At 71.9% G+C, this 55,609-nt stretch carries 56 protein-coding genes and 3 pseudogenes (1 of these 59 cut by a window edge); 39 read left to right on the forward strand and 20 right to left on the reverse strand.

Annotated features, from left to right (window positions below):
* The 3 genes from LO763_RS02895 to LO763_RS02900 all read right to left on the reverse strand — a co-directional run.
* A partial coding sequence (locus LO763_RS02895; RefSeq protein ID WP_230600452.1) for a replication-relaxation family protein occupies positions 1–797 on the reverse strand: 797 nt, incomplete at its 3' end.
* A gap of 7 nt (positions 798–804) precedes the next feature.
* The gene (locus LO763_RS28665; protein WP_255671618.1) at positions 805–930 is read right to left on the reverse strand and encodes a hypothetical protein; all 126 of its coding nucleotides are present in this window, start codon (positions 928–930) and stop codon (positions 805–807) included.
* Positions 931–1,148: 218 nt separating this feature from the next.
* Positions 1,149–1,739, reverse strand: a complete 591-nt coding sequence (locus LO763_RS02900) for a TetR/AcrR family transcriptional regulator (protein WP_230600454.1) — start codon at positions 1,737–1,739, stop codon at positions 1,149–1,151.
* Positions 1,740–1,883: 144 nt separating this feature from the next.
* Here LO763_RS02900 and LO763_RS02905 point away from each other — a divergent pair, with 144 nt between their 5' ends.
* Positions 1,884–2,810, forward strand: coding sequence for an alpha/beta hydrolase family protein (locus tag LO763_RS02905; protein ID WP_255671620.1), 927 nt, complete (start codon positions 1,884–1,886; stop codon positions 2,808–2,810).
* Positions 2,811–3,003: 193 nt separating this feature from the next.
* Here LO763_RS02905 and LO763_RS02910 read toward each other — a convergent pair whose 3' ends face one another.
* The gene (locus LO763_RS02910; protein ID WP_230600456.1) at positions 3,004–3,945 is read right to left on the reverse strand and encodes a hypothetical protein; all 942 of its coding nucleotides are present in this window, start codon (positions 3,943–3,945) and stop codon (positions 3,004–3,006) included.
* Positions 3,946–4,150: 205 nt separating this feature from the next.
* Here LO763_RS02910 and LO763_RS02915 point away from each other — a divergent pair, with 205 nt between their 5' ends.
* From LO763_RS02915 to LO763_RS02930, 4 genes are all read left to right on the forward strand, one after another.
* Complete coding sequence (locus LO763_RS02915) at positions 4,151–4,375, forward strand: hypothetical protein (protein ID WP_230600457.1); 225 nt, start codon at positions 4,151–4,153, stop codon at positions 4,373–4,375.
* Between the two features lie 129 nt (positions 4,376–4,504).
* Positions 4,505–5,065, forward strand: a complete 561-nt coding sequence (locus tag LO763_RS02920) for a hypothetical protein (RefSeq protein ID WP_230600458.1) — start codon at positions 4,505–4,507, stop codon at positions 5,063–5,065.
* Between the two features lie 132 nt (positions 5,066–5,197).
* Positions 5,198–5,653, forward strand: a complete 456-nt coding sequence (locus LO763_RS02925; protein WP_230600459.1) for a hypothetical protein — start codon at positions 5,198–5,200, stop codon at positions 5,651–5,653.
* A 137-nt stretch (positions 5,654–5,790) separates the two neighbouring features.
* Positions 5,791–6,636: an FHA domain-containing protein gene (locus tag LO763_RS02930; protein ID WP_230600460.1), complete on the forward strand. Its 846-nt coding sequence runs from the start codon at positions 5,791–5,793 to the stop codon at positions 6,634–6,636.
* Here LO763_RS02930 and LO763_RS02935 read toward each other — a convergent pair.
* From LO763_RS02935 to LO763_RS29535, 3 genes and pseudogenes are all read right to left on the reverse strand, one after another.
* Positions 6,624–8,069, reverse strand: coding sequence for a serine/threonine-protein kinase (locus LO763_RS02935; RefSeq protein ID WP_230600461.1), 1,446 nt, complete (start codon positions 8,067–8,069; stop codon positions 6,624–6,626). The two genes, LO763_RS02930 and LO763_RS02935, sit on opposite strands and share 13 nt — an antisense overlap.
* Before the next feature lie 158 nt (positions 8,070–8,227).
* On the reverse strand, positions 8,228–10,018 hold the full coding sequence (locus LO763_RS02940) for a thiamine pyrophosphate-requiring protein (RefSeq protein ID WP_230600462.1): 1,791 nt from the start codon (positions 10,016–10,018) through the stop codon (positions 8,228–8,230).
* Between the two features lie 154 nt (positions 10,019–10,172).
* A pseudogene (locus LO763_RS29535) lies at positions 10,173–10,997 on the reverse strand (carbohydrate kinase family protein); the annotation flags it as partial.
* A gap of 179 nt (positions 10,998–11,176) precedes the next feature.
* Here LO763_RS29535 and LO763_RS02950 point away from each other — a divergent pair.
* The 5 genes from LO763_RS02950 to LO763_RS02970 all read left to right on the forward strand — a co-directional run bounded on the left by LO763_RS02950 (position 11,177) and on the right by LO763_RS02970 (position 16,408).
* Positions 11,177–12,166 carry a LacI family DNA-binding transcriptional regulator gene (locus tag LO763_RS02950; RefSeq protein ID WP_230600464.1) on the forward strand — a complete coding sequence of 330 codons (990 nt, stop codon included), beginning with the start codon at positions 11,177–11,179 and terminating at the stop codon, positions 12,164–12,166.
* Positions 12,167–12,262: 96 nt separating this feature from the next.
* Complete coding sequence (locus LO763_RS02955; protein ID WP_230600465.1) at positions 12,263–13,621, forward strand: ABC transporter substrate-binding protein; 1,359 nt, start codon at positions 12,263–12,265, stop codon at positions 13,619–13,621.
* A gap of 5 nt (positions 13,622–13,626) precedes the next feature.
* The gene (locus tag LO763_RS02960; RefSeq protein ID WP_230600466.1) at positions 13,627–14,562 is read left to right on the forward strand and encodes a carbohydrate ABC transporter permease; all 936 of its coding nucleotides are present in this window, start codon (positions 13,627–13,629) and stop codon (positions 14,560–14,562) included.
* Entirely contained in the window at positions 14,562–15,407 is an 846-nt protein-coding gene (locus LO763_RS02965; RefSeq protein ID WP_230600467.1) for a carbohydrate ABC transporter permease, read from the forward strand. The genes LO763_RS02960 and LO763_RS02965 overlap by 1 nt, the downstream gene beginning before the upstream one ends.
* Entirely contained in the window at positions 15,407–16,408 is a 1,002-nt protein-coding gene (locus LO763_RS02970; protein WP_230600468.1) for a zinc-dependent alcohol dehydrogenase family protein, read from the forward strand. Before LO763_RS02965 ends, LO763_RS02970 begins: the two co-directional genes overlap by 1 nt.
* Before the next feature lie 34 nt (positions 16,409–16,442).
* Here LO763_RS02970 and LO763_RS02975 read toward each other — a convergent pair whose 3' ends face one another.
* Both LO763_RS02975 and LO763_RS02980 read right to left on the reverse strand, forming a co-directional pair.
* A complete protein-coding gene (locus tag LO763_RS02975; protein ID WP_230600469.1) occupies positions 16,443–17,690 on the reverse strand; it encodes an MFS transporter in 1,248 nt (415 codons plus the stop codon).
* Between the two features lie 48 nt (positions 17,691–17,738).
* Positions 17,739–18,185 carry a MarR family winged helix-turn-helix transcriptional regulator gene (locus LO763_RS02980; protein ID WP_230600470.1) on the reverse strand — a complete coding sequence of 149 codons (447 nt, stop codon included), beginning with the start codon at positions 18,183–18,185 and terminating at the stop codon, positions 17,739–17,741.
* An 89-nt stretch (positions 18,186–18,274) separates the two neighbouring features.
* Between LO763_RS02980 and LO763_RS02985 the strand changes: the two genes are divergently transcribed.
* The gene (locus LO763_RS02985) at positions 18,275–18,805 is read left to right on the forward strand and encodes an NUDIX hydrolase (RefSeq protein WP_230600471.1); all 531 of its coding nucleotides are present in this window, start codon (positions 18,275–18,277) and stop codon (positions 18,803–18,805) included.
* On the opposite strand, the gene LO763_RS02990 is transcribed toward LO763_RS02985, so the two are convergent.
* The 3 genes from LO763_RS02990 to LO763_RS03000 form a co-directional block, all read right to left on the reverse strand.
* Entirely contained in the window at positions 18,799–19,908 is a 1,110-nt protein-coding gene (locus LO763_RS02990; protein ID WP_230600472.1) for an ARPP-2 domain-containing protein, read from the reverse strand. The two genes, LO763_RS02985 and LO763_RS02990, sit on opposite strands and share 7 nt — an antisense overlap.
* Positions 19,896–21,347: a hypothetical protein gene (locus LO763_RS02995; protein WP_230600473.1), complete on the reverse strand. Its 1,452-nt coding sequence runs from the start codon at positions 21,345–21,347 to the stop codon at positions 19,896–19,898. Before LO763_RS02995 ends, LO763_RS02990 begins: the two co-directional genes overlap by 13 nt.
* A 191-nt stretch (positions 21,348–21,538) precedes the next feature.
* On the reverse strand, positions 21,539–22,723 hold the full coding sequence (locus LO763_RS03000) for a homogentisate 1,2-dioxygenase (protein WP_230600474.1): 1,185 nt from the start codon (positions 22,721–22,723) through the stop codon (positions 21,539–21,541).
* Positions 22,724–22,903: 180 nt separating this feature from the next.
* On the opposite strand from LO763_RS03000, the gene LO763_RS03005 reads away from it, so the two are divergent.
* Positions 22,904–23,698 carry a hypothetical protein gene (locus tag LO763_RS03005; RefSeq protein WP_230600475.1) on the forward strand — a complete coding sequence of 265 codons (795 nt, stop codon included), beginning with the start codon at positions 22,904–22,906 and terminating at the stop codon, positions 23,696–23,698.
* Positions 23,695–24,918, forward strand: coding sequence for a fumarylacetoacetase (gene fahA, locus LO763_RS03010; RefSeq protein ID WP_230600476.1), 1,224 nt, complete (start codon positions 23,695–23,697; stop codon positions 24,916–24,918). The genes LO763_RS03005 and fahA overlap by 4 nt, the downstream gene beginning before the upstream one ends.
* 9 nt (positions 24,919–24,927) lie before the next feature.
* Here fahA and LO763_RS03015 read toward each other — a convergent pair.
* Positions 24,928–25,401: pseudogene (locus LO763_RS03015) on the reverse strand (Lrp/AsnC family transcriptional regulator); the annotation flags it as partial.
* Positions 25,402–25,559: 158 nt separating this feature from the next.
* On the opposite strand from LO763_RS03015, the gene hppD reads away from it, so the two are divergent.
* The 8 genes from hppD (at position 25,560) to LO763_RS03055 (ending at position 35,091) form a co-directional block, all read left to right on the forward strand.
* Positions 25,560–26,735, forward strand: coding sequence for a 4-hydroxyphenylpyruvate dioxygenase (gene hppD / locus LO763_RS03020; protein WP_230600477.1), 1,176 nt, complete (start codon positions 25,560–25,562; stop codon positions 26,733–26,735).
* A gap of 11 nt (positions 26,736–26,746) precedes the next feature.
* Positions 26,747–28,384: a urocanate hydratase gene (hutU, locus tag LO763_RS03025; protein ID WP_230600478.1), complete on the forward strand. Its 1,638-nt coding sequence runs from the start codon at positions 26,747–26,749 to the stop codon at positions 28,382–28,384.
* 80 nt (positions 28,385–28,464) lie between these two features.
* Positions 28,465–29,688: an allantoate amidohydrolase gene (locus LO763_RS03030; protein ID WP_255671719.1), complete on the forward strand. Its 1,224-nt coding sequence runs from the start codon at positions 28,465–28,467 to the stop codon at positions 29,686–29,688.
* A complete protein-coding gene (locus LO763_RS03035; protein ID WP_230600480.1) occupies positions 29,682–30,977 on the forward strand; it encodes a formimidoylglutamate deiminase in 1,296 nt (431 codons plus the stop codon). Before LO763_RS03030 ends, LO763_RS03035 begins: the two co-directional genes overlap by 7 nt.
* Before the next feature lie 250 nt (positions 30,978–31,227).
* Positions 31,228–32,409, forward strand: a complete 1,182-nt coding sequence (hutI, locus tag LO763_RS03040; protein ID WP_230600481.1) for an imidazolonepropionase — start codon at positions 31,228–31,230, stop codon at positions 32,407–32,409.
* Positions 32,409–33,947, forward strand: coding sequence for a histidine ammonia-lyase (gene hutH, locus LO763_RS03045; RefSeq protein ID WP_230600482.1), 1,539 nt, complete (start codon positions 32,409–32,411; stop codon positions 33,945–33,947). The genes hutI and hutH overlap by 1 nt, the downstream gene beginning before the upstream one ends.
* Before the next feature lie 26 nt (positions 33,948–33,973).
* The gene (locus LO763_RS03050; RefSeq protein ID WP_230600483.1) at positions 33,974–34,582 is read left to right on the forward strand and encodes a helix-turn-helix domain-containing protein; all 609 of its coding nucleotides are present in this window, start codon (positions 33,974–33,976) and stop codon (positions 34,580–34,582) included.
* Positions 34,579–35,091, forward strand: a complete 513-nt coding sequence (locus LO763_RS03055) for a DUF6036 family nucleotidyltransferase (RefSeq protein WP_230600484.1) — start codon at positions 34,579–34,581, stop codon at positions 35,089–35,091. Before LO763_RS03050 ends, LO763_RS03055 begins: the two co-directional genes overlap by 4 nt.
* Before the next feature lie 9 nt (positions 35,092–35,100).
* Here LO763_RS03055 and LO763_RS03060 read toward each other — a convergent pair whose 3' ends face one another.
* Entirely contained in the window at positions 35,101–36,243 is a 1,143-nt protein-coding gene (locus LO763_RS03060) for a hypothetical protein (RefSeq protein WP_230600485.1), read from the reverse strand.
* Between the two features lie 111 nt (positions 36,244–36,354).
* Between LO763_RS03060 and LO763_RS03065 the strand changes: the two genes are divergently transcribed.
* The gene (locus LO763_RS03065) at positions 36,355–37,140 is read left to right on the forward strand and encodes a CHAD domain-containing protein (protein WP_230600486.1); all 786 of its coding nucleotides are present in this window, start codon (positions 36,355–36,357) and stop codon (positions 37,138–37,140) included.
* Positions 37,141–37,194: 54 nt separating this feature from the next.
* Here the strand turns inward: LO763_RS03065 and LO763_RS03070 are convergent, their stop codons facing one another.
* Positions 37,195–37,881, reverse strand: coding sequence for an IclR family transcriptional regulator (locus LO763_RS03070; protein ID WP_230600901.1), 687 nt, complete (start codon positions 37,879–37,881; stop codon positions 37,195–37,197).
* Between the two features lie 67 nt (positions 37,882–37,948).
* Here LO763_RS03070 and leuC point away from each other — a divergent pair, with 67 nt between their 5' ends.
* The 3 genes from leuC to LO763_RS28670 all read left to right on the forward strand — a co-directional run bounded on the left by leuC (position 37,949) and on the right by LO763_RS28670 (position 40,801).
* Positions 37,949–39,376 (forward strand): 3-isopropylmalate dehydratase large subunit, encoded by a 1,428-nt coding sequence (gene leuC / locus LO763_RS03075; RefSeq protein WP_255671642.1) that lies wholly within the window; start codon positions 37,949–37,951, stop codon positions 39,374–39,376.
* A gap of 11 nt (positions 39,377–39,387) precedes the next feature.
* A complete protein-coding gene (leuD, locus tag LO763_RS03080; protein WP_230600488.1) occupies positions 39,388–39,987 on the forward strand; it encodes a 3-isopropylmalate dehydratase small subunit in 600 nt (199 codons plus the stop codon).
* Positions 39,988–40,228: 241 nt separating this feature from the next.
* Positions 40,229–40,801: an HU family DNA-binding protein gene (locus tag LO763_RS28670; RefSeq protein ID WP_369431903.1), complete on the forward strand. Its 573-nt coding sequence runs from the start codon at positions 40,229–40,231 to the stop codon at positions 40,799–40,801.
* Between the two features lie 111 nt (positions 40,802–40,912).
* Here LO763_RS28670 and LO763_RS03090 read toward each other — a convergent pair whose 3' ends face one another.
* The 4 genes from LO763_RS03090 to LO763_RS03105 form a co-directional block, all read right to left on the reverse strand.
* Positions 40,913–42,193: a D-arabinono-1,4-lactone oxidase gene (locus LO763_RS03090; protein ID WP_230600489.1), complete on the reverse strand. Its 1,281-nt coding sequence runs from the start codon at positions 42,191–42,193 to the stop codon at positions 40,913–40,915.
* Between the two features lie 176 nt (positions 42,194–42,369).
* Positions 42,370–43,260, reverse strand: coding sequence for an NUDIX domain-containing protein (locus LO763_RS03095; RefSeq protein ID WP_230600490.1), 891 nt, complete (start codon positions 43,258–43,260; stop codon positions 42,370–42,372).
* Positions 43,261–43,369: 109 nt separating this feature from the next.
* Entirely contained in the window at positions 43,370–43,594 is a 225-nt protein-coding gene (locus tag LO763_RS03100; protein ID WP_230600491.1) for a cold-shock protein, read from the reverse strand.
* Positions 43,595–43,651: 57 nt separating this feature from the next.
* Positions 43,652–43,870, reverse strand: coding sequence for a hypothetical protein (locus LO763_RS03105; RefSeq protein WP_230600492.1), 219 nt, complete (start codon positions 43,868–43,870; stop codon positions 43,652–43,654).
* Between the two features lie 367 nt (positions 43,871–44,237).
* Here LO763_RS03105 and LO763_RS03110 point away from each other — a divergent pair, with 367 nt between their 5' ends.
* The 13 genes and pseudogenes from LO763_RS03110 to LO763_RS03170 all read left to right on the forward strand — a co-directional run bounded on the left by LO763_RS03110 (position 44,238) and on the right by LO763_RS03170 (position 54,024).
* The gene (locus LO763_RS03110; protein WP_230600493.1) at positions 44,238–45,008 is read left to right on the forward strand and encodes a lysophospholipid acyltransferase family protein; all 771 of its coding nucleotides are present in this window, start codon (positions 44,238–44,240) and stop codon (positions 45,006–45,008) included.
* A gap of 11 nt (positions 45,009–45,019) precedes the next feature.
* A complete protein-coding gene (locus LO763_RS03115; protein WP_255671727.1) occupies positions 45,020–46,024 on the forward strand; it encodes an NAD(P)H-dependent glycerol-3-phosphate dehydrogenase in 1,005 nt (334 codons plus the stop codon).
* Positions 46,017–47,078: a D-alanine--D-alanine ligase family protein gene (locus tag LO763_RS03120; protein WP_230600495.1), complete on the forward strand. Its 1,062-nt coding sequence runs from the start codon at positions 46,017–46,019 to the stop codon at positions 47,076–47,078. The genes LO763_RS03115 and LO763_RS03120 overlap by 8 nt, the downstream gene beginning before the upstream one ends.
* A 210-nt stretch (positions 47,079–47,288) precedes the next feature.
* Complete coding sequence (gene rpsD, locus LO763_RS03125; protein WP_255671644.1) at positions 47,289–47,894, forward strand: 30S ribosomal protein S4; 606 nt, start codon at positions 47,289–47,291, stop codon at positions 47,892–47,894.
* 322 nt (positions 47,895–48,216) lie between these two features.
* Positions 48,217–48,438 (forward strand): translation initiation factor IF-1, encoded by a 222-nt coding sequence (gene infA, locus LO763_RS03130; protein ID WP_026929479.1) that lies wholly within the window; start codon positions 48,217–48,219, stop codon positions 48,436–48,438.
* Positions 48,439–48,465: 27 nt separating this feature from the next.
* The gene (rpmJ, locus tag LO763_RS03135; RefSeq protein WP_081913453.1) at positions 48,466–48,582 is read left to right on the forward strand and encodes a 50S ribosomal protein L36; all 117 of its coding nucleotides are present in this window, start codon (positions 48,466–48,468) and stop codon (positions 48,580–48,582) included.
* A gap of 167 nt (positions 48,583–48,749) precedes the next feature.
* On the forward strand, positions 48,750–49,124 hold the full coding sequence (gene rpsM, locus LO763_RS03140; protein WP_230600496.1) for a 30S ribosomal protein S13: 375 nt from the start codon (positions 48,750–48,752) through the stop codon (positions 49,122–49,124).
* Positions 49,125–49,135: 11 nt separating this feature from the next.
* The gene (gene rpsK / locus LO763_RS03145) at positions 49,136–49,534 is read left to right on the forward strand and encodes a 30S ribosomal protein S11 (protein ID WP_091053358.1); all 399 of its coding nucleotides are present in this window, start codon (positions 49,136–49,138) and stop codon (positions 49,532–49,534) included.
* Between the two features lie 138 nt (positions 49,535–49,672).
* Complete coding sequence (locus LO763_RS03150) at positions 49,673–50,719, forward strand: DNA-directed RNA polymerase subunit alpha (RefSeq protein ID WP_230600497.1); 1,047 nt, start codon at positions 49,673–49,675, stop codon at positions 50,717–50,719.
* Positions 50,720–50,786: 67 nt separating this feature from the next.
* Positions 50,787–51,134 (forward strand): annotated as a pseudogene (gene rplQ / locus LO763_RS03155) (50S ribosomal protein L17); the annotation flags it as partial.
* Between the two features lie 189 nt (positions 51,135–51,323).
* Entirely contained in the window at positions 51,324–52,139 is an 816-nt protein-coding gene (truA, locus tag LO763_RS03160; RefSeq protein WP_230600499.1) for a tRNA pseudouridine(38-40) synthase TruA, read from the forward strand.
* 171 nt (positions 52,140–52,310) lie between these two features.
* Positions 52,311–53,783 (forward strand): vWA domain-containing protein, encoded by a 1,473-nt coding sequence (locus LO763_RS03165; RefSeq protein ID WP_230600500.1) that lies wholly within the window; start codon positions 52,311–52,313, stop codon positions 53,781–53,783.
* A 76-nt stretch (positions 53,784–53,859) separates the two neighbouring features.
* Entirely contained in the window at positions 53,860–54,024 is a 165-nt protein-coding gene (locus tag LO763_RS03170) for a hypothetical protein (RefSeq protein WP_230600501.1), read from the forward strand.
* A 107-nt stretch (positions 54,025–54,131) separates the two neighbouring features.
* On the opposite strand, the gene LO763_RS03175 is transcribed toward LO763_RS03170, so the two are convergent.
* Positions 54,132–54,839 carry a TetR/AcrR family transcriptional regulator gene (locus tag LO763_RS03175; protein WP_230600502.1) on the reverse strand — a complete coding sequence of 236 codons (708 nt, stop codon included), beginning with the start codon at positions 54,837–54,839 and terminating at the stop codon, positions 54,132–54,134.
* 94 nt (positions 54,840–54,933) lie between these two features.
* Between LO763_RS03175 and LO763_RS03180 the strand changes: the two genes are divergently transcribed.
* Positions 54,934–55,609 carry the 5' portion of an FAD-dependent monooxygenase gene (locus LO763_RS03180; RefSeq protein ID WP_230600503.1) on the forward strand. The gene runs 536 nt beyond the window's last position, so the window shows 676 of its 1,212 coding nt (coding positions 1–676); it begins with the start codon at positions 54,934–54,936; the stop codon falls past the right edge of the window.

Below are 55,609 nucleotides of genomic sequence, written 5' to 3' on the forward strand. Positions count from 1 at the left end.
TTGAAAGCATTTGGGAATTCCTCTGGGTGGGTGAAGGTGCGCTCGTTCTGGTTTGAGGTGCACGCGGCAACCACCAGCTTCGGGTTCTCCCATTCGGGGCGGTCTGCCTTCCATGCCTCTGTGGCGACTGGCAGGAAGTTTCGGAGGCGGCGCTCGCTCGGCAGCTCGATCAGAAGAACTGACTTTCGTGCATCCGAGTCTCGGCGGGTGTGCTCTTTGTAGCTCTTGATCTTGCGGGCGAGGTATCCGAGGGTCTCTGTTCCTCGGTCGTGTTCGAGCCAGAAGGGCAGCACGGGGCCGTTCTGCCAGCTGATCTCGCCGTTGCCGTCCGGGTCGATGCCCAGCATCCAGGGGTCCTTGGCGAGCCAGCGAACCCGGATGCCGGAGTTGTTCCTCGCGGAGTAGTAGAGACGGCTGAAGAAGGCGTTGACGCCCTCGGTATGCGGCCGGTTCCTCGAGAGGAACTGGTGTTGGGCCTGGAAGGTCCCTGCTTGCTTCGTCGGCAGCTTGTCTCCCTTGATCAAGGCGAGGATGCACTGACCTCTCCAAGCCAGGACGTAGCGGTACGCCTTGCTCTCGGGGCTTCGCCAGCGTTCGACCACTCCTAGCTCGTGGAGTGTCAGGAGGCGTGCTCCCGCTTGGTGGCGGGAGGGGAAGAACATCGCCTCGATCATGCCGGCGGTCATGATCTTGTGCTTCTCGAGGGCTTCGAGGATGTCGAAGTCTCGCCTGGTCAGGCGGTTGGTTATCTCGTTGAAGTCGCCTGTGTCGGTGCCTGGGATCCGCTTCGCGCACATGCTCTTCTCACCGGCTCCCTTTGACGGGGGAGTCGGTTTGGGCGGTGAGGGGCTCGGTGAGGCGCTTGTGCAGGGCCTCTAGCTGCGGGTACGCGTGCGCGTACGTCTCCAACAGGCCAGCAAGTTCAGACATTGAGCAACCGAGCGGTCATCAAGTTGATGACCGCTCAATTGCGTCCTGAAGCCCCTGCTCAGGTCTCGGCCGGGGTGCCGTGGCCTTCGGCTCGACCGATGCCCGAGCGACAGGCCACATAGGTCAGTCGCCTTCGGCGGCGATCCACGGTCCGGTGGGCGGCGTTTCCCGCATGCCTCGTGAGTGTTCGGCCTCTCGTCGCGGGCTGAAACCGTATGTCAGTCCGGTCGGCGCAGTCCTGCGATCAGCAGTTCGATTATCCTGCGGGCGTTGTAGCGCGGGTCGCTGTCGTCGCCGATGCAGAGGTTGCCGATGCCTCGCATGAGTTGGTAGGCATCGAGGTCGGAGCGAATCTCACCGGACTCCGCTGCCGCGTCGAGGATCTCGGCGCACACCGGCACGAGGCGGTCGAGGAAGTAGGCGTGCAGTGTTTCGAAGCCGGCGTTGTCCGTCTGCATCGCGGCGGCAAGCCCGTGCTTGGTGACCAGGAAGTCCACGAAGAGGTCGATCCATTGTCGAAGCGCGGCATAGGGAGTCGTTTCACGCTCCAGCAGGGCCGGGCCGGCCTCGGCGCAAGCGTCGACCTGGTGGCGGTAGACCGCGATGACGAGGTCCGCGCGCGTCGGAAAGTGGCGGTAGATGGTGCCCATCCCGACCCCGGCCCTGGCTGCGATGTCGCGAACCGGTGCCTCCACGCCCGAGGCGACGAAGACCTCGGTCGCCGCGTCCAGCAGGGCCTGCTGGTTCCGACGTGCGTCCTTGCGCTTCGACCCGCCTGAGCTTCCCGAACTCTGGGTGCCGTCATCCACCGCCGTGTCCTTCCGTGATCCGGACTTGCAAACCGGAACATCGTTCCGTATTGTTAATGGAGCGACGTTCCGTTTTGATCATTGTGTCAGAACCGGGACCCGCCGCACCGACCAGGCACACCTGACCGAACGGAAACCACTGCCATGCCCGACCCGAACACCGCGAGCGCGCCGACTGCGATCGTGTCCGCGAAACCCGTCGTCCTGCCCGCTCCCGGCCGCGGCGACGATCTCCAGGTCCGCGTCTCCGCGCCCGCGACCGGCGTCGACCTGCCGGTCATCGTCTTCTCGCACGGCTTCGGATCCTCGATGGACGGATACGCCCCACTGGCGGACTTCTGGGCCGCCCGAGGCTTCGCGGTCCTGCAACCCACCCACCTGGACTCCAGGACGCTCGGCCTTCCTGCGGGCGACCCTCGTACGCCGCGGATCTGGCGTATCCGGGTGGAGGATCTCAAACGCGCCATCGACGGGCTCGACGTCTTGGAGGCCGCCGTGCCGGGCCTCGCCGGGCGCCTCGACCGCGCCCGCATAGCCGTGGCCGGGCACTCCTGGGGAGCCCAGACGGCGAGCACGCTGCTCGGCGCGCGGGTCCTCGACGCCGACGGCGTCCCCGGGGAGGACATGTCGGACGAGCGCGCCAAGGCGGGCGTGCTGCTCGCCCTGCCCGGCAAGGGCGGTGACGACCTCACGCCGTTCGCGGCCGAGAACTTCGCCTTCATGAACCCCTCCTTCGACGGCATGACCCCGCCCGCCCTCGTCGTCGCCGGGAACGATGACCAGTCCGCACTGTCCACTCGCGGACCGGACTGGTTCACCGACGCCTACTTCCTCAGCCCGGGAAGCAAGAGCCTGCTCACCCTCGCCGGGGCGGAGCACTCGCTCGGCGGCGTGTCCGGGTACGACGCCGCGGAAACGACGGACGCGAGCCCCGAACGGGTCGCGCTGGTGCAGCGGCTCACCTCCGCGTACCTGCGCAGCGCCCTCGACCCGGCGGACGCCGAGTGGAAGGCCGTGTCCTCCGAGCTGGAGGAAGGCCGTCACCCGCTGGGCAAGGTGCAGAGCAGGTAATCGCGTCGCGCTGCTGCGCAACGCCTCTCGCAGCGGCAGGGTCAGGAGCCGAACGGCCCCCGGCCCTGCTGCCTTCTCTCGGCGAATTCCTTACGGCGCCGATCGCGCTCGGTGATGACCGTCCGAGGCGGGTGGAAGGCGCGGCCGTCCGGGAGGCCGATGCCGGGCGGGCCTTTTGCTCTGCCCGCGCCTGTCACCGCGCCCGGACGCGGTTGGCCGCCGTGGAGTGGAAGAGCGCGGGGAAGCAGACGATGCCGGACGCCAAGAGCACCATCCAGATGACGATCGGCATGGTCTGGTCGGAGTCGACCGGGCTGGCCTGGAGCGGCGTATCGCCACCGGCCAGGACCGCTAGCAGGGCCAAGCCGGTGATCCACATCGCGCATGGAATCGCGAACAGCGCCCATACCGCGGCGGGCACCTCGTCGATCGGTTTGAGCATCCGTTCGGGGAACCTCCGCGGCCGCAGGAGCAGACGCTGCACCGCCCAGCAGCATCCCGCGATCACCAGTCCGAACGGCAGCAGCGGCGCGACCGGGTACTCCAGCACCGCTTCGGCGTCCGAGCGGCCGTTCGCGACGACGAAGCCCGCGTCGAGATCCGCCGGATCGAACACCGCCCACAGATCGGCGCCCTCCAGGTTCGCCGGACCGTCCCAGTCGTCGAAGCGGACCGGGGAGCCGTCGAACGGGTAGCGGACACCGCCGAGCTCGGCGAAGCCGCTGAGGTAGACCGTGTCAGGACCCCCTCTGTAGCCGAACTCGACGTCGAGAACGGTGTCCGCCCGGGCCGAGGTGATCTGCGGGTCCGCGTCGACGAACCGATGCCACGCCTGGTGGTTCCCGCTGATCCCGGCCGGCAGCGCCGCCGCGGCGCACCCCAGCCCATAGGCGACGAGCAATGCCGCCCGCCGATGCCGCACCTGGGCCCTGGTCGAGGCCCGAGTCCTGCCGACACTTCGCGCGCGCACCCACCACCACGCGATCGCGCCGATGCCCCCGGCGAACAGCAGCGCACCGGCCGGCATCGGGAAGCGGTAGCCGCCGAAGAGAAAGGCGTACCAGTAGAGGCCGACCACGGCGTGGAGCATGAGGGCGGCGGCCCACATGGGTATGAGCAGGCGAGGGGTTCCCACAAGGCGCTTTCATGTAGAGGAGCGATCGCGACTGATCCTAACGCGACTCCCACTCCGATCAAGGCCGCCGCTGCGGATCCCTCGATCGCGGCAGGCCGCACTGGACCTGTTCTCTGCGCCATCTCCAGGAGCTCACCTCGACCGTCCTGCCCGATTCCGGAAGCGCCTCCTCGTCCTCCTGGCCGCCGGACCGGCCCTCGTCGCCTTGGCCGCCGTCTACCTGGTCGTCCGCGACGACACTCCCGACATCGAAGCCGACTTCTCCAGCGATGCCTGCGAGGACTTCGACCTCGCCGAATTCGAGGCGTTCCCGGCGGACGACACCGAACCCTCCGAAGTAGACGGCGATGAGTTCGACACGGCCGACGCTCTCGACCTCGCCGATGCGCCGGCCGGTCAAGCGGTCGAACGCTTCGCAGCGTACGCCTGACGCACCTCGTCGGAACAAGCCGGTTCGGGTCCTTCGACTCTCGGGGCGTCCGATGCGTGTGAAACGAAGGCGACGGGAACTCGTCCCAGCCGCTACGCTCGCTCTGTCGGATCGAGCGGGAGGCGAGCTGTGGGACGGAAACTGGCGAGGTTCGTCGAAGCGGACCAGCCCGTCAAGTACATGGGCGGCTTCGACCACACGCTGGTGCACTGCCCCAGGTGCGACGGCATGGCGGTCCGCCGCGTCGCGCGGGTGACCTGCGGGTCGTGCGCGTATACGAGCGATCTGAAACGCGAGCCGAAGGTCGAACGCGTGGAGCCTCCCCAGATCGTCATGTGCCCCGAGTGCAACCGCTATGTCGGCACGTACCGAGAGGACCTGCGGTTGCAGCGGCTGCACTGCCGCGGTTGCGACTGGACCAGGGAACCGGTGCTCCGGCGTCCGTGGGTGGCGCCGAAGCGGGAGCGCCTGCCCCGCCTCTGGCTCGAGACGACGTTCCGAGGGGAGCGGCTCTGGGCGGAGAACGAGCAGCACCTGCGCTTCCTGGAGGAGTACGTCGCCGCCGGGGTCCGCGAGACCGGCTCCTCCAACAGCACCATCGCGAGCAGGCTCCCCGCCTGGATCAAGTCGGGCAAGAACCGCGAGGACCTGCTCCGCGCGCTCGCGAAGCTCCGGTCGCGACTGCCCTGAGCTCCCACAAGGCTTTACGACGTCACTCCTCCGGCGGCGACCGCGCCCGCGCGGGCGGTAGGGATGGCCTTACCTCGGGGAGGCGCGCTTGCAGGATGGTCTCGGCGCTGCCGCGTCAATAGCGTTGTCCCCATGCAGCAACCCACCCACGTCAAGTACACCGCTCTCCTGTGGATCGTGGCCGTCGCCGCGGGCGTCGTCGAGACCGCGCTCGCCGTCACCGACATCGCCCGCGAGTCCGGGCTCGACGCCGGCGTCTGGATGAACCTCGGGATGCGCTCGGTCGTCTACGTCGGAGCGCTGATCCTCATCGCGAACTTCGCCAAGGGCCGCCGCTGGGCCCGCGTGAGCCTGGTCGTCCTGCTCTCGGTGATCGGCCTCGCCGCGATGGTCGTGCCCGCCGCGATGGAGCTGGCGAACGGCGAGCCGTTCATGAGCGCCGTGGGCGGCGACGGTTCGTTCGCCACCGCGTTCGTCGTCGTCCGCCTCGCCCACATCGCCGCCGTCCTGGCCGCGACCGCCCTGATGTTCTCCGCGCCCGCCAACCGCTACTTCGCCGAGCGGGCCCCCAGGCCCGTCGCCGCCTGACCCGCCGCAGACGGGGCGCCCGGCCGCAGGAGGGCCGGGCGCCCGCTTCGCCGCGAAAGCGGCCCCGGGCCCGCGCGGGACCCCTCTCGCGCGGGCCCGGACATAATCGTCCGAGGTCCCCTGAGAGGAGCACCAGGATGAACACGCCCGCTCTCCCGCCGCGGATCCTGCCGCCGTGGGTCCGCAGCCTCGCCGCCGGAGTGCCCGACGCCCCCGAAGGCGCCGAACCGCTTCCGGCCGCGACGCCGGGGACGGTCTACGCGCTCGGCGAGGACGTCGGCTGGGTCGTGCCCCCGCGTCCCTTCGAGCTCCTGTTCGGCCGCGACGAGCAGAACGTCAACATCCCCCTGGGCGTCAAGGACAAGCGCGTCAGCCGCGTCCACGGCCGGCTCGTCTGCCACGGCGCCGAGTGGACGATGCGCAACGAGGGCCGCCTCCCGATGCTCCTGCCCGGCGACACCCTGCTGCTCTCCGGCCAGGAGCGCCTCATCGAGGACTCCTACACGCCCGTCTACATCGGCGACCTGTCCGAAGCCGTCCACTGCCTGGAGATCCGCCTCATCGGCGGCAGGCGCACCGCCGAGGACGGCGCCGCCGACGACGAGACCGCCGTGCCCGGCAGACACTTCCTCAGCGACGTCGAGCGGCTCGTCCTCACCTCGCTCGCGCAGCGCTACCTGCGCGGCCTGCCGCGCCCGCAGCCCGTCGCGTGGCGGCAGGTCGCCGACGACATGCGCCGCTCCCGCTTCGCCGCCGACCGGAACTGGAACGAGGGCACCGCGGCCCGGGTCGTCGCCGGTGTGCGCGAGCGGCTCTCCCACGCCGACTACCGGCCCCGCGTCGCCGGGCTCCTGCGCGAGGAGGTGTTCGGCGAACCGCTCGGGAACGCCCTGAACGACAACCTGATCCGGGCCCTGCTGCAAAGCACCACTCTGGACCCGAGTGATCTGGAGCGGCTCGACGCCGAGCCTCAGACCTCCTGATAGCACATGATGTAGTAGATGATCCCCGTCTCGGGGTCCCAGGGCTGCTCCGTCTCGTCGGTGGAGTCGCGCCAGTAGTACTCGAAGTCGGTCACGCCGTCGGCCCCGCAGGCCAGCCAGGCGGCGTCGTCGTGGTCCGGCTGCGACGGGTTCGGGTCCTCGGGGTTCGCGACGATCCGGTAGAAGTACTCCGCGGCCAGCTCCGAGTCGCAGGCGACGACCACCCAGTCCTCCGAGTCGGTCGTGCACTCGCCCTCGACCGGGCGGCGCTCGGCCTGCTCGTCGCCCGTCACCGGCGCGGGGACGATCGGCTCGGCCCCCGCGTCCTCCTCCGGGGTCGGGCTCTCCGCCGGTTCGGCGGTCGCCTCCCCTCCGGCCGCGTCCGCGCGGTCGGTGTTCCGGTCGGCGGCCGTGTACACCAGCACCGCCGCGAGCAGGACCAGGGCGATCACCGGCGTGAGCAGTTGGAACCACGGTCTGCCGGGCGCCGTCCGATCGGTCGGCTCCGCGCGCAGGCGCTCCTGGATGTCCCGCAGGATCGGCAGCGCCGAACCCGCCTCCTCGACCCCCGCCGCCTGCGCGAGCGCGTGCGCCAGCTCCCCGCAGGTGCGGTACCGCCGGGCCGGGTCGACGTGCATCGCCTTGGCCACCAACGACTCCAATGCCGGCGGCAGCTTCGGCTCCGGCTCGGCCGCCGGTGCGGCGTCGGTCTGCTCCCCGTCGACGGGCGGCCGCCGCCCCGTCAGGCAGTGGTAGAGCACGGCGCCGAGCGAGTACACGTCCCCGGCCCGCTCCGACGGGGACGCCGGCCCCTCCCGCACCTCCGGTCCGGGGCGGTCCGCGCCCGCGTCGTACACCTCCGGCGCGGTGTAGCGGCGCGTCCCGATGCTCTCGCCCACGGCGGTCAGGTCCGGGCCCAGGCGGTCCCGGGCGACCCCGAAGTCGCTCAGGTACACGTGCCCGCCGTGTCCGAAGAGGATGTTCCCGGGCTTGACGTCCCGGTGCACCACGCCGTGGTCGTGCGCGTGGTCGAGGGCCTTCGCGACCTGGGCGACGACGTCCACGGTCGCCGCCAGGTCCAGCCGCCCCCGCTCCAGGCGCCTGCGCAGGTCGTCCTCGGCGCACGGCATGACCAGGTACAGCAGGTCGTCCTCGGGCGAGGACGCCCGGATCAGGTACATGATGTTCGGGTGCTCCAGCGCGGCCATCAGCTGGATCTCGCGCAGGAACCGCCGCCGGTAGGCCTGGTGCAGCGACAGGTACCCGGCCATGGCCTTCACCGCGACCTTGCGCCCGTGCAGCCGGGCGTCCTCGGCGAGGAACACCTGGCTCAGGCCGGTGGTGCTCACCGGCGCCGGATCGATGCGGTAGTCCGGGAGCAGCTCGGCGAGCCGCTCCCGGACGCGTGCGAACGGGTCGGTCGTCTCGTCCATCGGAAGCACCTTCGCGGTGAGGGGCGGCGGTCACGGGCGGCGCAAGTCGGTCGAAACCGCTTCCCCCGAGGCCGATTCCATGAAAGCAGACGCCTCCCGCGCCCCGCAACGCCCGGTCCGGGACCCCTCCCGGGCACTTCCTGTTATGGCACGCCGGGTCAGCGGCGGTGGGGGAGGACCTCCTGCGCCTTGGTCTTGACGCCGCGGACGAGGACGTTCCAGGCGTCGGGGTCGCCCTTGAGCAGCGCCTCGGTCGTCGACTTGAGCTGGTCGAGGGTCGCGTGCGGCGGGATCGGCGGCACGTCGGGGTCGCAGTGGACGTCGAGCAGGACCGGCTGCCCCGCCGCGAACGCGAAGTCCCAGGCGCTCCCCAGCTCGTCCGGCTCGGTCACGGTGACGGCCTGGAACCCCAGCTGCCGGGCGAGGTCGGCGTACGAGACCGACGGCAGGCTCTGCGACGGCTCGAACTTGGGCGCCCCGCCCATCGCCCGCAGCTCCCAGGTGACCTGGTTGAGGTCGCCGTTGTCGAACACGCACACCACGAAGCACGGGTCCTGCCACCGGTCGCGGTAGCGCACGGCGGTCATGAGCTCGGCGAGCCCGTTCATCTGCATCGCGCCGTCGCCCACGAGCGCCACGACGGGCCGGTCGGGGTGGGCGAACTTGGCGCCGATGGCGTACGGGACGCCGCAGCCCATGGTCGCGAGCGTGCCCGACAGGGAGCAGCGCATCGTGCCGCGGACCTTGAGCAGGCGCGCGTACCAGTTCGTGGAGGACCCGGAGTCGGCGGTGACGATCGCGTCGTCGGGGACGCGCTCGGACAGCTCGTGGACCACCCGCATGGGGTTGACCGGGCGGGCCCCGACCATCGCCTGCCGCTCGAGGGTCTCCCACCACGAGGAGACGTTGCGCTCGACGGTGTCGCGCCACTCGGTGCGGCCGCGGCGCTCGAGGCGGGGCAGGAGCGCGGCGAGGGTGGCCCCGGCGTCGCCGACGAGGTTGGCCTCGGTCGGGTAGCGCAGGCCGATCATCGCCCCGTCGCGGTCGATCTGGACGGCCCTGGCCTGCCCGAACTCGGGCAGGAACTGGCTGTAGGGCATGTTGGAGCCGACGATGAGGAGCGTGTCGCAGTCGCGCATGAGCTCGTAGCTCGGGCGGGTCCCGAGCAGGCCGATCGACCCGGTGACGTACGGCAGCCCGTCGGGCAGGACGTCCTTGCCGAGCAGGGCCTTCGCGATGCCCGCGCCGGTCGCGTCCGCGACCTGCCGCAGCTCCTCGGCGGCCCCGCGGGCGCCCTGCCCGGCCAGGATCGCGACCTTCTCGCCCGCGTTGAGGATCGCCGCGGCGCGTTCGAGGTCGCCCTCGTCCGGGACGGCGCGGGCGGTGCCGTGGGACGGCGGCGAGGACGGCACCTGCCTGAACGCCTGCGCGGGCGGCGTGTACCGCTCCTCCTGGACGTCGGCGGGGATGATGACCGCGGTCGGGGCCCGGCGGGCCTCGGCGGTGCGGAACGCCCGGTCGAGGGCGAACGGCAGCTGCGCGGCGACGTTGACCTCCGCGAGGTACTCGGAGGCGACGTCCTTGAACAGCGCCTGGAGGTCCACCTCCTGCTGGTAGGCGCCGCCCATGGCGCTGCGGGCGGTCTGCCCGACGATCGCCACGACCGGCACGTGGTCGAGCTTGGCGTCGTACAAGCCGTTGAGCAGGTGGATCGCTCCGGGACCGGAGGTCGCGGCGCACACCCCGGTGCGGCCGGAGAACTTCGCGTAGCCGACGGCCTCGAACGCCGACATCTCCTCGTGGCGCGACTGCACGAACCGGGGCCGGTCGTCGGCCCTCCCGAAGGCGGCGATGAGCCCGTTGATCCCGTCCCCCGGGTAGCCGAAGACCTGCTCCACCCCCCATTCGCGCAGCCGCCGGAGCACGTGGTCGCCTACTGTCATGGCCATGGCGGGCCTCCCCCCTGAGACGCGTGGAGCGGGGGCTACCCGGCCTGCGGGGCCGTAACCGTCCGGCCCGGCGCCCGGCGAGCTCGGCCCGGGTGGGCGGTTCGGCCCCGGTCCGCTCGCAGGTGGCGGCGGCGACCTCGGCGGCGAAGCCGAGGTGGGCCGGCAGGTCCGCCGCGGGCAGGTCCGCGAGGCGGGTCCCGGGCCCGAGGAGCCCGGCGCGCAGGAGCGCGTCCAGGAGGCCCGCGGTGAAGGCGTCGCCCGCGCCCACGGTGTCCTCGACGCGGGCCGGGCGGGCCGCGACCTCGGCCTCGCCGTCTGCGTTGACCGCATAGGCGCCGTCCGCGCCGAGCGTGAGGACCACCAGGTCCGGGCCGGCGCCGGCCCATCGGCGGGCGACCGCGCGGGGGTCCTCGCCCGGGTAGAGCCAGGCCAGGTCCTCGTCGCTGACCTTGACGAGGTCCGCGCGGGCCGCGTGGCGCTCGACGCGGTCGCGCTCGGCGCCGCGGTCGCCCAGGAGCATCGGCCTGATGTTGGGGTCGTAGGAGACCGCGGCCCCGAGCGCGGCGGCCCGGTCGATGAGGCCGTCGACGAGCGCGGCGCCCGGTCCGACCGCCGCGGCGAGCGATCCGGTGTGGACGCAGCGGCAGTCGGGGGCCAGCTCGGGCGCGCCCGTGGGGTCCCAGGCGAGGTGGAAGCTGTAGTCGGCGCCCCCGTCCGCGCCGATCGCGGCCAGTGCCAGGCTGGTGCGGTCGGTGGCGGCCGGGAGGCGCTGGAGGTCGACGCCGTTGCGGCGCAGGTGGTCGCCGACGATCCGCCCGGGCAGGTCGTCGGCGAGGCAGGTGGCGAGGGCGACGGCGTCGCCGAGCCGGGCCAGGCCGACGGCCACGTTGGCCGGACTGCCGCCGGGACGGGCCGCGAACTGCGTCGCGTCGCCGTTCGCGACCAGGTCGAGCAGGGCTTCGCCGACAACGGTGATCACCGGGTTCCTCCAAAGAACGCATAGGGGGTTTGACCGCGTCAGTGAAGCATGTCATACTCACCTCCATACTGACAACGTTGTCGACAACGTGGTCATCATGTTCGCCGATCAGAGAGGACGCCATGGCCGCGGTTCCGAACCCGCCCGAGAGCCCGAGGCGCGCGCCCACTATCAAGGACGTGGCCGAGCGCGCGGGCCTGGGGTTCAAGACCGTCTCCCGCGTCCTCAACGACGAGCCCAACGTGCGCCCCGAGACCCGCGACCGGGTGCTGGCCGCCGTCGCGGAGCTCGGGTACCGGCGCAACTCGATCGCGAGCAGCATCCGCCGCAGCGACCAGCGCACCTCCTCGATCGGGCTCATCGTGGAGGACCTGGCGAACCCGTTCGCGTCGAGCCTGACGCGCGTCGTCCAGGACTACGCCCGCGAGCGCGGGCACCTCGTCCTGGTCGGCTCCAGCGACGGCGACCCCGGCCAGGAGGCCGAGCTCGTCGGCGAGTTCGGCACCCGCCGCGTGGACGGCATGATCCTGGTGCCCAACGGCCCCGACCAGTCCTACCTGGAGGAGGAGCGGCGGCGCGGCACCGCCGTGGTGTTCGTGGACCGCCCCGGCCGGGGGATCGAGGCCGACACCGTGGTCTCCGAGAACGCCGCCGGCGTCGCCGAGGCCGTGCGCCACCTCGCCCTCGCGGGCCACACCCGCATCGCCTACCTCGGCGACTTCGAGAGCATCTACACGTCCGCGGAGCGCCTCCAGGGCTTCCGCGACGCCATGGCCGCCTTCGGCGGCGCGGACCCCCGCCACATCCGCACCGGCCTGCACGATCCCGAGCAGGCCCACCGCGCGGCCGCCGAGCTGTTCGCGCTCGACCCGGCCCCGACCGCGCTCATCGCCGGCAACAACCTCATCACCGTCGGCGCGGTGCACGCCCTCCAGGACCTCGGCATCCGCGACCGGACCGCGTTCGTCGCCTTCGACGACCTGGAGCTGGCCGACCTGCTGCGCCCCGCCCTCACCGTCGTCGCGCAGGACACCGCGGCCCTCGGCGAGGCGGCCGCCCGCCATCTGTTCGAACGCCTGGCCGACCCCGCCGCGCCGTACCGCCGGACCCGCGTCCCGGTCCGGTTCGAGGTGCGGTCGTCCGGGGCCATCCCCGCGCCGGGCCACTGACCCCGCGCGGTCCCGCAGACACCTCGAAAAAACATCCAGATATTCGCATTTCGACAAGTGGCGCTTCACGAGAGCGTCGAGGACAGGGAGGTCCTGATGTCTACCCCTACGATCCCGCGCGCCGCCCTCGCGGCCTCATTGGCGGCGGTGCTGCTCGCCAGCGGATGCGCCGGCGCCGGCGGCGGGAACGCCGACGGCGACGGCGACTCGATCACCATCGCCACCGTCGCCAACCCCCAGATGCAGGACATCGAGCAGCTCTCCGAGGTCTTCGAGGAGGAGACCGGGATCGACGTGCAGTTCGTGGTCCTGCCCGAGAACGAGCTGCGCGACAAGGTCACGCAGGACATCGCCACCGAGTCGGGCCAGTACGACATCGTCACCATCGGCACCTACGAGACGCCGATCTGGGCCGAGAACGGCTGGCTGACCGCGCTCGACGACTACGCGAGCGACCCCGACTACGACGTGGACGACCTGCTCCCGCCGGTCCGCGAGGCGCTGACCTACGAGGACGGCCTGTACGCGGTGCCGTTCTACGGCGAGTCCTCGTTCCTGATGTACCGCACCGACCTCTTCGAGGCCGCGGGCGTCACCATGCCCGACAACCCCACCTGGGACCAGGTCGCCGACCTCGCCGAGCAGCTCCACGACCCCGAGAACGACGTGGCCGGGATCTGCCTGCGCGGCCTGGCCGGCTGGGGCGAGGTCCTCGCCCCGCTCAACACCGTGATCCACACCTTCGGCGGCCGCTGGTACGACGAGGATTGGAACGCGCAGCTGACCAGCCCCGAGACCCGGGAGGCCGTCCAGTTCTACGTGGACCTGGTGAGCCGGTACGGCGAGCCCGGCGCCGCCAACGCCGGCTTCTCCGAGTGCCTCACCGCCACCAGCCAGGGCAACGCCGCCATGTGGCTCGACGCCACCGTCGCCGCCAGCGTCCTGGAGGACCCCAACTCCTCCGACGCCGCCGGCAAGATGGCCTACGTCCCGGCCCCAGTGGTCGAGACCGACGCCTCCGGCTGGCTGTGGGCCTGGTCCCTCGCCGTCCCGCAGACCTCGCAGCACAAGGACGCCGCCTGGGAGTTCATGGCCTGGGCCACCGGCAAGGACTACATGCGCCTGGTCGGCGAGGAGCTGGGCTGGACCCGCGTGCCGCCCGGCAGCCGCGCCTCCACCTACGAGATCCCCGAGTACCAGGAGGCCGCCGGGGCGTTCGCGCCGCAGACCCTCGCCGCGATCGAGGGCGTCGACGTGACGATGCCGGGCCTGTACGAGCAGAACTGGAAGGGCGTCCAGTACATCACCATCCCCGAGTTCCAGGACCTCGGCACCCGTGTGGCCCAGGAGATCTCCGCGGCCATCGCCGGGAACCAGACCGTCGACGAGGCCCTGGAGAAGGCCCAGGGGTACGCCGAAGAGGTCGCCGAGAGCGGCGGCTACAAGGACGCGTGAGACCGATGACCGCAACCGAAGCCCCGTCCGCGGCGCGCGAGCGCCGCGGGCGGGCGGCCCCCGGGCTCACCGCCGGCGAGCGCTGGCGCCGCCGCATCCCCCTGCTGCCCGCGCTGATCGTCGTGGTCGTGCTGACGCAGCTGCCGTTCCTCGCCACCGTCTACTACAGCTTCCAGGACCGCAACCTCCTGCGCCCCGACGAGACCGCGTTCGCCGGGTTCGGCAACTACGCCGAGGTGCTCGGCGACGCGCAGTTCCGCGGGGCCGTGCTCAACACGGTGCTCCTCACCGTCACCGTGGTCCTGTGCTCGATCGCCCTGGCGACCGCGCTCGCCGTGCTCCTGGACCAGAAGTTCCTGGGCCGCAACGTGGTCCGCACACTGCTGATCACGCCGTTCCTGGTCATGCCCGCCGCCGCGGCCCTGATCTGGAAGCACGCGATCTTCAACCCGCTGTTCGGGACCCTCAACTGGGTCCTCTCCCCGTTCGGGGTGGAGCGGGTCGACTGGGTCTCCGAGCACCCCATGTTCTCCCTGGTCGTCATGCTCGTGTGGCAGTGGACGCCGTTCATGATGCTCATCGTCCTGGCCGGACTCCAGAGCCAGGACACCGAGATCCTCGAAGCGGCCAGGATGGACGGCGCCGGACCGGGCGCGATCTTCTGGCGCATCACCTTCCCGCAGCTGCGCCGGTTCATAGAACTCGCGGTGCTGCTCGGCTCGATCTTCATCGTGCAGACCTTCGACCCGATCTACCTGGTCACCCAGGGCGGTCCCGGGCAGGCGACGACGAACCTGCCGTACTTCATCTACCAGCGGACCTTCCGCGCCTTCGAGGTGGGCGAGGCCGCCGCGGCGGGCGTCGTCGTGGTCGTCGCGACCATCGTCATCGCCACGTTCGCGCTGCGCCTGTTCGCCGACATGTTCCGAGAGGAGCGGTGATGGACGCGACCCGCGTACGCCGACGCCGCGTCGGCCCGTCCCTGAAGTCCGCCGGCATCGCGGTGCTGGCCTGGGCCGCGGCCCTGGTGTTCTTCTTCCCGGTCCTGTGGATGTTCGTCTCGGGGTTCAAGCAGGAGGCCCAGGCCGCCACCGACCCGCCGACGTTCCTCTTCCAGCCCACGCTCGACCAGTTCGAGGCGATCCTGGGCCGGGACTTCACGCCGTTCCTGCTCAACTCGCTCATGGCCTCGGTCGGCTCGACGCTCCTGGTGATCGTCCTCGCCACGCCCGCGGCCTACGCGCTGTCGCTGGCGCCGATCCCGAAGTGGAAGGACTCGCTGTTCTTCTTCATCTCGACCCGGTTCATGCCCCCGGCCGCGATCATCCTGCCGCTGTACATCATCGCCAACAACGCGAACGTGCTCGACAACATCACGATGCTCTCGCTGGTCTACACGGCCATGAACCTGCCGATCGCGGTGTGGATGATCCGCTCGTTCCTGCTGGAGGTGCCCACCGCCGTGCTGGAGGCCGCGAAGGTCGACGGCGCCGGGTTCCTCACCGAGCTGCGCAAGATCATCCTGCCGATGATCGCGCCCGGACTCGCGGCCACGGCGCTGATCTGCTTCATCTTCGCCTGGAACGAGTTCTTCTTCGCCGTGAGCCTGACCTCGACCCGGGCCGCGACCGTGCCGGTGTTCCTCACCGGCTTCATCACCAGCGAGGGCCTGTTCCTCGCCCGCCTGTCCGCCGCCGCCACGATGGCCGCCCTCCCCGTGATCCTCGCGGGCTGGATCGCCCAGAAGTGGCTGGTGCGCGGCCTGACCATGGGAGCAGTGAAGTAATGAGAGCCGTAGTCGTCGAAGGCCCGCACCGGATCACCACCACCACAGTGGACGATCCGACGCCCGGGCCGCGCGATGTCGTCATCGCCGTGGCCGGGGCCGGGATCTGCGGCACCGACCTCCACGTGATCGACGGCGACCTGGAGGGCACGATCTACCCGATCGTGCCCGGCCACGAGTTCGCCGGCACCGTCGCCGAGGTCGGCAGCGCCGTCACCGAGTTCGCCGTCGGCGACCGGGTCGCGGTGGACCCCAACCTGTTCTGCGGCGAATGCCACTACTGCAAGATCGGGCGCGGGAACCTCTGCGAACGCTACAACGCCCTCGGCGTCATCGCCGACGCCGGCGCGGCCGCCGAGTACTGCACGGCCCCCGCGGGCAACTGCTACCTGCTGCCCGAGCCCGTCTCGCTCGACCACGCCCCGCTCATCGAGCCGCTGTCGTGCGCCGTGCACGGCTTCGACCTGCTGCCCGGCCGCATCGGCGAGCGCTACCTCGTGTACGGGGCCGGGACGATGGGCCTCATGATGGCCCAGCTCGCCCGCTTCGCCGGGGCCGCCGAGGTGTCCGTCGTGGACATCAACACCGAGCGCCTGCCGGTCGCCGCCGCGCTCGGCGCCGACCGGGTCGCCGCGAGCGCCGACGAGCTCGACCGCCCCGAGGGCTGGGAGGTCGTCATCGACTGCACCGGGGCCGTGCCCGCGATCGAGGACGGCCTCACCAGGGTCCGCAAGGGAGGGACGTTCCAGGTCTTCGGGGTCGCCCCCGAGGCCGCCGCGGCCTCGTTCTCCCCGTTCCGGGTCTACAAGGACGAGATCCACATCGTCGGCTCCATGGCCGTCCTGCACAGCTTCGGCCGCGCCGTCGACCTCATGGCCAAGCGCGTGATCGACCCGGACGTCATGATCAGCCACCGCTTCGGCCTCGACGAGTACGCGGCCGCGGTGGACCTCTTCCGGCAGGGCACCGGCCGCAAGCTCCAGATCCAGCCCGGCAAGTGAGGGGAGCCGGAGCCCCCCGCGAGGGGCTCCGGCCTCAGACCTCGTCGCCCGCCGTGATCAGCTGGGCCTCCTCCTGCGCGGTGCCGTGCGGGCGGCCCAGGTGCGCGAGCGTGCCCTTCCCCACGGCCAGCACCAGGATCGACACCAGCAGCGCGGCGAACCCGAACCAGTAGGGCGCGCCCTCGCCCATGGCCTCGGCGATGCCGCCCGAGACCGCCGGGGCGATCGCGCCGCCGAGGAACCGCACGCCCGAGTAGGTGGACGAGGCCACGTTCCGCGGCAGGTCGGTCGCCTCCATCACGGTCTCGGTGAGCGCGGTGTTCAGCACACCCAGGAACAGCCCCGCGACGATCACCACGGTGATGAGCACCGGCGCGGAGCCCACCCCCGCGGCCATCGTCGCCAGGCTCGCGGCCAGGAGCGCGAACATCGAGTAGAGCACCGGGAGCAGACCGAACCTGCGGGTCAGGAGCGGGGCGGCGAAGACCGAGGTGATCGCGAGGGCGGTGCCCCAGCCGAAGAAGACCAGGCCCAGCTCGTGCGCACCGAAGTGCATCCCGGCGTCCGCCGCGGCCGCCTCGATCGGGTAGGGCGAGTAGGCGAGCAGCGTGAAGAACCCGTAGTTGTAGAACAGCGCGGTGACCGCGAGCGTCAGCAGGGCCGGGTTGCGCAGCGCGGTGAAGCCGGCGGTGATCGAGACCGGGGCGGGCGCGGCGGCCGGGCCCCGCAGGAGCACGACGATCGCGATCAGGGCCACGGCCATGAGCGCGGCGGTGCCGAAGAACGGCCCCTGCCACGCCACCTCGCCGAGCGCGCCGCCCAGCAGCGGGCCGACGGCCATGCCGATGCCCAGCGCCGCCTCGTACAGGATCACGGCCTGGCGGCTCCCGCCGCTGGCCGCGCCGACGATCGCGGCGAGCGCCGTCGAGATGAACAGGGCGTTCCCCAGGCCCCAGCCCGCGCGGAAGCCGATGATCTGGTCCACGGTCTGCGAGGCGCCCGCGAGGGCCGCGAAGACCACGATCAGCGTCAGGCCCGCCAGGAGGGTGCGCTTGACGCCGAGGCGGCTGGAGATGAAGCCGCTGAAGAACATCGCGACCGCGGTGATGAGCAGGTAGCTGGTGAACAGCAGCATCGTCTGCGAGGGCGACGCGTCGAGGTCGTGGCTGATGGCCGGGAGGATCGGGTCGACCAGGCCGATCCCCATGAAGGAGACCGCGCAGGCGAACGCGATCGCCCACACGGCGGTGGGCTGGCGCAGGATCGACGGCTTCTGTTCCATTCGGGCACTTCCTCCTAGACGCGATGCAGGGCCTTCGCGGTCCCGGGGCTACTCCCTGTTCAGCCGGTCGGCCAGCTCCTCGAGCAGGTCGGCCGCCCTGGCGAGCACCGCCAGGTCGTCCTCGCCGAGCCCGGCGATGGCGGGCCGGACCTCCGCGGCGGCGCGCATCCGGAACTCGTGGAGCTCGCGGGCCCCGGCCTCGGTGAGGCTCACGACCGAGGCGCGCGCGTCGGACGGGTCCGCGCTGCGGGCGACCAGGCCGTCCGCTTCGAGGCGGTTCACGGTGGCGGTCATCGCGGGCTGCGTGATCGCCTCCCGCAGGGCCAGCTCGCCGACCCGGAGGTCGCCCTCCTGCCGGAGGTTGGCGAGCACGCGGAGGGCGATGAGGGACCGCTGCGTCCCGGCCCTGCGCGACGCGGTCCGCGCGAACCGGCTCCCCTGGGAGATGAGGCGGGCGGCCAACTGGTCGATGCCCTCGGGGCTCCGCGAAATCATAGAACAAGTATATACACTACTTATATAAATCGGCGAACCGAGCGACCCGCAGCGGACCGCCCCTCGGCCCGCGCTGGCAGAATATGCCGGTGCCCATCACCATCGCCCACCTGCGCGACCAGCTCCACGCCTACCTCGACCGCTGGCCCGAGTCCGCGGACGAGGTCCGCCCGCTCCTCGCCCTCGACTCCGAGGCCGGCTTCGACCGCTCGACGACGCCCGGGCACGTGACGGCCTCGGCGATCGTGCTCGACGAGTCCGGCGCGGTCCTGCTCATTCACCACCGCCTCTACGACCGGTGGTTCCAGCCCGGCGGCCACCTCGAACCCGGGGACGAATCGCTCCCGGCGGCGGCGCTCCGCGAGGCGGTGGAGGAGACCGGCCTCGACCCGGACGGGCTCGAACTGGCGGAGCCGGCGCCCATCCACGTCGACGTGCACCCGATACCGGCCAATCCGAGCCGGGGCGAGGGCGCGCACGACCACTACGACGTGCGGTACCTGTTCCGGTGCACCAGGGGCGGGCTGCGGCCGCGGACCGAGGAGGTCCACGCCGCCGCGTGGCGCCCCGCCGGGGACCTCGACAACGCGGACCTCGTGGAGCGCCTCGCGTCCTACTGACCCCGGTGCACGGCCAGGTGGTGGTCGGCGACGTCGCGGCGGAGCATCCAGTCCAGATCGGAGTTGCGCAGCAGCGCGACGAACGCCGGCACGCCCAGGCCGAGCGCGTCCGCGGCCGCGTCGAGCCGCCACTCGCGCGCGGCGAGGACCTCCAGGAGCCGCGCCCGGCGGACCTGGGTCTCGGAGAGGCGGAACGACTGGAGGAACGCCGGGCGGTCCCGCGCGTCGAGGATCGCCTCGCCCACATGGGCTTCACCGCCGGCCGCGAACGCGGGGCGGTACCGCACCACCCGGAAGCCGGCCATCGCGTAGGTCTCGGTGAAGTGGTACTCGGAGTCGAGCAGGCCGGCGGCGAGGGTGCCGCCGTGGAACTCGGCCCACCCGCGCCGGGCCGCGTCGACCTGGGCCCGCAGGTCGGCGAGCGACGCCACGGCGGACGCGTCGAGCCGGGGCGCGAACTCGGGCACCGAGGCGTGCAGCATCGCGTAGCGCCAGATCAGCTCGCCGTAGGCGTCCTCGATCAGCGTCGGGTGCAGGGCCCGGTAGTCGTCGGGGCAGGGCGTGACGAGCACCCCGGCGAGGGCGTCGGCGACGTACACGAGCACGCCGCACTGGCCGGGGTGGATCTCGAAGACCCGCAACGCGTCCGCGAGGCCGTCGACGAGGCTCCCGCGGTAGGCGCGGTCCGGTTGCGGCGGCAGCCGCGTGAACGCCCGCCGGGACCACTCCGGCCACGCGACGACCGGGGCCTGGAAGGCGAGCGGCAGGTAGGCCTCCAGGGCGCTGCGGCGCGGCAGGAACCGCACGCGGGTGCGCCGCTCCCCGAACCCGGACTTCGGCCGCCGCGACCCGCGCACGGTGGAGGCGCGCATCCGCAGCGCGGTCCCGAACTCGGGCACGCCGGAGCCGTCCCCGGTCCACTCGGCGGTGAGGCCGTGCGGCACGTACCAGCAGTCGCCCCGGCCCCGCTCGGCCTCGGGGAGGGCTCCGGGGTGCATGCGCAGGCCCTCGACGGGCGCCTCCCGCACGAGCGGCACGAGCCGCACGCCGCCCCAGACCTGGCCCGGGCGGGTCTCCAGGCCCGCGAACGTCAAGCGCCCCATGGCTCCTCCTCGGCGAGCCACCGCTCGACGCGGGCGTCGACGGCCGCCCGCAGCTCCTCGATGCCGGCCCGGCCGTCGCCGAAGCGCGCGAACGCCACGAGCTCGGGCAGGTCCTCGGCGTCGCGGACGCCCGCGGTGGGGACGCTCGGGGCGAGGCGGCGCACGCCGATGCCGTCCGCGTCGAACACCGGGTTCAGGTGCACGATCGCGGTGCGCCGCCCCGGGTCGAGGCGGGTGGTCCACACCCGCAGCACCTCGGCGGCGAGCCCGGCGGGGGCGTTGTCCCAGCCGTCCGAGACGACCACGAGCACGGCGGGAGCGCCCTCGAGGGCGTCGAGGATCCGCTCGCCGAGCGCGGTGACGCCGCGGGGCTTCGCGAGCAGCGCGTCCTCGCCGCCCGACAGCCACAGCGGCCGGTACTCGCCCGCGAGGGCCTCGAGCAGGAAATGCGCGGCGAGCGCCACGGCGAGCGGGCGGCGGCGCTTCTCGCCCGACCCGCTCGACGAGTAGGAGTCGTCGAGGACGGCGGCGACGGCGCCCCAGGTCCCCGCCCGGTCCCCGGCGGCCTTCCGGGCCGCCGCCCGCAGCGCCCCGGTCAGCTCCCCGCGGCGCGCTTCACGCTCCTCTTCGGGGATCGCGAGCACGTAGGCGGCGAGGCGGGTCAGCGGCATCCGCCCGAGCGCGGCCGCGTCGAGCGCGACCGCCGCGCCGCCGCTGCGCTGGAGCCGCAGGCGCTCGTTCCGGGTGAGCCGCGGCGCGATCTGCTCCAGGAAGGCGCTCCGCGGGATGCGGTGCGCGGCCGCGAAGCCCTCGGCGACGGTGTACGGCAGCGCGAAGACCGCGGCGCGCTCGTGGTGGGCGCGGCGCCAGGTCTCGAACAGCGGCGTCCGGTAGCGGCCGGCCTTCATGGGCGCGAACAGGAACGCCGCCAGTTCCTCACCGGCGTCCCCGGGGAGCCGGTCGAGGTCGAGGTGGGCGTGGACGGCCGCGCGCTTGAACGCGCCGCGGTACTTGACGGCCTCGAAGCCGAGGTCCGGGCGGGCCGACAGCCACTCGCGCATGACCGCGCGCGTGCGCCGGTTGTTGACCTTCGCCTTCTGCAAGGCCGTGAACAGCCGGTACACGCGCGAGGCCGGCAGGTCGCGGAGCGCGCGCCGGATCAGGCGGCCCTCGGTCCGCCGCTGCGCGGGGGCCGCGTCGGCGCCGGTCCGCAGCAGCCGCAGGACGATCTGCGCCTTGTTGCGGTCGTTGATCCCGAGCGCGAGCGCCGCCGCGTACAGGTCCCGGTAGTTCACGAGCATGTACTCGTGGAGGAAGTCCACCGACCACTCCTGGCGCGCCCTGCCCGTGTGGAACTCGTCCTGCCCGGTGGCGGCGACGGCGGCGTTCACGAACAGCAGCACGTCCTCGGCGGCGACGAGGTCGGCGACGGATTCCATGGGGGCCTTCAAGAGTCGGGGGAGCGGGGGTGCCGACCGGGGAGCGGGCGGCGCGATGGCGAAAGAACGCTCACAAAACGAATCCGGTAATCGCACCTGAGTCCCGCGGCCGGCCCGTCCAATGTAGCGGTCCGTGGCCATGCGCGCGAACGGAAAACGGGACCGCCCCCGGGCGGCCCCGTCGCCGGAGGCTACAGGCCCGGGTCCCTGTTCCAGGTCCAGGCGTAGTTCGTGTCCTCCACGTCCAGGGCCGGTTCGCACAGCTCCAAGGGCCGGAACGTGTCGACCATGACCGCCAGCTCGTCGAAGAACTCGGCGCCGATCGAGCGCTCCGGCGCACCCGGCTGCGGGCCGTGCGTGAACCCCGACGGGTGCAGCGAGATCGAGCCCTGCTCGATCCCCGAGCCCCGGCGGGCCTCGTAGTTCCCGCCGCAGTAGAACATCACCTCGTCGGAGTCGACGTTGTGGTGGTTGTACGGCACCGGGATCGCGTCCGGGTGGTAGTCCACCTTGCGCGGCACGAAGTTGCAGATGACGAAGTTCGGGCCCTGGAAGACCTGGTGCGCGGGCGGCGGCTGGTGGATGCGCCCGGTGATCGGCTCGAAGTCGTGGATCGAGAACACCCACGGGTACAGGCACCCGTCCCAGCCGACCACGTCGAACGGGTGGTGCGCGTACGTGAACTTCGTCCACAGCGTCGAGCCGCCGCGGCCGCGGTGCTGGACGTACACGTCCACGTCCTCGCCATCGACCTGGAGCGTCTCCTCCGGGCCGCGCAGGTCCCGCTCGCAGTACGGCGCGTGCTCCAGGAACTGGCCGCGCACCGACAGGTACCGCTTCGCGGGGGTGATGTGCCCGGTCGACTCGATGGCGAGGGTCCGCAGCGGCTCGTCCCCGGTGGGCACGATCCGGTAGATCGTCGACATCGGCATGATCAGGTAGTCGCCCTGGCCGATGTCGAGGGCCCCGAAGGTCGTCTCGACGCGGGCGCTCCCCGATTCGACGTAGAGGCACTCGTCGCCGATCGCGTTGCGGTACAGCGGCGACGGCCGGTCGGCGACTGAGTAGGAGATCCGCACGTCCGCATTGGACAGCAGGTGCTCGCGCCCGAGGACCGCGTCGCCCGCGGCGTCCAGCTTGTGGGTGCGGAAGTGCCGCGGCTTGAGCGGGTGGTTCGGCGCCGGCTCGGCCCGCTCGGGCCGGTGCTCGGTGCTGGAGCTGATCGCCGTGGGCCGGAACCGGTGGTAGAGCAGCGAGGAGTCCGAGGAGAAGCCCTCCTGCCCCATCAGCTCCTCGTGGTAGAGGCTTCCGTCGGCCTGGCGGAACTGCGTGTGTCGCTTGTCGGGGATCTGCCCGAGCGAACGGTAGAACGGCACGTCGACTCCTTCGTCGGTTCGCGCGGCGGCCGAGGGTGTGGCCGCCGGCACGGTGGCTATGCCCCGAGGATAACCGTCCCGCCGTTCGATCTCGACCACTCCGCGCACGCCCGGCCCGATTCGCGCACCGGCTGCGCGGACCCCTGGACCCGGGCCGCCGGCCTCACCTAGGCTCTGGGCATGTCCGGACCCATCCCCGCCATGCTGCGGGACCTGATCGACGACGCGGCGCTCTTCCCACCAGGAAACGCGCCCTTCGACACGGCCGTCCCCGCCCACCGCGGGCACCGCCAGTCCTGGTACGAGCCCATGATCGGCCCGTTCCTCGTCCCGCAGACCCGCCTCGGCGACCTCCCCGCGGGCCGCGGCGAGCTGCGCATCGGCGTCGTCGTCGACGGCGACCTCGAACGCGTCCCCGAGGACGTCGCCGCCCTCGGCCCCGGCGTCGCCGTCGCCCACTACGAGTCGCGCCACCCGCTCGACCGCCTCGCCGCGGCCGCGCCCGCCTGGGGCGGGCCCGTCTACGCCGAGATCCCCTTCGGCGACGAGGCCCTCGACGCGATCGGGCCCACCGGGTTCACCCCGAAGTTCCGCACCGGCGGCCTCGCCGCCGAGTTCTTCCCCCCGCCCGAGGTCCTCGCGGCCGCGATCGGCGGCTGCCGGGACCGCGGCCTGCGGTTCAAGCTCACCGCCGGCCTCCACGAGGCCGTCCGCCACCGCGACCCCGAGACCGGTTTCGACCATCACGGCTTCCTGAACGTGCTGGTCGCCGCCGCCGACGCCGCCGACGGCGCCGACACGGACCACCTCACCGCCACCTTGGCCTCCACCGACGCCGAGGACCTCGCCGCCCGGGCCCGCCGCGTGCTGCACCGCCCGCGCGCCCTGTGGACCGGCTTCGGCTCGTGCAGCGTCGACGAGCCGCTCGACGACCTCCTGAGACTCGGACTCCTGACGCGAGGGGACACCGCATGACCGCCACCAGCTGGGTCGACGGCGCCGACCCCGGGCCCTTCGGCCTCGCCCACCTCCCGTACGGGGTCTTCTCCACGGCCAAGGACCCCGCGCCGCGCATCGGCGTGCGCATCGGCGACCAGGTGCTCGACCTCCGCGCGCTCGCCACCGGCACGTTCTTCCTGCCGTGGATCAGGCCCGCCTTCCACGAGCAGCGCCTGAACGGCTTCATGGCCATGGGCCCGCTCGCGTGGCACCTGGTCCGCCACCAGCTCACCGAACTCCTCGCCGACCGCCGCCACGCCGACCAGTCGGCTACCCTCCTCACTCCGGTGTCCAAGGTCCGCATGCACCTGCCCTTCGCCGTCGCGGACTATGTGGACTTCTACGCCTCCGAGGAGCACGCGACCAACCTCGGCCGCCTCTTCCGGCCCGACTCGGACCCACTGCTGCCCAACTGGAAGCACTTGCCGGTCGGCTACCACGGCCGGGCCGGGACGGTGGTGCCCTCAGGCACGCCGATCACGCGTCCCCGGGGCCAGCGCAAGTCCAAGGACGGGCCGCTCGAGTTCGCACCCAGCGCCCGGCTCGACATCGAGACCGAGGTCGGCTTCGTGGTCGGCGTCGACACTGAGCTGGGGAAGCCGGTGAGCCCCGACGCCTTCGCCGAGCACGTGTTCGGCGTCGTGCTCGTCAACGACTGGTCGGCGCGCGACATCCAGGCCTGGGAGTACGTGCCGCTCGGGCCGTTCCTCGGGAAGTCCTTCGCGACCTCGATCGGCCACTGGGTGACCCCGCTGGACGCGCTGGCGGACGCGAAGGTCGCCGCACCGGTGCAGGACCCGGTGCCGTTCGGCTATCTCGCGGAGTCGAACAGGTTCGCCTACGACCTGACGATGTCGGTGCGCTGGAACGGGACCGAGGTCTCGCGGCCGCCGTACGCGGGGATGTACTGGACCCCGGCGCAGATGCTGGCGCACATGACGGTGAACGGCGCCTCGCTGCGGACCGGCGACCTGTACGCCTCCGGCACGGTCTCGGGGCCCGAGCCCGACCAGCGCGGGTCCTTCATCGAGCTGACCTGGGGCGGCAGGGACCCGGTCGACCTCGGCGAGGGCGGGACGCGCACCTTCCTCGAGGACGGCGACACCGTCCAGATCACCGCGACCGCGCGGAGCGCGGACGGCGGCACGATCGGCCTCGCGGAGGTGTCCGGCACGATCCTGCCGGCCCTGCCGTAAGTCCGTACCGGACGCCTGCGCCACCAGCGGGAGCGTCCGGTACGGGATCTGCTCCACCAGGGCGATTACCGTCGTGGCGCGCTCGACGCCCTCGCTCGCGAGGACCCGGTCGATGACCCCTTGCAGCTCCGCGTTCGTGCGCGCCACGATCCTGCACACCATGTCGCCCACCCCCGTCACCGTGTGCGCCTCCAGCACCTCCGGGATCCGCGCCAGCCGCCCCGCCATGTGCTCGTGCCCCACCGCCTGCCGCAGCTCCAGCGTCACGAACGCCGTCACCGGGTAGCCCAGCGCCGCCGGGTCCACCCGCGGCCCGAAGTCCCGCACCACCCCCCGCGACGCCAGCTTGTCGAGCCGCGCCTGCACCGTCCCGCGCGCCACCCCGAGCCGCCGCGAGCACTCCAGCACCCCGATGCGCGGCTCGGCCTCCAGCAGCGCGATGAGCCGCGCGTCGAGCCCGTCGATACCCGTCTGACTGGTCATATCGTCCAGTCTACGACCAGTTCCACTGGTACTTCTGCGCAAGTTGCGCATCGAAAACGGCGCGACTTGCCCAGTAACCGGATCTGCACCATGATCGGGGCCACAGGCCCGGCGAGACCCGCCGGTCCCGCACTGGTCAGCGACCCGAGGAGGCCGTCATGGTCGACACCGCCCACCGCAACGAGACCCCCGAGGCCGACCCCGGCCTGGTCGGGGCCGTCGAGCACGACATCCGCGAGGACGCCTTCCCCATCAAGGGCTGGGACCACGTCCGCTTCTACGTCGGCAACGCCCGCCAGGCCGCCCACTACTACTCGACCGCCTTCGGCATGACCCTCTTCGCCTACCGCGGCCCCGAGCAGGGCCACCGCGAGCACGCCGAGTACGCCCTCAAGTCCGGCGGCGTCACGTTCGTCCTCGCCGGCGGCGTCACCGCCGAGTCCGAGGCCTCGAGGCACTACGCCCGCCACGGCGACGGCGTCATCGAGGTCGCCCTCGAAGTGCCCGATGTGGACAAGAACTACGAGCACGCGGTCGGCCAGGGCGCCATCGCCGTCGAGGAGCCGCACGACGTCACCGACGAGCACGGCACCATCCGCCGCGCGGTGATCGGCACCTACGGCGAGACCCGGAACGTCCTCATCGACCGGTCGAGGTACACCGGCCCGTTCCTGCCCGGCTTCGTCGCCGCCGAGCCCATGGTGAAGCCGCCGGAGAAGCGCTTCTTCCAGGCGATCGACCACATCGTCGGCAACGTCGAGCTCGGCCGGATGCGCGAGTGGGTCCAGTACTACGAGCGCGTCATGGGCTTCACCAACATCGTCGAGTTCGTCGAGGACGCGATCGCCACCGAGTACTCGGCGCTCATGAGCAAGGTCGTCGCCAACGGCAACCGCAAGATCAAGTTCCCGATCAACGAGCCCGCCGAGGGCAAGAAGAAGTCCCAGATCGACGAGTACCTCGAGTTCTACGGCGGCCCCGGCGTCCAGCACATCGCGCTGGCCACGAACGACATCCTCGCCGCCGTCGACGCGATGCGCGAGCGCGGCGTCGAGTTCCTGGAGGCCCCCGACGCCTACTACGAGGACCCCGAGATGCGCGAGCGCATCGGCGAGGTCCGCGTCCCGATCGAGGAGCTCCAGAAGCGGCGCGTCCTGGTCGACCGCGACGAGGACGGCTATATGCTCCAGATCTTCACCAAGCCGCAGCAGGACCGGCCTACGGTGTTCTACGAGATCATCGAGCGCCACGGCTCGCTCAGCTTCGGCAAGGGCAACTTCAAGGCCCTGTTCGAGGCCTTGGAGAAGGAGCAGGCCAAGCGCGGCAACCTGTAACGGAGCGGACCATGCAAGCACCACGCGGCACCGACCTGCACTGCCGCACCTGGGAGGCCGAGGCGGCCTACCGGATGCTCCAGAACAACCTCGACCCCGAGGTGGCCGAGCGCCCCGACGACCTGGTCGTCTACGGCGGCACCGGGAAGGCCGCGCGGAGCCGCGAGGACCTGGCCGCGATCCTGCGGACGCTGGAGACGCTCGCCCCCGACGAGACGATGCTCGTCCAGTCGGGGCGGGCGGTCGGCGTCATGCGCACCCACGAGTGGGCCCCGCGCGTGCTCATCGCGAACTCGAACCTGGTGCCCGACTGGGCCACCTGGCCCGAGTTCCGGCGCCTCGAGTCGCTCGGCCTGACCATGTACGGGCAGATGACGGCCGGCTCGTGGATCTACATCGGCACGCAGGGCATCCTCCAGGGCACCTACGAGACGTTCGCGGCCGTCGCCGCGAAGCGCTTCAAGGGCACCCTGAGGGGGACGCTGACGCTGACGGCCGGGTGCGGCGGCATGGGCGGGGCCCAGCCGCTCGCGGTGACCATGAACGACGGGGTGTGCCTCATCGTCGAGGTCGACCCCGAGCGGCTGGAGCGGCGCCTGCGCACCCGCTACCTCGACACCGTGGCGGCCGACCTGGACGACGCGATCGCGCAGGCCCTGGCCGCCAAGCGCTCCGGCGAGGCCAGGTCGATCGGCCTGGTCGGCAACGCCGCCGAGGTCCTGCCCGAGATCCTCGCCCGCGGCGTGGAGGTCGACATCGTCACCGACCAGACCTCCGCGCACGACCCTCTGTCCTATGTGCCCGCCGACGTCTACTACCGGGACGCCGCCGAGGCCGCCAAGGCCGACCCGAGCGCCTACACCGACCGTGCCCGCGAGTCCATGGCCCGCCACGTGGAGGCCATGGTCGGCTTCCTCGACGCCGGGGCCGAGGTCTTCGACTACGGCAACTCGATCCGCGGGGAGGCCCTCGAGGGCGGCTTCGAGCGCGCCTTCGCCTTCCCCGGCTTCGTGCCCGCCTACATCCGGCCCCTGTTCTGCGAAGGCAAGGGCCCCTTCAGGTGGGCGGCGCTCTCGGGCGACCCGGCGGACATCGAGGCCACCGACCGGGCGGTGCTCGACCTCTTCCCCGAGAACCGGTCGCTGCACCGCTGGATCTCCCTCGCCCGCGACCGGGTCGCCTTCCAGGGCCTCCCGGCCCGGATCTGCTGGCTCGGGCACGGCGAGCGGGACCGCGCGGGCGTCCGCTTCAACGAGATGGTCGCCGATGGGACCTTGAAGGCCCCCATCGTGATCGGCCGCGACCATCTCGACTGCGGCTCGGTCGCGAGCCCGTACCGCGAGACCGAGTCCATGAAGGACGGATCGGACGCGATCGCGGACTGGCCGCTGCTAAACGCCCTCGTGAACACCGCGTCGGGCGCCAGCTGGGTCTCGATCCACCACGGCGGGGGCGTCGGCATCGGCCGCTCGATCCACGCCGGGCAGGTCACCGTCGCGGACGGGACGCCGCTCGCGGCCGAGAAGCTCGAGCGGGTCCTGGCGAACGACCCCGCCATGGGCGTCGTCCGCCACGTCGACGCCGGGTACGCCGAAGCCGAGGAGATCGCCGAAACCCACGGCATCCGCATCCCGGTCAGGGAATCCTGAGAACGAGGGGCCGCCCCGGGCGGCCCGGCGAGGGGACCGGGGCGCTGCCGCCCGCGGATCGACGAGTGAACGGGGACGACATGGACGGCGCCGACTTCAGGCGGCTGTGGGACGAGCTGGCGAACATCGGTCCGGCCGACACCGGCGGCTACCTGCGATTCTCCTGGAGCGACGCCGACCTGGCCTGCCGCGACTGGTTCCGCGCCCAGGCCGCGGCGCGCGACCTGCGGCTGGAGACCGACCGCAACGGCAACCTCTACGCCCGCTGGGACGCCTCGCCGCCGCCCGGGGAGCCGAACGACGGCCGGGCCGTGCTCACCGGCAGCCACTTCGACTCGGTCCCGCACGGCGGGGCCTACGACGGCCCGCTGGGCATCGTCTCGGCCTTCCTCGCCGTCGACCGCCTCCGCGCCGAAGGCGCCGAACCCAAGCGCCCCATCGTCGTCGCCGCGTTCACCGAGGAAGAGGGCGGCCGCTTCGGCGTCCCCTGCCTCGGCTCGCGCCTCATGGCGGGCGTCGTCGACCCCGAGCGGGCCCGCCGCCTCACCGACCCGGGCGGCACCACCCTCGCCGAGGCCATGCGCGCCGCCGGGGCCGACCCCGACCTGCTGGGCCCCGACCCCGACCGGCTCGCGGGCACGGCCGCGTTCGTGGAGCTCCACATCGAGCAGGGCCGGCACCTCGACGAGGAGGACGCGCCGGTCGGCGTCGCGAGCGCGATCTGGCCGCACGGGCGCTGGCGCCTCGACTTCACCGGCGAGGCCGACCACGCCGGGACGACGCGCCTGCCCGACCGGCGCGACCCGATGCTCACCTTCGCGTTCGCGGTCCTCGCCGCCCGCAAGGAGGCCCGCCTCGCCGGAGGCCTCGCGACGGTGGGCCGGGTGGAGGCCGAACCGAACGCCACCAACGCGATCGCCGCGCGCGTCACCGCCTGGCTCGACGCCCGCGCCCCCGACGAGGCGGTCCTCGACGAGATCCTCCGCGGCTTCGAGTCCAAAGTGTCCGAACGGGCGGGCCGCGACGGCACCGGCTTCGCGATCGCCCCCGAGTCCGAGACGCCGATCGTCGAGTTCGACGGCGCGCTGCGCGACCGGATCGCCGCGCTCCTCGGCGGCGCGCCGGTCCTCCCCACCGGGGCGGGCCACGACGCGGGCGTGCTCGCCGCCCATGTGCCCACCGCGATGCTGTTCGTGCGCAACCCCACCGGCGTCTCCCACGCCCCGCGCGAGTCGGCGACCGACGAGGACTGCGCCGCGGGCGTCGAGGCCCTCGCCGCGGTCCTGCGGGACCTGGCGTGCTGACCTACTGGGCCGAGCACGCCTGGCTGCCCGGCGGCCCGGCCGCGGCGGTCGGCCTCGACGTCGCCGACGGGCGCATCGCCGCCGTCAGGCCCGGCGCCGAGCGCCGCGGCGAGATCCTCGGCGGCATCACCCTGCCGGGCTTCGCGAACACCCACTCCCACGCGTTCCACCGGGCCCTGCGCGGGCGCACCCACGGCGGCACCGGCACGTTCTGGACCTGGCGCGAAGGCATGTACCGGCTCGCCGCGCGCCTGGACCCCGACGCCTACTACCGGCTCGCCCGCGGCGTCTACGCCGAGATGGCCCTCGCCGGGATCACCTGCGTCGGCGAGTTCCACTACCTCCACCACGCGCCCGGCGGGCGCCCGTACGCCGACCCGAACGCCATGGGGGAGGCCCTGATCCAGGCCGCCGCCGACGCCGGTATCCGCATCACCCTCCTCGACGCCCTCTACCTCGCGGGCGGTTTCGACCGGCCGCTCGAGGAGTCCCAGCGCCGCTTCGGCGACGGGACCCTGGAGGCCTGGCTCGGCCGCGTCGAGAAGCTGGACCCGGGGCCGCACGCGGTGATCGGCGGCGCGGTGCACTCGGTGCGGGCGGTGCCCGAGGAGACCATCGCCGCGTTCGCCTGCTCGACCGAGGGCCGTCCCGTCCACGCGCACCTCTCGGAGCAGCGGGCCGAGAACGCGGCCTGCCGTGCGGCGCACGGGTGCACGCCCACCGAGCTGCTGGAGCGCTGCGGGCTCCTCGGCCCCGACCTGACCGCCGTCCACGCGACCCACCTGGCGGGCCACGACATCGAGCTGCTGCGCGGTTCGCGCACCACGGTGAGCCTGTGCCCCACCACCGAACGGGACCTCGCCGACGGGCTCGGCCCCGCGCACGCCCTCGCCGAGGTCGGCGTGCGGCTCTCCCTCGGCACCGACAGCAACGCCATTGTGGACATGTTCGAGGAGGCCCGCGCCGTGGAGATGCACGAGCGGCTCGTCAGCGAGGAGCGCGGCCGCTTCGCCGTCGAATCCTTGCTGGCGATGATGACCGCGCACGGGAGCCTCGGCTGGAGGGACGCGGGCGCCATCGAGGCCGGCGCCCGCGCCGACTTCGCGACCGTGTCGCTCTCGACGCCGCGCACCGCCGGGATCGACCCGTCCGGCGTGGTCTACGCCGCGACGGCCGCCGACGTCACGGACGTGGTCGCGGACGGACGCCGCATCGTCAAGGACGGCAGGCACACCGCGATCGACGCGGCCGCCGAGCTGACCGCCGCGATCGGAGGACTGTGGACATGAGGACAAGGCAGTGCGGACGTGTTGCGGCGCAGGCATGCCGCCCACGCGGCGCCCGGTGGTGCCCGGCCTTGAACAGGAGGCGCATGAAGCAGGCCGGACGCGGTGAGCCGCAGGCGTTCCGCGCATCCGCCGGTCTCCGGCGCTCGACCCCGAGTCGGCATCACGCAAGGCGATGCGGATACGTTGCGCTGCAAGAACTCCGTTCGCTCAGCGTCCCGCGACACCCGGTCTCGTGCCTCAGGTGGTCGTCATGAGCCTCCTCATCGACCGCATCGGCGAGCTCTTCACGGCCGATCCCGAGCTCGGCGTCCTCCACGACGCCGCGCTCGTGGCCGACGGCGGCCGGATCTCCTGGATCGGCCCCCGGTCCCTGGCGCCCGAGGCCGACGAGCGCCTCGACGCGGGCGGCCGGGCCGTCGTCCCCGGCTTCGTCGACAGCCACACCCACATCGTCTTCGCGGGGGACCGCACCGCCGAGTTCGCCGCGCGCATGGCCGGCGAGCCCTACACCGGCGGCGGCATCCGCACCACCGTCGCCGCCACCCGCGCCGCCACCGACGCCGAACTCCGCGCCGGGGCCGAGTCCCGCCTGGTCGAGATGGCCCGCCAGGGCACGACCACCGTCGAGATCAAGTCCGGGTACGGCCTCGACACCGCCCAGGAGGCCCGCGCGCTGCGCATCGCCCGCCGGCTCACGCCCGAGACCACGTTCCTCGGCGCCCACACCGTTCCCTCAGGCGCCGACGGCGTCCTGAACGACGCGGACGAGTACACCGCGCTCGTCTGCGGCGAGATGCTCGACGCCTGCGCGCCCCACGCGAAGTGGATCGACGTGTTCTGCGAGCGCGGCGCGTTCGACGGCGACCAGGCCCGCGCGGTCCTCACCGCGGGCGCCGCGGCCGGGCTCGGGCTCCGGGTGCACGCCAACCAGCTCACCGCCGGGCCCGGCGTGCGGCTCGCCGTCGAGCTCGGCGCGGCCTCGGCCGACCACTGCACGCACCTGGCCGACGCCGACGTGGACGCCCTCGCGTCCGGGTCCACCGTCGCGACGCTCCTGCCGGGCGCCGAGTTCTCCACCCGCTCGCCGTACCCGGACGCGCGGCGGCTCCTCGACGCGGGCGCGCGCGTCGCGCTCGCCACCGACTGCAACCCCGGCTCCTCGTACACCAGCAGCATGGCCTTCTGCATGGCGCTCGCGGTGCGCGAGATGGGCATGACGCCCGCCGAGGCGCTCACCGCCGCCACCGCCGGGGGCGCGGCGGCGCTGCGCCGCACCGATGTCGGCCGCCTCGCCGTCGGCGCGAGCGCCGACCTGGTCGTGCTCGACGCCCCCTCCCATGTCCACCTGGCCTACCGGCCGGGCGTCCCGATGGTCCGGAACGTCGTCAGGCGGGGCGAACCCCTCGTGTCGCGTCCGAGTGAGGAGCAGTGATGTCCACCGTCCACATCAAGCCGGTCCCGGTCTCCCCTGACGAGGTGCTCGCGGTCGCCCGCTCCCGGGCCCGCGTCGTGATCGGCGCCGAGGCCCGGGAGGCCATGGCCCGCAGCCGGGAGCTGGTCGACGCGATCGAGCGCGAAGGGCGCCCCGTCTACGGCGTCTCGACCGGTTTCGGGGCCCTCGCCAACACCTTCGTCGAGCCCGAGCGCCGAGCCGAGCTCCAGCACGCCCTCATCCGCTCCCACGCGGCCGGGGTCGGCGACCCGATGCCCGTCGAGGTCGTGCGCGCGATGATGCTGCTGCGCGTGCGCTCGCTCGCCATGGGCCGCTCCGGGGTCCGCCCCGAGGTGGCGGACGCGCTCGCGGCGCTGCTCAACGCCGACGTCACCCCGTGGGTGCCGCGCCACGGCTCCCTCGGCGCCTCGGGGGACCTCGCGCCGCTCGCGCACTGCGCGATGGTGCTGCTCGGCGAGGGCTGGGTGCGGGCCGAGGACGGGACCCGGACCGACGCGGCGCCGGTCCTCGAGCGGGCGGGCCTGACGCCGATCACGCTGTCGTCCAAGGAGGGCCTGGCGCTCATCAACGGCACCGACGGGATGCTGGGGATGCTGCTGCTGGCCGTGGAGGACCTGCGGCACCTGCTGGTGATGGCCGACGTGTGCGCGGCGCTGTCGAACGAGGCGATGCTGGGCTCGGACCGCCCGTTCCAGCCCGAGCTCCACGAGATCCGCCCGCAGCCGGGGCAGGCGAAGAGCGCGGCGAACATCCACCGGCTGCTCCAGGACTCCGAGGTCATGGACTCGCACCGCAACGACACGGCGCACGCGGTGCAGGACGCGTACTCGATGCGCTGCGCCCCGCAGGTGGCGGGCGCGGCGCGGGACGTGCTCGACCACGCGGCGGCGGTGGCGGCCCGGGAGCTCCTGTCGGTGGTCGACAACCCGGTGGTCCTGCCCGACGGCAGGGTCGAGTCCACCGGGAACTTCCACGGCGCCCCGCTCGGCTACGCGGCCGACTTCCTGGGGATCGCGGCGGCCGACGTCGGCTCGATCTCCGAGCGCCGCGTGGACCGCCTCCTGGACGTCACCCGCTCCCGCGGGCTGCCCGCGTTCCTCAGCCCCGACCCGGGGGTGAACTCGGGGCTGATGATCGCGCAGTACACGGCGGCGGGGATCGTGGCCGAGAACCGGCGGCTGGCGGCCCCGGCGTCGGTCGACTCGGTCCCGACCTCGGGGATGCAGGAGGACCACGTGTCGATGGGCTGGGCCGCGGGCTGCAAGCTGCGGACGATCGTCGACAACCTCGGGGCGCTGCTGGCGGTGGAGCTCCTCGCGGGCGTGCAGGGGTTGCAGCTGCGGCAGCCGCTCATCCCGAGCCCGGCCGCGCGGGCGGCGATCGCGGCGGTGGCCCCGATCGCGGGCAAGCCGGGCCCGGACCAGTTCCTGGCCCCGGTGATCGAGCAGGTCAAGGCCCTCGTCGAGGGCCCGCACCTGCGGGCCGAGATCGAGGCGGCCGTCGGCCCCCTCGCCTGATATAGCGAATACGCTATACTCGGCTTGTGAAGGACGTGAACTCCGTCGACCGCCTGCGGACGGCCCGACTCGCTCTCGGGCTGTCCCAAGCGGCTGTCGCCGCTCGCATCGGCACGACGCAGTCCGCCATTGCCAGACTGGAGTCCGGCGACACCGATCCGCGCCTCAGCACGCTTGAGCGTTTCGCGGAAGTCGTAGGCGTGACTCTGGCGATCCGGCCTGCGGCTGACAGCGGTCCTTCAATGGAGTCGACCGCAGTCGCAATCCGGCGGTCGCTCTCGAACGGCGATCCGAACGAGGCGCTTCGGCATGTGATCCAGTTCCTCGACGACGTCCGAAGCGTCGATCCCGCGGCGGTCCGCCGGTCGATGCGAGTCGAACCCGACACCACCGGCGACAAGCGATGGGACGCGCTGCTCGCGGGCATCGCCGAGTACGCAAGCCTCCGGGCCCGGATCCCGGTCCCCGGGTGGGCGACTGCACCGGGGCGGTTCCTCAAGCGTTTCTGGTTCGTCATCGAGGACCTGCTGGGCCGCCCCGCTCCGGGCCTCGCCACCCTGTCGTTCGCCGACTCGCCGCCTGAGCTGGCGAATCGCGGCGTCTTCCTCGACCGATCCTCGTTGGAGAGCGTATGAGCCTGCTGGACCGCGAAGCGATCATCGAACTGCTCACCGAAGTCGGCGCCGAACTGGACGCCGCGGGGGAACGAGCGGACCTCTTCCTGGTAGGAGGCGCGGCGATGGCGTTGGCTTACAACACCAGGCGCGCGACCCGCGATCTCGATGCCGTGTTCGAGCCGAAACAGGTCGTCTACTCGGCCGCGCGCAAGGTCGCCGAGCGCCACGGCCTCGCAGAGGACTGGCTCAACGACGCGGTCAAAGGCTTCCTGCCCGGTGACGACCCGAACGCCACACTGCTCTTCGAGAAGCCGGGCATCGCGGTGCGGGTGGCCTCGCCCCGCTACCTGTTCGCGATGAAGGCTGTCGCCGCCAGGGTCGGGCGGGACTCCGAAGACCTCCAGCAGCTCTACCGGCTCGCGGGCTTCGCCTCGGTCGAAGAGGCGCTCAGCGGTGTCGAGGAGTTCTACCCGCCGCACCTGCTCAGCCCGAAAACCGAGTTCCTGGTGCGCGAGTTGCTCTCCTGAGGACCGCGGTCAGGCCTGGAGGAGGTCCTGCGCCGTCGCCAGGTAGCCGTTCATCTCCTCCTGCCAGGCGAAGACCTCCGGCTCGTTCTCGAGCATCCGGCCGATCCGCATCGCCCGCCACTGCTCCTGACCCGCCTCGCGGTAGCCCGTCTCGTCCGCGCACGCCGCGAAGTCCTCCGCCAGGGCGACCTCCGTTGCGAACGCGGTGTCGTAGTCGTACGGCGCGTCGCCCGGCACCTCCGGCATGAGCGCCAGCTGCCAGTCCGGCAGGGGGTCGAACTCGATCCCGGCGTTCGCCGGGTCCTGCGGGTAGAGCGCGTGCAGGTAGAAGGACGTGTCGACGTAACCCTCGTCGTTGAAGTCCCAACCGGGGTTCCCGCCCTCGTCGAGGCAGGTCAGGAACGCCGTCTCCTCCGCGCGCACCAGGTCCCGCCAGGTCCGCACGTCGTCCTCGGGGGCCCAGCCCTCGTACAGCGGATTGGCCGTGCCCCACTCCCAGACGACGTAGTGGTCGCCCTCGTCGGGGCTGACCCACCGCTCCGGCTCGCCGTAGACCGCGCGGTGGACCTCCCCGTCGCACCCGCCGGGCTCGGGCCGCTGGAGCTGCTCCGCATCGGTGTCGGCGCCCCGCCACTCGACGACCTCGACGCCGTAGTAGGCCCGCTCCCAGGCCTTCCGCTCCTCGGCCGAGAGGTCGTAGAAGGCCCCTTCCATGGTCTCGTAGTACTCCTCCATGTACTCCGGGGTCTCCTCCTCCGGGGCGAGGTCGCTCCCGTCGTAGGTCTGGGCCCAGACCATGAAGCCGTTCTCGGCGGCCTCCTCGGCGGTCGGGACGTGGTCGACCGGGGCCGCGAAGTCGAGCGCCTGGTCGGCCTCGGCCTGGGGCCACACGAACAGCTCGGCCTCGTCGTGGACGGTGAACCCCTTGTCCTCCATGCACCGGCGCAGGAGCCGCGAGGTGATCTCCTCGAGTTCGTGGCCGACCTCGCCCGCCTCGGCGAGCGCGGCCAGCAGGCGCTCCTCGTCGGTGCCGTCGGCCTCCATCCCGAGGTCGACCTGGTCTTGGATCGGGTCCGAGGAGGCCGCCTCGCCGGAGCATCCGGCGAGCGCCAGGGCCGCCGCGCAGACGAGGGGCAGGAGATCGCGTCGCATGACGACAGGACGCCGAGGACCCCGCCTCGGGTTGCGCCACATCGGAAGCCTCCGTTGCGCCGCGCCGCTGCGGCGATGCTCTAATTGGGGGCCGAGCGATCTGGAGGGCCGATGACCGCGACACCGAGTGCCGCAGACGGCGTGCACGCGTACCTCGCCGTGCAGGTCGAGGCGCTGCACCGTCACCGGGGGCCGGTCGTCGACCGCGAACCCGACGCCGTGCACCGGATGCGCGTCGCCACGCGGCGCCTGCGCTCGCTCCTGACGGCCTACGCGGGCCTGTACGCCGAGCTGCCGCTCACGCGCCGGCGCCTGCGCTGGCTCGCCGACGAACTCGGGAAGGTCCGCGACCTCGAGGTGCTGCGGACGCGCTTCGCCAAGCGCCTGGGGGACGAGCGCCCCGACTGGTTCGCGGCGCTGGTCGAGCAGGAGCGGCTCGCGTACGGGCCGCTGGTGCTGGCGTGCGAGCGGGAGCGCACGACGAAGCTGCTCGCGGCCGCCGCCACGCTCGCCGAGTCGCCGGTCTTCACGCCCGCCGCGGCGCGGCCGGCCGAGGAGGTCCTCGCCCCGGTCGTGGAGGCCGCCCGTCGGGACATGCTGCGGGCGCTGGCGTCGATCCCCGGCGCCGCCGACCCCGACGAGGCGCGCCACCGGGCGCGCAACGCCGCCAAGCGGACCCGCTACGCGGCCGAGGCCGCGGCGGTCCTCGGCGAGCCCGCCGAGGCGATCGCGGACGAGGCGAAGCGCATCCAGAACCGCTTCGGGCGCTGCCAGGACGACATCGTCGCCATCAGGTACCTCGAGGCCCACGCGCCCGGCAGCGCACTGCTCGAGGACGAGCGCCGCCGCCACGCCAAGCACTTGGCCCGCGTCGAGGCGATGCTGGAGTCGGCCTGAACCTGCGGGGCGCGTCCGGCCGGCGCCGATGACGGCCGTTGCGCCCTGAACCGTTCAGAGTCCCGAGAGCTTCTGCCCGGCGCGGATGACCGCCATGCCGAGCCGGTCGCCGGGGCGCCGTCCGAGGCGCTCTATGGGGCCGGACACCGAGATCGCGGCGACGACGCGCCCGGTCTTGTCGCGCACGGGGGCCGAGACGCTCACGACGCCGGCCTCGCGCTCGGCGACCGACTGCGCGAAGCCGCGGCGGCGGACCTCGGCGAGGGTCTTGGAGGAGAAGCGGCACTTGGGCAGCAGCGGCAGGATGCCCTCGGGGGGCTCCCACGCCAGCAGCACCTGCGCTCCCGAACCGGCGGTCATGGGCAGGGCCGCGCCGATCGGGACGGTGTCGCGCAGCCCGGAGGCGCGCTCGGCGGCTGAGACGCACACGCGCTCGTCGGCGCGCCTGCGGTACAGCTGCGTGGATTCGCCGGTCTGATCCCGCAGGAGGTTCAGGACCGGTTCGGCGGCGCTGAGGAGGACGTCGGCCGTCGACCCGGCGAGCTCGCCGAGCTTCGGGCCGGGACGCCAGCGCCCCTCGTGGTCGCGTTGCAGCATCTCGTGGGCCTCCAGGGCCTGCGCGAGGCGGTGGGCCGTGGCCCGGGGGAGTCCCGTCTCGTGCACGAGCTCAGCCAGGCTGGCGCCGTTGGTGCAAGCCGTGAGGATGAGCACCGCCTTGTCGAGTACGCCGACTCCGCTGATAGTATTCGTTCTCACGAGCTGAACACTACCTCCCATATTTCGAGAAGTCCAATGACTGGGAACAGAGATGTCACGTACACCACATGAAGCTGAGGAAACGCGACCGCGCACCCTCGCCGAAAAGGTCTGGGACGCCCACGTGGTACGCACGGGCGGCCAGCAGCCTGACCTGCTCTACATCGACCTCCACCTCCTGCACGAGGTGACCAGCCCCCAGGCCTTCGACGGCCTGCGGCAGGCCGGGCGCAAGGTCCGCCGCACCGATCTGACGATCGCGACCGAGGACCACAACACGCCCACCGACAACCTCTTCACCATCGCGGACCCGACCAGCCGCAAGCAGATCGAGACGCTCCGCACCAACTGCGAGGAGTTCGGGGTCCGCATCCACTCCCTGGGCGACGCCCAGCAGGGCGTGGTCCACGTCGTGGGACCCCAGCTGGGACTCACCCAGCCGGGCATGACGGTCGTCTGCGGCGACTCGCACACCTCCACGCACGGCGCCTTCGGGTCGATCGCGTTCGGCATCGGCACCAGCGAGGTCGAGCACGTGCTCGCCACGCAGACCCTGCCGCAGGCCAAGCCGAAGTACATGGCCGTCACCGTCAACGGCTCCCTGCCCGAGGGCGTCTCCGCCAAGGACCTGATCCTCAAGATCATCTCCGTGACCGGCACCGGCGGCGGCAAGGGCCACATCGTCGAGTACCGCGGCCAGGCCGTCGAGGAGCTCTCGATGGAGGGCCGCATGACGGTGTGCAACATGTCGATCGAGTGGGGCGCCAAGGCCGGCCTCATCGCGCCCGACGCGAAGACCGCCGCCTACGTCCAGGGCCGCCCGCACGCGCCCCAGGGCGAGGACTGGGACGCCGCCGTCGCGTACTGGGACACGCTCAGGACCGACGAGGGCGCCGTCTTCGACAAGGAGATCGTCATCGACGCGGCCTCCCTGAGCCCGTTCGTCACCTGGGGCACCAACCCCGGCCAGGGCGTCGAGCTCGCCGGCAGCGTCCCCGACCCGGCCGACTTCGCGGACCCGATCGCGCGCACCACCGCCGCGAGCGCCCTGGAGTACATGGGCCTGGAGGCGGGCACGCCGATGCGCGAGGTCGCGGTCGACGTGGTCTTCCTCGGCTCGTGCACCAACGGCCGCATCGAGGACCTGCGCACCGCCGCCGACGTCATCAAGGGCCGCAAGGTCGCCGACGGCGTCAACATGATGGTCGTGCCCGGCTCCGCGAAGGTCCGCGAGCAGGCGATCGAGGAGGGCCTGGACCGGGTCTTCATCGAGGCCGGCGCCGACTGGCGCTTCGCGGGCTGCTCGATGTGCCTGGGCATGAACCCGGACCAGCTGACCCCGGGCCAGCGGGCCGCCTCCACCTCGAACCGCAACTTCGAGGGCCGCCAGGGCAAGGGCGGGCGCACCCACCTGGTCAGCCCGGCCGTCGCCGCGGCCACCGCCGTCACGGGGCGCCTCGCCAGCCCCGCGGACCTGTAGAGGGAGGAACCATGGACAAGTTCACGACCCACACCGGGACCGCGGCGCCGCTGCGCCGCTCCAACGTCGACACCGACCAGATCATCCCGGCCGTGTACCTCAAGCGGGTCACCAAGACCGGCTTCGAGGACGGCCTGTTCGCCGAGTGGCGCGAGGACGAGAAGTTCCTGCTCAACCAGCCCGAGTACCGGGACGCCACGATCCTGGTCACAGGGACCGAGTTCGGCACCGGCTCCTCCCGGGAGCACGCCGTCTGGGCCCTGAAGGACTACGGGTTCAAGGCGGTCATCGCCCCCCGTTTCGGCGACATCTTCCGCGGCAACTCGCTCAAGAACGGTCTGTTGACTGTGGAACTGCCCGAGGCCGCCGTCGAGGAGCTCTGGCACCGCGCCGAGGTCCACCCGGAGGCCGAGGTCACCGTGGACCTGGTCGAGTGCGAAGTCCGTGCGGGGGACCGCACCTGGGGCTTCGAATTCGACGAGTTCCTGCGCTGGCGCATGATGGAGGGCCTCGACGACGTGGCCCTGACCCTCCGCGACGAGGGCAGGATCGCCGCGTACGAGTCGAACCGGGACGCTTGGCGGCCTAGGACTCTCCCCGCTGCTGCATAGGTTCGGGAGTCCGATCCAGTTAGCCCTCACGTACGGAGCCGGTGGCGTCGCCACCGGCTCCAGGCGTGTTCGGGTCCCTCCCAACGGGGTTGCGAGCGTCGATTTCGGGCGGCCGAATAAAAATTCCTTGCGACACAACAGGTCGATTTTCGCGGAAACAGTTGCGTTCGCTTTCGAAACGTCATAACGTGCGCTTAACAAGCTGGTATGGCTCCAGAACCTTATCGGGAGGGTAGGACTCGTGAACAAGGCAGAGTTCGTCGATCGGATCGCCGCTCGCACTGGCGACCGGGCCGCTGCGAAAGAAGTCGTGGATGTGGCGATCGACGAGATACAGCGCGCGGTGGTGAAAGGGGAGAAAGTCTCCTTCGCCGGTTTCGGTGTCTTCGAGAAGCGCGCGCGGGCCGCTCGCATGGCGCGCAATCCGCGCACCGGCGAGGCGGTCAAGGTCAAGAAGACCGTGGTCCCGGCGTTCCGACCGGGCACGGGCTTCAAGGAACTCGTGACCGGCAAGCGCAAGGCGGCCAAGTCCGCGGCCAAGAAGACGGCCGCGAAGAAGACCGCGAAGACCGCGAAGACCGCGCCCGCCAAGAAGGCCACCACCAAGAAGACGGCCGCGAAGAAGACCACGCGCGCCGCCTCCGCGACGGGCCGCTCCACGGCCACGAGCCGCGTGGCCGCCAAGAAGACCGCGGCGAAGAAGACCACGGCCAAGAAGGCGTCCACCGCCAAGAAGGCCGTGCGCAAGACCGCCGCGAAGCCCGCGGCCAAGAAGACCGCGGCGAAGAAGACCACGAAGCGCGGACGCAGCTGATGCCGCGGCCCCGAACCGGTTCGGGGCACGGTGGAGCACCCGTCCGACGCGCACGGGGAAGAGGGCATTCGGGATCCACCTGAGTGCCCTCCACGCTTTCCGGGTCCCGGACTAGCGCGCGCCGCCGCCGAAGACCTCGGCGGTGAATCCATTCGCGAACTTCTCCTCTGGATCGATGCGTTCGCGGAGTTTCTCGAAGTCGCCCATTCGCGCATAACGCGAACGGACCTCTTCAATCGGCATTGAAAACAATTTGCCCCAATGCGGGCGCGCAGAGAACGGTTCCAGTGCCGCCTCGACCGCGGCCATCACCGGACGCACCGCGTCGTACTCCCGCACCCATGTGAAATGCAGGCCCACGGTGTCGCGCCCGTACGCCGGCGAGAGCCACAGGTCGTCCGAGGCCATCGTGCGGACCTCGTTGATCTGCGTGACCGCGGCGAGCCGGTCCCCGAGCCGCGCGAGCGCCTCGAGCGCCGCGGGCGCGTCGATCCGGTCGATCAGGTACTCCGACTGGAGCTCCTCGCCCACCGAGGGCGTGAACTCGAACTTGAAGTGCGGCAGCCGCTCGTGCCAGGGCCCGGTCTGGCCCTGCTGCACCGTGCACGCGGCCGGGTCGACGCCCGGGATCGGGTGCCGCGGCCCGGGGGCCAGCGGCGCCCCGAACCAGTTCGCCCGCGGGAACGGGTGGGTCTGGTCGGCGGTGCGCTGCTTGACCCAGAACTGGAACGTCGGCGCCGCCCCCCAGGAGGTGAACATGCTGGTGCTGTAGGCGGAGGCGGTCAGCTCGTCGAAGTTCGCCACCGCCGCGTCGAACGGCAGGTCGTCGTAGACGTACTGGCGCATCTCGAACGCCGGCACGAGGTCCAGCGTCACGGTGTGGACCACGCCCAGGGACCCCAGGTGGACCACCGAGCCGGCGAAGTCGGCGTCGCCGCGCCTGACGGTCCGCAGCTCGCCGTCCGGGCCGATGAACTCGATCGCGGCCACCGCCGTGGCCAGGTTGCCGCTGCGGTCGCCCGAGCCGTGCGTGCCGGTGGCGATCGACCCGGCGACCGAGATGTGCGGCAGGGACGCCATGTTGTGGAGGGCGAACCCGGCCCGGTGGACGGCCGCGCTGAGCGCCGCGTAGGTGATCCAGCCGGAGACGCGCACCGTGTCGTTGAGGATGTTGATGTTCGCCTCGGGCTCGATGCCGGCGAGCGAGAGCATCACCGCGTCGGTGTCCGCGATCGCGTTGAACGAGTGACCCGAGCCGAGCACCCGCAGGCGCGGGGCGGCCGCGACGATCTCGCGGGCCTCGTCGAGCGTGGCGGGCCGCTCGAAGCGGCTGGGGGAGAAGCGGATGTTCCCGGCCCAGTTGTGCAGGTCGGTGGGGGCGCTGTCCGGCACTGGCGTCTACCTCCTTGTGCGCGCGGCGGCGCTCGAATCCGATGGCGGACGCAACCCTAGCGCGCGGCGGGGACCCGGTCGGCGCGGTGACCGGCGGTCGGGACGGGGAGTGGCACGGACCCCAGAGGGCCGCGGCGAGCGGGAACGCGGACCGCCAGCCCGGCCCCTCCGGGCCGCTACAGCCGCTCGACGCCGACCAGCCGCTGCCCCGACAGGGACAGCACCCACGCCTCGCCGGGCCTGGTGGACACGTCGGGGGTCTCCACGCCGTCCTCGTCGGCCAGGATCGCGACCGTGTCGCACACGACTTCGGGCTCGGCGCAGACGATCGCGGCACCGCCGCCGCCCGCCAGCTCCCGCACCCGCGCCGCCGAGCGCCCCGGGCTGCGCCCGTGCGCCCCGGTGTCGAACACCGCGTCCCCGCCCAGGCGGCATCGCACCGCCTGCGCGATCGGCTCCACGGTCTGCACGCTCGCCCGGCCCGTGGCGCTGAAGGCCCGGTCCGGCTGGTACAGCGACGCCAGCGCCGCCAGGCGCACCGCCTGGTCCCGCCCGCGCGCGCTCAGCGGCCGGGTCACCTCGGGCCCGTCCCAGTCCCGCTCGACCTCCGCGGGGGCCACCAGCAGGACCGTGGCGGTCACCGGCGGCAGCGCCGAGAACGCCTTGAGCACCTCCTGGTCCCTCGGGCGCGTCAGCTCCAGCCGGGCCTCGGCGAGGGTCATCCAGCGCCGCTCGCCGATCTCGTCGTCGGCGGTGAAGACCGCGTCGGGCTTCTCGGTGCGCATCGACCAGTAGTCCACGTGCTTGAGCACGTCCCCCTGCGGGTTCGGGAGCACGTACGAGGAGCGGCACAGCCACAGCTGCGGGATGACCGGGATGCCGGTCTCCTCCTCGACCTCGCGGCACGCCGCGGTGAGGGCGTGCTCGCCGGGGTCCAGCTTGCCCTTCGGCAGCGACCAGTTGCCGACCTTGGGCCGCCACACCGCGACCACCTCGGCCAGGCCGCGCTCGCCGTTGCGCCACAGCAGGCCGCCCGCGGCGGCCACCCGCCTCTGCTCCTCGTTCAAGACAGTGCTCCGTTCATGACAGCGCCCTGTTCGCGAAGGGTCCCGCTCACGACTCATACGGTACTGGGAACCGCCCAGTCGCGGGTAGTGCGCCACCCGTGCGGAGGAGCTACGGCCGCATGGTGACGATGCGGACGGCGACGACCTTCTCGGCGCCGTCGCCGTCCGCGCCCCACTCGATCGCGACGCGCTGCCCGGGCCGCAGGAAGCGGTGCCCGGAGACGGCGAAGGCCGCCGCGTCGAAGGCGACGCGGCGGCCCGCCAGCTCTGGAGGACTGTCGAGGACGACCTCGCCGGAGGCGTCCTCGTTGAAGTTCGAGACGGTGCCCTGCATGGGTTCAGCATGGACCAAGCGGCCCCCGAACGCCAGCGCGCACCTTCGGGCGATGGGCTACTTGCGGATCTGGGTGCGGCCGGGGCCGCCGCCGAGGGCCTGCTTGGCCTTGAAACCGAGGAAGACCAGGCCGCCGACGACCGCGGCCACGAGGGCGATCTTGATGAGCACGCCGAGGCCGGCCAGGACCCAGCCGATGACGGTCGCCACGAGCCAGATCGCGACGATCGCGCCGCCGAACAGGGCCGCGAGCCAGCCGAAGAGACGCCAGTTCATGTCACTCACTCCGAGTCAGGTCGTATTCCAGCCGACCCGTCCGGTCGGCAAGTTAGATGTCATTGTGACTCTATGATGACATCATAGTCGATCCGGCGCAAGCCGCGGCACCCCGCGCCGCCTGCCGCCCGCCGACTCCCCGCGCGGCGCGTACCTGGGGGTTCACGCGGCGTGAGCTGAAGCCCCGCGACCGGGAGTCGAACCCCACCCTTTGCTTCCCGTCGCAGCACCGGAGCGGGCCGGGCGTTAGAGTGCAGTGCACTGACGATCCCGTACACGACGGCACCGGCTGAGTCGACCCGCGACTCGCGACCACCGCCACGGGGGCCCGAGCCCCCGTGAGCCCGCCGAGAAAGCGAGCCACCAGGTGACCGAGCCGACGCCCGAGGCGCAGTACACCTTCCGCCGCGCCGGCGGCGACTCCTTCCGGCCCGACATCCGCCTCTACGCCAACATCGTCAAGGGCGCGATGCTCACGCTCACCAGGCGCGACTGGGCGGGCATGGAGCACGTGCCCCTCAAGGGCCCCGCGATCCTGGTCTGGAACCACTACTCCGACATCGACCCGCTCGTCATCGTCCACTACGTGTACAACGCCGGCCGCCACCCCCGGTTCCTCCTCAAGGAGTCGATCCTGCGCATCCCCGTGGCCGGCCCGCTCGTCCGCAGCACCGGCCAGATCCCCGTCAAGCGCGGCAGCGCCGAGGCCGCCGACTCCCTCCGCGTCCTCCGGCGCGAACTCGCCGAAGGGCACGTGGTCATCATGTCCCCGGAGGGCACCGTCACCAAGGAGCCCGACCGCTGGCCCATGAAGGGCAAGACCGGCGTCGCCCGCCTTGCCCTCGAGTCCGGCGCCCCCGTCGTCCCCATCGTCCAGTGGGGCGCCCTCGGCATCCACGACCGCAGGCGCAGCCCCAAGTTCAAGCTCGGCCGCAAGCCGGTCACGGTCCGGGCCCTGCCGCCCGTCGACCTCTCCCCGTGGCTGGGCCGGGAGGCGAGCCGCGAGGACCTCGCCCAGGTCACCGACCGCATCATGGAGTCCCTCCGCGCCGGCCTCGCCGAGATCCGCGGCCAGGAGGCGCCCCCCTTGTTCGACCCCCGGCAGCAACGACCCGAAGAAAGCGAGCCGACCGAGTGAGAGCAGCCGTCATGGGCGCCGGGTCCTGGGGGACCGTGTTCGCCAAGATCCTCGCCGACGCCGGGACCCCGGTCACCCTGTGGGCCAGGCGGCAGTCCATCGCGGACGCGGTGAACGCCGAGCACCGCAACCCCGACTACTTCCCCGACATCGACATCCCCGCCCTCGTCTCGGCCACGGCCGACCCGGCCGAGGCCCTGGAGGGCGCCGACCTCGTGGTCCTGTCGGTCCCCAGCCAGACCCTCCGCGGCAACCTCGCCGCCTGGGCCGGGCGCCTCGAGCCGCACGCGACCCTCCTGAGCCTCATGAAGGGCATCGAGCTCGGCTCCACCCAGCGCATGACCGAGGTCATCGCCGAGGCCACCGGCGCGGCCGAGTCGCGCATCGCGGTCCTGTCGGGCCCCAACCTCGCCCTCGAGATCGCCCAGGAGCAGCCGACCGCCTCGGTCGTCGCCTGCATCGACCACGGCCGGGCCGTCGACGTCCAGAAGGCCGTCACCACCGCCTACTTCCGCCCGTACACCAACACCGACGTGGTCGGCTGCGAACTGGGCGGCGCGGTCAAGAACGTCATCGCGCTCGCCTACGGCATGGCCGCCGGGATGGGCATGGGCGACAACACGAAGGCCACGATCATCACCCGCGGCCTCGCCGAGACCAGCCGCCTCGGGATGCGCCTGGGCGCCGACCCGACCACGTTCGCCGGCCTCGCCGGCCTCGGCGACCTCGTCGCCACCTGCTCCTCGCCCTTGTCGCGCAACCACACCTTCGGCGAGCAGCTGGGCCTGGGCGCGAGCCTGGAGGAGGCCGCCCGCGTGACCAGGCAGACCGCCGAGGGCGTCAAGAGCTGCCGGTCGATCACCGACCTCGCCCGCAAGGTGGGCGTCGAGATGCCGATCTGCGACGCTGTGGAGCGGGTCTGCCACGAGGGGCTCGACCCCCGGGCCGCGGTCGCCGAGCTCATGGGGCGCGAGACCAAACCAGAAACCGACAGTTTGAGGTCCGACAATGACTAAACCGACCGTCGCCGTGTTCTTCGGCGGGCGCAGCGTGGAACAGCCCGTCTCCGCCGCCTCCGGCTCCGGTGTCGCCAAGGCGCTGCGCGAGCGGGGTTTCGACGTCACCACGATCGGCATCACGCGCTCCGGCGAATGGGTGCAGCTGCCCGACGGCGCCGCGTTCGCGATCGAGTCCGCCGACGCGCTCCCGGAGGTCACGGCCGAGGCCGGCAAGTCCGTCGCGATCGACCTCGGCCCGGGCGCGCAGCCGGTGGCCGACGTCCTCTTCCCGGTCCTGCACGGGCCCTTCGGCGAGGACGGCACCATCCAGGGCCTGTTCGAGATGGCCGGTATCCCCTACGTGGGCTCCGGCGTGCTCTCCAGCTCCCTGTGCATGGACAAGGAGTTCAGCAAGCGCCTCCTCGCCGCCGAGGGCGTCCCGCAGGGCGCGTTCGCGGTCCTCAAGCCGGGCGAGGAGCTCGACGCCGAGGCCGTCATCGCCAGGCTCGGCCTGCCGGTCTTCGTCAAGCCCGCCCGCGCGGGCTCCAGCCTCGGCATCAGCCGCGCCAAGTCGGCCGCCGAACTCGCCGAGGCGGTCGCGAAGGCCCGCGAGGTCGACGACAAGGTCGTCTTCGAGGCGGCCTTCATGAACGCCCGCGAGATCGAGATGGGGGTCCTGGAGACCCCCGACGGCGGCCTCGAGGTCACCTTCCCCCTCGAGGTGCTCGCCAAGGGCGAGGACGGCTGGTTCGACTTCGACGCGAAGTACCTCGACAACCCCGAGCCGTTCAACCTGCACCCGGACTACCCCGAGGGCGTCGCCGAGCAGGCGCAGGCCCTCGCGCGGAAGGTCTTCCGGCTGCTGGACTGCCGCGACCTGGCCCGCGTCGACTGCTTCCTGGGCGAGGACGGCCAGGTGTTCCTCAACGAGGTCAACACCATGCCGGGCATGACCCCGATGAGCGGCGTGCCGCAGGCCTTCGCGGCTGCGGGCATCGAGTACGGCGAGCTCGTAGAGCGCCTGGTCACTCTCGCCGCGGCCCGGGTGGGCGGCGGGAAAGACGCAGCGTAACCTGGTCACGAGCTTTAACTTGCTTGATTGTTCTTGCTCGAACAAGCTTGGACATGCATGTTGAGGTGACCGCATCACCGTGTGCGCGCCAGGCCCTGAGGACTCTCAGGTGCACTCCTGAGCGCGCTACACTCACGCGTTTCTGCACGTCAGGGGCGCAATCTGCCTCGTATCTTCTTCGAGGCGACGCATGAATTACTGGAGAGATCATTGCAAGCTAAGGCGAAAGTCAAGCTTTCCCGATCCCTCGGCATCGCTCTGACGCCGAAGGCCGCCAAGTACATGGAGCGCCGTCCCTACCCTCCGGGGCAGCACGGCCGCGGCCGCAAGAAGGAATCGGACTACAAGAACCAGCTCGTCGAGAAGCAGCGCCTGCGCGCTCAGTACAACATCTCTGAGCGTCAGCTGCGCAACGCCTACGCCGAGGCCGTGCGCAAGCCCGGCAAGACCGGTGAGGTCCTGGTCGGCCTGCTCGAGTCCCGCCTGGACGCCTTCGTGCTCCGCGCCGGCTTCGCCCGCACCATCTACCAGGCGCGGCAGTTCGTCAACCACGGCCACTTCACCGTGAACGGCCGCAAGGTCGACATCGCGTCCTACCGGCTCAAGGCCGGCGACTTCGTGCAGGTCCGCAAGAAGTCCCGCGAGACCACGCCGTTCCAGCTGGCCGCCGCCGGCGCCTGGGCGGGCGAGACGACTCCGGCCTACATCGAGTCCCACCTCGAAGGCCTGATCGCCCGCTTCCTCTCGGTGCCCGAGCGCAAGCAGATCCCCGTGATCTGCGACGAGCAGCTCATCGTCGAGTACTACTCGAAGTAAGCATGCGAGCCCTGCTCGACGGCGACGCCGTCGAGCATCGAGCGCCGCCCCGGTCCCCCGAGGACCGGGGCGGCGCCCGCAGCTCCCGTTCGAGTGCCCTCTGTCACGGTCATCCCCCTGGTAGGCGGTATACGGACGCGAGTAGACTCGCTCAGTGGTGCAGTGCGTCCCATGTCCGGTGAAATGAAAAATATCCCGGACGGCCTCGGAACAGCGCAGCATCGTTCTTTCGCCGCCCGCCCCAGCGGGTCGGCGTGCCAGTAGCTCCAGGCCTGTCACAGGTGTGGGGTTTTCGGACCGAGTTGTCACGGTAGCGGAGGACATGCCGAAAAAAGACGGTGCCATCGAGATTGAAGGCAAGGTCGTAGAGTCCCTCCCGAACGCCATGTTCCGGGTGGAGCTCACCAACGGCCACAAAGTACTCGCTCACATCAGCGGCAAGATGCGCCAGAACTACATCCGGATCCTCCCTGAGGACCGGGTCGTGGTGGAGCTCTCGCCGTACGACCTGTCGCGCGGGCGGATTGTCTACCGTTACCGCTGACCTGACGACTACACGTAAGTAGGACTCGTGAAAGTCAAGCCGAGCGTCAAAGTGATCTGCAAGAACTGCCGCGTGATCCGCAGGCACGGACGAGTGATGGTTATCTGCTCGTCCGACCCGCGTCACAAGCAGCGTCAGGGTTAAGCAGCACATACGCCACAGAAAGGCCCCAGAAGGGGAAACCGCCGCCAGTGCGCCACGCACAACCCTCGGCTCGGAGGCCGGGGCTCGCATCGCCCATCAGGGCAGGGGATCAGACCCCGGCGGGAAGGCAGTGGTCAGACCTCCGACAACGCTAGGAGTATGCCTGCATGGCACGCCTGGTCGGAGTGGACCTCCCGCGCGACAAGCGCCTGGAGATCGCACTCACCTACATTTTCGGCATCGGCCGCACGCGCTCGCTCGAGACGATCGCGGCGACCGGCCTCGACCGCGACAAGCGGGTCAAGGACCTCACCGACGAAGAGCTGGTGCAGCTCCGCGACTACATCGAGGAGCACTACCAGGTCGAGGGTGACCTGCGCCGCGAGGTGCAGGCGGACATCCGCCGCAAGATCGAGATCAACTGCTACCAGGGCCTGCGTCACCGCTACGGTCTCCCGGTCCACGGTCAGCGGACCAAGACCAACGCCCGTACTCGCAAGGGTCCGAAGAAGACCGTCGCGGGCAAGAAGAAGGCACGTTAGGAGAGCAGCTGATGCCACCGAAGACTCGCGGCGGTTCCAAGAACCCGCGCGCCAAGAAGAAGAACGTGCCCCACGGGCACGCGCACATCAAGAGCACCTTCAACAACACCATCGTGTCGATCACCGACCCGACCGGTGCCGTGATCTCCTGGGCCTCGTCCGGCCAGGTGGGCTTCAAGGGCTCGCGCAAGTCGACCCCGTACGCCGCGCAGATGGCCGCCGAGGCCGCCGCGCGCCGCGCGATGGACAACGGCATGCGCAAGGTCGACGTCTACGTCAAGGGCCCGGGCTCGGGCCGCGAGACCGCGATCCGCTCCCTCCAGGCCGTCGGCCTCGAGGTCGGCTCGATCAACGACGTCACGCCCCAGCCGCACAACGGCTGCCGCCCGCCGAAGCGCCGCCGCGTCTAGGTCGCCTTAAACCCAGCCGGTCCGCTTCCCCGCGGAGCCGAGGCGGGGCTCGCGAGCCCCGCCGAAGGTGCAGTCAAACCGAATCCAAGTGTCTAGGCGTCAAATAGCGGGCGCCCCGAACAAAGGAAACATCGCACAGTGCTTATCACTCAGCGGCCCACGCTCTCCGAGCAGCAGATCAGCCCGACCCGCTCCAAGTTCACCATCGAACCCCTGGAGCCCGGTTTCGGCTACACGCTCGGCAACTCGCTGCGGCGCACCCTGCTGTCGTCCATCCCGGGCGCGGCGGTCACGTCGATCAAGATCGACGGCGTCCTGCACGAGTTCTCCACCATCCCCGGCGTGAAGGAAGACGTCGTGGAGCTGGTGCTGAACGTCAAGCAGATCTGCGTCTCCTCGGAGAACGACGAGCCGGCCACCATGTACCTGCGCAAGGAGGGCCCCGGCGACGTGCTCGCCGGCGACATCCAGCCCCCCGCGGGCGTGCAGGTGCACAACCCCGAGCTCAAGCTGGCGACCCTCAACTCGAAGGGCCGCCTCGACATGGAGTTCGTGGTGGAGCGCGGCCGGGGCTACGTCTCGGCCCCGGCGAACAAGGCGGACACGAACGAGATCGGCCGCGTCCCGGTCGACTCGATCTACTCGCCCGTGCTGAAGGTCGCCTACTCGGTCGACGCGACCCGCGTCGAGCAGCGCACCGACTTCGACAAGCTCACCGTCGACGTCGAGACCAAGCCGTCCACCACGCCGCGCACCGCGCTGGCGTCGGCGGGCTCCACCCTGGTGGAGCTGTTCGGCCTGTACCGCGAGCTCGACACCGAGGCCGAGGGCATCGACGTCGGGCCCAGCCCGGCGGACCAGCAGCTGGCGGCCGACCTGGCCCTGCCGATCGAGGACCTGGACATGACCGTCCGCTCCTACAACTGCCTCAAGCGGGAGGGCGTCAACACCGTTGGCGAGCTCATCAACCGCACCGAGGCGGACCTGCTCGACATCCGCAACTTCGGGCAGAAGTCGATCGACGAGGTCAAGATGAAGCTCGCCGGCATGGGCCTGAGCCTGAAGGACTCGCCCGGCACGTTCGACCCGAGCGAGGCCGCCGTGGCCTACGGCGGGTCGCCGGTCGCCGAGTCCGATGAGTACGAGGACGACGGCGAAGACCTCCGCGAGACCGAGCAGCTCTAAGAGCCGCGTGAATACGGCGGTCGGTTCCGTGAGACGGCCGGCCGCGTCAAACCAAGAGGAGTTAGCAATGCCCAAGCCCACCAAGGGCCCGCGTCTGGGCGGTTCGCCGTCGCACGAGAAGCTCATGCTCTCGGGCCTCGCGGCCTCCCTGTTCGAGCACGGCAGCATCACCACGACGCTGACCAAGGCCCGCCGCCTGCGCCCCTACGCCGAGCGTCTCATCACGTACGGCAAGAAGGGCACGCTGCACCACCGCCGCCTGGCGCTGGCCAAGCTGCGCAACAAGGACGCCACGCACGACCTGTTCGAGCAGGTCGCCCCCCGCTTCGCGACCCGCGAGGGCGGCTACACCCGGATCATCAAGGCCGGGAACCGCAAGGGCGACAACGCGCCGATGGCGATCATCGAGCTCGTCGACTAGCACGGCCGACCGAGCCGGTCTCCGGCTCGCAGGCAACGCCAGACCGCGCGCAGGGCTCCGGCCCTGCGCGCGGTCTCGCATTCGGGGCCGGGCGGCCCCGGCGGGCGTCGAACCCCCGCACCGCGACGGCGGCGCCCGACCGCGGGCCCGCCCCGCACCGCGGCGACAGGACCGGAGGACCGGGTGGAAGACAGGACGAGACTGCGCCTCGGCGTCGCCTACGACGGCGCCGGGTTCTCCGGCTGGGCGCTCCAGCCCGGACTGCGCACGGTGGCCTCGGAGGTCATCCGCGCCTTGGAGCTCCTCTTCGGCGAGATCGGCGACTTCACCGTCGCGGGCCGCACCGACGCGGGCGTCCACGCCACGGGCCAGGTCGTGCACCTCGACGTCCCCACCGCGAAGTGGGAGTCCCTGCGCGACAGGCTCCTGTGGCGCCTGCGCGGCATCCTCCCGCCCGACGTGCGCGTGACCGCCGCCGAAGCGGTCGACCCGTCGTTCAACGCCCGCTTCGCGGCCCAGTGGCGCCGCTACCGCTACCGGGTCGCCGACGCGACCTGGGGCGTGAACCCCTTGCGGCGCCTGGACACCCTCGCCTGGCCCCGGCCCCTCGACGTGGAGCGGATGCACGCCGCGTGCCAGAGCCTCCTCGGCGAGCACGACTTCGTCGGCTTCTGCAAGCAGCGCGAAGGCGCCACCACCATCCGCGAACTCCAGCAGTACGACTGGGCCCGCGACGAGGACGGCATCGCGGTCGCCACCGTGCGCGCCGACGCGTTCTGCCACTCGATGGTCCGCAGCCTCGTCGGCGCGGCCCTCGCGGTCGGCGACGGCCGCCGCGACGAGGACTGGCTCGCCGCGATCCTCACCCTGGGGGAGCGGGCCAACGACGTCCACGTGGTCGGCCCCCACGGGCTGACCCTGCTGGAGGTCGCCTACTCGGACGACCCGGGCGACTGGCAGTCCCGTGTGGACCTCACCCGCCGCGTGCGCACCCTCTGAGGCGTTCCCGGCCCGCAGCGGCCGTTCCGTGACCTTGTGACGGTCCGGTCACGGATGCGTTCTGATTGCTCACCGCGCCATCACGGTTCGGACACGAGGGGAACCGGCGCGCGGAAAAGGCAGTCTCATGGAGGTAATCCCCGCTACCGCCAAGTAAGAAGGGACCCCTCGATGAGACGCCTATGGAAGGCCACGATACCCCCGGCGCTGCTGCTCCTCGCGTTCACCGCGTGCTCCAGTGAGAGCGGCGGCGACGCCGCGACGAGCGACTACGCGGGCGAGGCCGCGCCCGAGGCCGCCCCCGACGCGGAGACCGGCGACGCCTACGGCTTCAACGAGCCGGTCAGCCCCGCCGACGACCCCGAGTCCACGTTCGCGGTCGACGTCGACACCGCCTCCTACGACTACGCCCGCCGCTCCCTCGGCGACGGCGAACTCCCTCCGGCCGACCAGGTCCGGCCCGAGGAGTTCGTGAACTACTTCGACCAGGCCTACCCCGAGCCCGAGGAGAACGGCTTCTCGGTGACCGTCGACAGCGCGCCGCTGCCGGAGTGGTACGCCTCGGACGAGGCCACGCAGATCATGCGCGTGGGCCTCCAGACCCGCTCCGAACCGGACACCGAGCGCCGGGACGTGAACCTGACCTTCGTGATCGACGTGTCCGGCTCGATGGAGCAGGACGACCGGATCGGGATCGTCCGCGACTCGCTCCACACGCTCGTCGCCGAGCTGCGGCCGACCGACTCGGTCGCGATCGTCGTCTACGAGTCGGAATCCGATGTGCTGCAAGGCATGACCGAGGTCGAGGACGGCGAGGAGCTGCACGACGCGATCGACGACCTGGAGGCGGGCGGCTCGACCAACATGCAGGCGGGCCTCGAGGACGGCTACGAGCTGGCCGGCGAGGCGTACGACGCGGACAAGGACAACCGGGTGATCCTCCTGTCCGACGGCGAGGCCAATGTGGGCCTCACCGAGCACGACGAGATGCTGGAGGCGCTGGGCGAGGACATCGCCGAGGGCACCACGCTGCTCACCGTCGGCGTCGGCGACTCGTACAACCAGGGGCTGCTGGAGCAGCTGGCGGACAACGGGGACGGCTGGGCGGTCTACTTCGCGACCGCGACCGAGGCCGAGCGGGTCTTCTCGGACCGGCTGACCTCGACGCTCGGGGTGACCGCGCGGGACGCGAAGATCCAGGTGACCTTCGATCCGGACACGGTCGCGGCGTACCGGCTCATCGGGTTCGAGAATCGCGCCATCGCGGACGAGGACTTCGAGGACGACGGCGTCGACGCCGGCGAGGTCGGGCCCGGGCACAGCGTCACGGCGCTGTACGCGCTCACGCTGACCGGCGAGGACGGGGGGCTGGCCGAGGTCGACGTGCGCTGGGAGGACCCGGAGACCGAGGAGATCGGGACCGCCGCCGCGGACCTCCGGTCGGGCGCGCTGGGGGAGGACGCGCTGCCGAGCCTCGACGTGGACATGGTCGCGGCGGCCTTCGCGGAGGTGCTGCGCGGCAGCGCCGACTTCGACTGCGCGGCACTGGTCCCCGTGGCCGAGAAGCTGGCCGAGACGACCGAGGACCCGGACGTGGAGGAGCTGGCGGAACTCATCGCCGTCGCCTCGGACCTGGGCGCCTAGCAAGGGACGGCAGGGGCCCGGCGCGAAGCGCCGGGCCCTTCGCGGTTCGGTCCGCGGGCGGCGGACCCGGTGTCGGGTGCGCTTTCAGGCCGCGGCGGTCTCCCGCACCCCTCAGCGGCGCCGCGCCGCCGCCGCGCGGGCGAATCCGCGCCTGCGCACCGCATGGCTCCCGGCCGGCCGCGCCATGGTGCAGGAGCAGCCCGACCGCCTCGCCGCCCTCGTCGAGGAGCTCCTCGCGTAGCCCGCCGCCGCGTGCGCGAGAGGGGCGGACGGCCCCCTCGCGCACGCGGGGCGACCGGCCCGGCGGCACCGGGCCCGCCCGTATTCGCGCCGCGGTTCCCCTGCGGCTCAGCGGGGTTCGGAGATGCCGAGCATCGCGCTGATGTCGTCGAGGCAGGCTTCGAACACGGGATCCAGATCGGTGTAGGCGAACGCGAGCTGGTCGAGCGCCTCCATGACCAGCAGTCCGTACAGCCGCGTCCAGCAGGTGAGGAACACGTGCACCGCCGCGGGCGGGAGCGCGGTCCGCTTCCGCTCGGTGTAGGCCAGCACCTGGGCCCGCAGGGCGGGGTCGAGCCGGTCCAGGTCCGGCGCCGGGAACGGCCGCTCGGCCCAGAGCGCCTCGACCTCGCGCAGGAAGATCCGGTCGAACTGCTCGCCCGCCTGCCGCCGTTCGGAGTCGGGGCGGCGGTTGGCCTCGGGGACCGGCGCGGCGAACAGGAGCCGGAACTCGGCGGTCCGAGCGGTCGCCCACGAGCGCAGGGCCCGGGACATCGCCAGCAGCCGCTCGCCGGGCGCCGCCCGGCCGCCGCGGGCCTGTTCGATCGCCTCGGTCAGCTCGTTGAACAGCTCGGCGATCACCGCGTCCATGAGGTGGTCGTGGCTGCCGTAGTAGCGGTAGATCGCCGGTCCGCTGAGCCCCATGCGCCGGGCGATCGCGCTGACGGACATCGCCTCCGGCCCGGATTCGACCAGCAGCCCCCGGGCCGTCCGCCGGATCTCGACCCGTGTCGCCTCGCGCTGCCGCTCCCGCCAGTCCGCAGCCGTCTGCGCCATGTGCCGCCTCCCCTGTTGACGAAGCCATGATAGACCATCTAATCTGAGTTACAGGCTCTAACAAAAGTTAGGCTATGTAACAGAAGGAGTGGTCATGGTCAGCACCTCTGCCCCGCCGGGAGGCAGGGCCGTCGTCGTCGGGGCCGGCATCGGCGGCCTGGCCGCGGCCGTCGCACTGCGGCGCGTCGGATGGCAGGTCGACGTCTTCGAGCGCGCCGCGGCGCTCGGCGAGGTGGGCGCCGCGGTGAGCATCGCCCCCAACGCCGCCAAGGCACTGCGCGGGCTCGGCCTCGAACCGGCCCTGCGGGCGGCCGCCTGCGAGCTCGACGGGCTCGAGTCGCGGACGCGGACCGGGAAGCGCATCACGGGCGTCGACGCCGGGCTGCTGCGGCGCCGGTACGGCGGCGGCCTCTACAACGTGCACCGCGCCGCGCTTCACGGCATCCTGCGCGACGCCCTCGGCGACGGCGCCGTCCACACCGGCCGCACCGCCACCGGCGCCGCCTCGGGCGCGTCCGGCGCCTCGGTCGCCTTCGAAGGGCCCCAGGGCCCGGCCTCGGTCGACGCCGACCTGGTCGTGGTCGCCGACGGCGTCCATAGCCGCCTGCGCGCGGGCCTCTTCCCCTCCTATCCCGGGCCCTCCTACGCCGGCTACACGATCTGGCGGGGCCTGGTCCCCGCCGAGGCGGCCGACCGGATCGGCGTCCCGGCGCGCCTCTCGGAGACCTGGGGCAGGGGCGCCCGGTTCGGCTGCGCCCCGATCGGCGACG

Source organism: Glycomyces amatae, assembly GCF_020991375.1.
In the GTDB taxonomy this organism is placed as follows: Bacteria; Actinomycetota; Actinomycetes; order Mycobacteriales; family Micromonosporaceae; genus Glycomyces; species Glycomyces amatae.

Excerpts from the sequence above, each read along its gene's own strand:
- LO763_RS28665 (WP_255671618.1), bottom strand. The coding sequence starts at position 930 with ATGTCTGAACTTGCTGGCCTGTTGGAGACGTACGCGCACGCGTACCCG.
- LO763_RS02905 (WP_255671620.1), top strand. The coding sequence starts at position 1,884 with ATGCCCGACCCGAACACCGCGAGCGCGCCGACTGCGATCGTGTCCGCG.
- LO763_RS02925 (WP_230600459.1), top strand. The coding sequence starts at position 5,198 with ATGCAGCAACCCACCCACGTCAAGTACACCGCTCTCCTGTGGATCGTG.
- LO763_RS02930 (WP_230600460.1), top strand. The coding sequence starts at position 5,791 with ATGAACACGCCCGCTCTCCCGCCGCGGATCCTGCCGCCGTGGGTCCGC.
- LO763_RS02935 (WP_230600461.1), bottom strand. The coding sequence starts at position 8,069 with ATGGACGAGACGACCGACCCGTTCGCACGCGTCCGGGAGCGGCTCGCC.
- LO763_RS02940 (WP_230600462.1), bottom strand. The coding sequence starts at position 10,018 with ATGGCCATGACAGTAGGCGACCACGTGCTCCGGCGGCTGCGCGAATGG.
- LO763_RS02955 (WP_230600465.1), top strand. The coding sequence starts at position 12,263 with ATGTCTACCCCTACGATCCCGCGCGCCGCCCTCGCGGCCTCATTGGCG.
- LO763_RS02960 (WP_230600466.1), top strand. The coding sequence starts at position 13,627 with ATGACCGCAACCGAAGCCCCGTCCGCGGCGCGCGAGCGCCGCGGGCGG.
- LO763_RS02965 (WP_230600467.1), top strand. The coding sequence starts at position 14,562 with ATGGACGCGACCCGCGTACGCCGACGCCGCGTCGGCCCGTCCCTGAAG.
- LO763_RS02970 (WP_230600468.1), top strand. The coding sequence starts at position 15,407 with ATGAGAGCCGTAGTCGTCGAAGGCCCGCACCGGATCACCACCACCACA.
- LO763_RS02975 (WP_230600469.1), bottom strand. The coding sequence starts at position 17,690 with ATGGAACAGAAGCCGTCGATCCTGCGCCAGCCCACCGCCGTGTGGGCG.
- LO763_RS02980 (WP_230600470.1), bottom strand. The coding sequence starts at position 18,185 with ATGATTTCGCGGAGCCCCGAGGGCATCGACCAGTTGGCCGCCCGCCTC.
- LO763_RS02990 (WP_230600472.1), bottom strand. The coding sequence starts at position 19,908 with ATGGGGCGCTTGACGTTCGCGGGCCTGGAGACCCGCCCGGGCCAGGTC.
- LO763_RS02995 (WP_230600473.1), bottom strand. The coding sequence starts at position 21,347 with ATGGAATCCGTCGCCGACCTCGTCGCCGCCGAGGACGTGCTGCTGTTC.
- LO763_RS03005 (WP_230600475.1), top strand. The coding sequence starts at position 22,904 with ATGTCCGGACCCATCCCCGCCATGCTGCGGGACCTGATCGACGACGCG.
- fahA (WP_230600476.1), top strand. The coding sequence starts at position 23,695 with ATGACCGCCACCAGCTGGGTCGACGGCGCCGACCCCGGGCCCTTCGGC.
- hppD (WP_230600477.1), top strand. The coding sequence starts at position 25,560 with ATGGTCGACACCGCCCACCGCAACGAGACCCCCGAGGCCGACCCCGGC.
- hutU (WP_230600478.1), top strand. The coding sequence starts at position 26,747 with ATGCAAGCACCACGCGGCACCGACCTGCACTGCCGCACCTGGGAGGCC.
- LO763_RS03030 (WP_255671719.1), top strand. The coding sequence starts at position 28,465 with ATGGACGGCGCCGACTTCAGGCGGCTGTGGGACGAGCTGGCGAACATC.
- hutI (WP_230600481.1), top strand. The coding sequence starts at position 31,228 with ATGAGCCTCCTCATCGACCGCATCGGCGAGCTCTTCACGGCCGATCCC.
- hutH (WP_230600482.1), top strand. The coding sequence starts at position 32,409 with ATGTCCACCGTCCACATCAAGCCGGTCCCGGTCTCCCCTGACGAGGTG.
- LO763_RS03055 (WP_230600484.1), top strand. The coding sequence starts at position 34,579 with ATGAGCCTGCTGGACCGCGAAGCGATCATCGAACTGCTCACCGAAGTC.
- LO763_RS03060 (WP_230600485.1), bottom strand. The coding sequence starts at position 36,243 with ATGCGACGCGATCTCCTGCCCCTCGTCTGCGCGGCGGCCCTGGCGCTC.
- LO763_RS03065 (WP_230600486.1), top strand. The coding sequence starts at position 36,355 with ATGACCGCGACACCGAGTGCCGCAGACGGCGTGCACGCGTACCTCGCC.
- leuC (WP_255671642.1), top strand. The coding sequence starts at position 37,949 with ATGTCACGTACACCACATGAAGCTGAGGAAACGCGACCGCGCACCCTC.
- leuD (WP_230600488.1), top strand. The coding sequence starts at position 39,388 with ATGGACAAGTTCACGACCCACACCGGGACCGCGGCGCCGCTGCGCCGC.
- LO763_RS03100 (WP_230600491.1), bottom strand. The coding sequence starts at position 43,594 with ATGCAGGGCACCGTCTCGAACTTCAACGAGGACGCCTCCGGCGAGGTC.
- LO763_RS03105 (WP_230600492.1), bottom strand. The coding sequence starts at position 43,870 with ATGAACTGGCGTCTCTTCGGCTGGCTCGCGGCCCTGTTCGGCGGCGCG.
- LO763_RS03115 (WP_255671727.1), top strand. The coding sequence starts at position 45,020 with ATGGGCGCCGGGTCCTGGGGGACCGTGTTCGCCAAGATCCTCGCCGAC.
- LO763_RS03120 (WP_230600495.1), top strand. The coding sequence starts at position 46,017 with ATGACTAAACCGACCGTCGCCGTGTTCTTCGGCGGGCGCAGCGTGGAA.
- infA (WP_026929479.1), top strand. The coding sequence starts at position 48,217 with ATGCCGAAAAAAGACGGTGCCATCGAGATTGAAGGCAAGGTCGTAGAG.
- rpsM (WP_230600496.1), top strand. The coding sequence starts at position 48,750 with ATGGCACGCCTGGTCGGAGTGGACCTCCCGCGCGACAAGCGCCTGGAG.
- rpsK (WP_091053358.1), top strand. The coding sequence starts at position 49,136 with ATGCCACCGAAGACTCGCGGCGGTTCCAAGAACCCGCGCGCCAAGAAG.
- LO763_RS03165 (WP_230600500.1), top strand. The coding sequence starts at position 52,311 with ATGAGACGCCTATGGAAGGCCACGATACCCCCGGCGCTGCTGCTCCTC.
- LO763_RS03175 (WP_230600502.1), bottom strand. The coding sequence starts at position 54,839 with ATGGCGCAGACGGCTGCGGACTGGCGGGAGCGGCAGCGCGAGGCGACA.